The sequence below is a fragment of the Burkholderia sp. WP9 genome (assembly GCF_900104795.1).
Lineage (GTDB): Bacteria > Pseudomonadota > Gammaproteobacteria > Burkholderiales > Burkholderiaceae > Paraburkholderia.
This window is the reverse complement of sequence record NZ_FNTG01000002.1, coordinates 3,325,894-3,382,739: the sequence shown is the minus strand read 5'-3', so window position 1 is coordinate 3,382,739 and position 56,846 is coordinate 3,325,894. Positions and strand designations below refer to the sequence as shown.

Below are 56,846 nucleotides of genomic sequence, written 5' to 3'. Positions count from 1 at the left end.
TCAGCGGATAGTGATCCGCCCTCCTCGCCGTTATGATCAGAACCGCTTCTGTCGCCGCGGCATTATGCGCGGCCTGCCTCACTTCAGCCTGCGTACACATCGGACCGTCGCGCCTGAAAGCCGACCAGGTCGACTATGCGCGCGCCCTCGGCGACGCAAAGAAACGCGAGATTCTCGCCGCCGTGGTCGGACTGCGATACGGCGACGCGCCCGCGTTCCTGACTGTCAGCAGCATCATCGCGGCCTATACGTTCGACGCGACCGGCGGCGCCACCGCCAACGTCGGCTCGGGCAGCCAGCCGAACTACGCGCTTGCTACGGGCAGCGTGTCTTACTCGAATCATCCGACCTTCACGTTCACGCCGACCACCGGCGAAGCATTTGCCTCCGCGTATATCCGGCCGCTCGCGCCGTCGCTGGTATTGCCGCTCGCCGAAGGCGGCATTCCGATCGATCTGCTGTTGCGCATCACCGCGCAGTCGGTGGGCGGCTTGCAGAACGGCAATGCGCTCGGCGGCGAGAACAGCGCGGGCGCGCCGGGTTTCTTCGAATTGCTGCAAGCGCTGCGGCGCCTGCAACTGGCGGGCGAGTTGAACGTCGAGTCACGCCAGGCGGACGGCAAGAACGGCGCGATGGGCGTATATCTGGTCATGGGCGCGACCACCAGCGGCGAGTCGCCGGCCACGGCGGCCGATCTGGCGCGCGTGCGCAAGCTGCTGCATCTGTCGTCGAACACGCGCACGTATGAAATCGTCTACGGCCCCTCGTCGGCCTCGCAGAAGGGCGACAAGATTCCGATGGTGACGCGCTCCGTGCTCGGCATCCTGACCGATCTCGGCGCCCAGGTGCAGGTGCCCGTCGAACGCATCAGCGACGGCTCGACCAAACCGACCGTGGGGCTGATCGGCGGCGAGACGCGGCCGACCATCATCGTGCATTCGGGTAAGACTCCGCCTGACAACGCGTATGTGATGATCGCGTATGGCCCGTCCACGTATTGGGTCGATCGCAACGACTTCGATTCGAAATACGCCTTCACGGTGGTGCAGAATCTGATGGCGCTGGCGGAAGCCGATACGAGCAGCAAAGCGCCAGTGGTGACGATTCCGGCGAATTGATTTCGCGCCTGGTGTGCGGGTTGGTGTCGCGATTCATGTCGCGATTCATGTCGCGATTGGTGTCGCACTTGATGCCGCGGCGATGTCAGCGCGCGAAGCCAGGCTGCAAATCAAAAACCGGCGGGTGTGAGCTGACTCACTCCGCCGGTGTTTATCGCGCACGCCGCACGCGCGCTACTCCTGGCTGCGCTTGGACTTCACCCGCTCGATCTGCTGCTTCGCCGCTTCGTACACATGCTCCGGCGTGAAGCCGAACTTCTTCTTCAGCTCGGCAAGCGGCGCGGAAGCGCCGAACGTATGCATCACCACCTGCGCGCCGAGACGCCCCACATAGCGGTCCCAGCCCAGCGAGGCAGCCTGTTCGACCGCCACGCGCGCGTCCACGTCCGGTGGCAACACCGAATCCTGATACGCCTCGTCCTGCCGCTCGAAGATATCCCAGGACGGCATCGACACGACACGCGCCGCGATGCCCTCGCTCTTGAGCTTCTCGTACACGTCGACGCAAACCGAGAGTTCGCTGCCGGTCGCCATCAGGATCACTTGCGGCTTCTGTCCATCGGCGGCATCGGCCAGCACGTAGGCGCCCTTCTGCGTGCCGCTCGCCGCCGCATAGCGGCTGCGGTCCAGCGTGGGCAGCGGCTGACGCGACACGACGATGCACGACGGCCGCCGCGGATCGGCAAGTGCTGCACGCCACGCCTCGGCCACTTCGTTGGCGTCGCCCGGACGCAGCACGGTCAGCCCCGGCACGCCGCGCAGCGACGCTAGCTGCTCGATCGGCTGATGCGTCGGACCATCTTCGCCCACGCCGATCGAATCGTGCGTGAACACGTAGATAGCCGGCACTTCCATGATCGCCGAGAGGCGGATTGGCGGCTTCATATAGTCGCTGAAAATCAGGAAGGTCGAGCCGAACGGCCGCAGATTCGACAGCGCGAGGCCGTTGACTGCCGCGCCCATCGCGTGTTCGCGAATGCCGAAATGCAGGTTGCAGCCGCCGTAATTGTCGTGTTCGAAGCTGCCCGCGCCCTCGAACTTCAGATTGGTTTTGGTGGAAGGCGCGAGGTCGGCCGCGCCGCCGATCATCCATGGAACGCGCGCGGCAATCGCGTTGAGCACCTTGCCCGACGAATCGCGTGAAGCGACACCCTTCGGGTCCGCATCGAAGGTGGGAATGTCGCTGTCCCAACCTGCCGGCAATTCGTGCGCTTCGATCTGGGCGAATTCACGCGCCAGTTCCGGGTGCTTCTTGTTGTAAGCGTCGTACTTCGCCTGCCAGTCCTCGCGCGCCGCCTTGCCACGCGCGCCGAAGCCCGCAGCGAAGCGTTCGTGCACACCGTCCGGCACGTAGAAAAATTTATCCTCGGGCCAGCCGTACGCCTTTTTGGCGAGCGCCACTTCCTCGACGCCGAGCGGTTCGCCGTGCGCCGCCGAAGTGTCCTGCTTATGCGGCGCGCCCCAGCCGATAATGCTGTGCACCACGATCAGGGTCGGCCTGTCGGTGATGCTTTTCGCTTCGACGAACGCTGCTTCGAGCGCGGCGGCGTCATTCGCGTCGTTCACATGCAGCGTGTGCCAGTTGTAGCCGCGAAAGCGGCTCTCCACGTCGTCGCTATAGGCGAGGTCCGTATGGCCCTCGATCGTGACGCGGTTGCTGTCATAGATCCAGATCAGATTGGACAGCTTGAGATGTCCCGCGAGCGAAGCCGCCTCGTGCGAGATGCCTTCCATCATGTCGCCGTCGCCACACAGCGCGTAGACCCGATAGTCGAACAGCGGCGCATCCGGTTGGTTGAAGTGGCTCTCGTACCAGCGTGCCGCCATCGCCATGCCGACACTGTTGCCGAGCCCTTGCCCGAGCGGGCCGGTGGTGGTCTCGACGCCGGTCGTCATCCGGTATTCGGGGTGGCCCGGTGTCTTGCTGCCCAATTGACGGAAATGCTCGATATCGTCGAGCGACACAGCGGGTCCGTTAGTGGGCTTGCCGCCGTCATCCACGGCCTTGACGTTCGCCAGGTGCAACAGTGAATACAACAGCATCGATGCATGCCCGACCGAGAGCACGAAGCGATCGCGATTCGGCCACAGCGGCTCGTCCGGGTCGTAACGCAGATGGTTTTGCCACAGGTGATAGGCAACGGGTGCCAATGCCATCGGCGTGCCGGGGTGACCGGAATTGGCCTTTTGCACAGCGTCCATCGACAGCGTGCGAATCGTGTTGATACACAGCTGATCGAGGGCGGGATCGTTTTGCATGGGACACTCCTTGTTCGGCGTGAAAGAGACGACCGGGACGCACTGCCTGCGTCGGCGAACCCGGCGAACCGTGTTGATGTGGCAGAACGCATGAGGAACCGCTGCGAGACTCGACGATGATGCGCCAATGCGCGCAAACCTGCACGGAGCGTGACGTGCCGCATGTACAGGGTTGCTGTTGGAAGGAAGCAGCGGATTATCTTTCAGAGGGCTTGCGCTACAGAATCGTTCGGATCGTCGCGGCTACAAGTCAAAAAGAAGCGACCGCCTCAGGCTGCATGCAGCCAATGCTCCACCAGCGGACCGTGTTTGCCGTCAATCGGATCCAGCGACGGAAAAGGCAACGCCTCCATGGCCGCCAGTTCGTCCGGCGTGAGCGCCTCGCGGCGGATATCCCATTGCTGCCCCTCGGGATAACCGGCCACCACCCGGAAGTGCCGCGCGAACGATTGCAGGCAATGTCCGGTGCCGGCTGGCAGCAGGATCGCGTCGCCGGCGGACAGCGTCACCACCGTGCCGCCCGGTCCGCCTATGATCACTTGCGCGGACCCGTCGGTCACGCCCAGAATTTCGTGCGCGGTAGCGTGGAAATGATGGTAGTCGAAGATGCCATCGCGCCATTGCGTCGGCCATGCGTTGCGTTCGAACAGGATTTCGAATGCGGCACCGAGGTCGCCGCTGTCCGGCATGAGCGCACGCCGGTAGATCACGACCGGCAGCTTGCGGTTATTCGGCACCCAATCATGCGGCTTCAGCATGAAGGCTTCGTACTCCGTTTGAGCCGCATCGAATCCATGCAGCGAATCGTTGTGCATGGCATGCTCCTTTGCGCCCCGATGCTCACGATGTTGCGCGGAATCCGGCGCGCGCGTCGGCCCCGGCGATCTTTTCAGCGCCGCATAAAGCGCGCCCGCCTGCGCGCGCGCGATTCTTTGAGCCGCTTTGCGCGCGTGACCGTGTCGGTGAACGAATTTTTCAAACATATGAAGTGAATCCTCCCCTGGTGGGATTTGCATGTACGACACCACCGCGTGTCGAAGCAGCACGTGGCGCGTCAGTTCTTGCGCTGCGACTCGCGTCCGCCCCCTCCCGGCGGCTCGGCATGGGAGCCTGTGCCCAAGGGCACCTCGGCGGTTTGCGCGGGGCTCTCGCTGGAGCTCGGCGGATTAGTCTGCTTGTCCACGCCGGTCTGCTCGACGGGCTCGATGCCCAGCGGGCTGGGTTCGACATAGTGCGTGCCGCTCGGCTTGTTACGCTGTTTCACCGCCTCGGCACTGTGTTCGGCGGAGCTATCCTGGGGTTTGCTGTCCTGCATGACGCCCTCCTCATGTTGTCGGGTATATCGTCATTGCAGCAACATCCGGTCCCTCTCCGCCGACTGTGCGGAAAGCGCACTCGAACCACGGTGGGCACGTCGGTTGCGGCGTTTCAAGTGGAGGTCCGGACCACCATTTGTAAAAAGGAGATCCTCATGACGATGACGACCATTCGCCTGTCCGAAACGGAAGTGCAAGTCGAGCGAACCCTTTACACATTCGCCCAAAAGAACGACGCGGACGCATTCCAGCGCTGCCTCGCCGATACTTCGATCGATAGTTGCTACCGCACCCATCCGCCGTTATCCGTCCGACCGACGGTGCCCGACGAACATCCCGACGATCCCGGTCGGGGCAGCACGATTTCTCCATCGCTCGGCGGCATACCCTGAGCCGTTGCGTTTTGCGGGCAGCGCGCTCACGCCGCTCTCGTCACTTTTCAGGGGCCGCGCGATCCGCGGCGACAATCTCCCGACCATAGTCGATCGCGGCGCGCCGCGCCTCGTCGGCGGTTGCGTATGGCCCGATCTCCGGCGCGCCGTCGAATGGAAACAGAATTTTTCTGTCCGCCTTTCTGACTACCTTCAGTCCACCTACGTAACGGCCATCGCCTGTTCCGTGATAGCTGGCGTAAATCTCGAAGTCGTCGTCAGCCACGTCGGCCTTATGTCGCGCCATTTGTCTTTCCCTTATCCCTGCACTTCAGTGCGTCGTGTTCGATGTGATATGACGGCGCGCGTCGACGCTCGGCGCCGCGCGCATGCGTTGACCGAGCAATAGCCGTTCCACACGGTCAGCGCCGGAATTCTTGGGAAGTGGACCGAGTGGCATGCCGATTGCAAACGGCGGTTTGCGAACATCAGGCACCCATCATGGAGATAACAATGATTCTGTTCAGCACACGACGCAGACCGACCTTGCATCTGCATACGCCGACGCCACCCGCGGTCGATCCCGATGTCCCGCTCCCCACCAGCGATCCCGACCCGTCGCCGCCGCCCGACGATGTGCCGCCGAACGATCCGACACGTGCGCCCGAAGGCGATCCGCCAGTCAAACCGCCGCCGGTCGCCACCACCTTCTTCCAGCCTCAGAAGATCGTTGTAAGCGCAAATTAATTCACTGGTCCGGTAATTGCGGACCTCCTCCTGCGAGCCGGTCTTCGAGGAGCGGCCGCCTACGCCGAGGAGGCCCAGCATGAGTACGGATGAGATCGCCGGAACAGCACCCGACAACGCGGAAGCGGATTGCACGCCCGACAGCGCGCCGATCAAGGAATACCGCAACGCGGCAGGCGGCTGGGGCTCGGTGAAAGCGGTCGCGTCGATTCTCGTGCAGGAACACGTCACGTTGAACGGGAGTCGCATCCTGGCGCAACAAAACAAGGCGGACGGCTTCGCGTGCGTGAGCTGCTCATGGGCCAAACCGGCGGACCCGCACCTGTTCGAGTTCTGCGAAAACGGCGCGAAGGCGACCGCGTGGGAGATCACCAGCAAACGCGTCGAAGCTGACTTTTTCGCCACGCATACATTGAACGAACTGCGCGCATGGAGCGGTCTCGAACTCGAATCGCGCGGGCGGTTGACCGCGCCGATGCGTTGGGATGCCACAAGCGACCGCTATGTGCAGACCACCTGGGAACACGCGTTCGCCGAGATCGCGAGGGAACTGCAAGCCATTCACCCGAACGAGGCCGTATTTTATGCGTCCGGCCGCGCGTCGCTGGAAACGTCCTACATGTATGCGTTGCTTGCCCGGCTCTACGGCACCAACAATTTGCCCGACAGCTCGAACATGTGTCACGAAAGCACCTCGGTCGGCTTGCCGAAGACGATCGGCGTGCCGGTCGGGACGGTGCAGCTCGAAGACTTCACCCACACTGACTGCATGCTGTTCTTCGGCCACAACACCGGCACCAACGCGCCGCGCATGTTGCATCAACTGCAGGACGCGCGCAAACGCGGCGTGGAGATCATCACCTTCAATCCACTGAAGGAGCGCGGGCTGGTTAATTTTGCGAACCCGCAGTCGCCGCTCGACATGCTGACCCCGGCCGACACGCAAATCAGTACGCAATACCATCAGATCAAGATCGGCGGCGACGCGGCGGCAATTGCCGGACTGTGCAAGCTGCTAATCGAATGGGACGACGACGCGCAACGCAACGCGGCGCCACGCGTGCTCGACGCGGCGTTCATCGCCGAACACACACACGGTTTCGAAGCCTTTGCCGACGCCATGCGCGCGACCTCATGGGAAGAGATCGAGCAGCGCTCGCAACTCAGCCGCGCCGCGCTCGAAAGCGTGGCGCGTGTTTACGCGCAGGCGAATGCGTCGATGGTCTTATACGGCATGGGCATCACGCAACACCGCAACGGCGTGCATAACGTGCAGATGTTGTCGAACCTGCTGCTTTTACGCGGCAATATCGGCCGGCCCGGCGCCGGCATCTGTCCGATTCGCGGCCACTCGAACGTGCAGGGACAGCGCACGGTCGGCATCACGGAGAAGCCTGAACTCACGCCGCTCGACACACTGAAGGACCTGTATGGCTTCGAGCCGCCGCGCGACAAAGGCATGAGCACCGTCGAAGCCTGTCGCGGCGTGCTCGACGGCAAGGTCAAAGCCTTTATCGGCTTAGGGGGCAATTTCCAGGTGGCGATTCCCGACCATCATGTCATGGACCCCGCCTGGCAACGGCTGCGGCTCACGGTGCAGATCGCCACCAAACTGAATCGCAGCCATCTGTTGCATGGCGAGGTCGCCTATCTGCTGCCGTGTCTCGGGCGCATCGAGATAGACCGCCAGGCGAGCGGCGAGCAATGGGTCAGCGTGGAAGACAGCACGGCCTGCGTACACGGTTCGCATGGAATGGCCGAGCCGGCCGGCGACATGTTGCTGTCCGAGCCGGCGATTGTCGCGGGCATCGCCAAGGCGCTGTTGCCGCGCAATCCGAATCTCGACTGGGATGCGTGGGTAGATGACTATGCACTGGTGCGCGAGGCGATCGAGCGCACCTATCCGGATCAGTTCAAGGGCTTCAATCAGCGCTTCAGGCAGCCAGGCGGGTTTCATCGGCCGCTTGCGGCGTGCGAGCGCAAATGGAACACGGAAAACGGCAAGGCCAACTTCATCGTGCCCGATACGCTCGACGAAGACGCGGATATGCCGTCGCGCGGCCCCGACGTGCTGCGCCTGATGACGACCCGCGGCGACAGCCAGTTCAACACGACCGTGTACGGTCTCGACGACCGCTTCCGCGGCGTGCAAGGCAGCCGTGAGGTGTTGCTCATGCATCAGGACGACATGACACGGCTCGGCTTTGCGGAAGGCGAAGCGGTATGTATCTCCACCGACTCGAACGACGGCATCGCGCGCGAGATCGACGGCATGTACGTCCATGCGTTCGACATTCCGCGTGGCTGCATCATGGGCTATTACCCGGAATGCAACCGCTTGATTCCGCTCTCGCATCATGCGAAAACGAGTCAGGTGCCGGCTTCCAAGTCGATCCCGGTGCGGCTGCGCAAATCCACCCTCGTGACCGAAGCCGCCGCCTGACGCGGCGCAAGCAGACAGACCTCAGAACTGATGCAGCATCCCGACATAAGCGCCGGTTTGCGATTCGCCGACGAGCGGACTCGTGTTGCCAACCGCATCGCGAGGCGAAGCTTCGAGCGAAAAATTCGAGTTGCTGCCGTTGTGCACGTAACCCACCGTGCCATACAGGAAGGTGCGCTTCGACAGGTTGTAGGTGGTGCCGAGCACGTACATCATCGCGTGGCCGGACGGATCGTGCGCGGCGTCGCCCGATCCGTCGCCGACCTTCACGTAGAATCCGCCCGCCGTCACGGCCCAGCGGGGCTGGAAGGTGTAGGTCGCGCCGAGCCAGTAGTGATCCGCGGTGTCGGCCACGCCGGCCGGCGAATCGGGCGCTGAGTAATGCGTGTAGGCGCCCTGCAGTTTCAGCGAATCGAGGCGCACGTTCGCGCCCACGAAATATTCGCGCGACGCCTGGAAGATGTTGCTGAAGTGGCCGTTGACGTCACGCAGTTCGTCGTAGATGCCGCGCACGTCGAAGAGCGGCGAGTGGTACGTCAGCATGATGCCGTCCGAGCGGCCGAACTCGCCCACCGCGCCGCTATTGAACGCGCCTGGCTGGTTGCCGAACGCATATTGCGCCTGCACGTCGAAACCCCAGAACACCGGGCTGTGATACTCGACGTTGTTGCTCGTCTGCTGCCAGTTGCGCCCGCGCACGAGCGAGGCCGACGAAAACGCCTGCTGCACGAACGGGTCGAATTCCCACACGCCGTCGCTGTCGATAAACAGATTACGGCCGGCCTGCAACGTGCCCCACTGTTGGCTCTTCAAACCCGCGAACGCGCGCCGTGACCAGAGCCGCCCGCCGCTTGTCGTGCCGTTCATGACCTGCAAGCCGGTTTCGAGGTTGAAGATCGCATTCAGGCCGCCGCCCAGGTCTTCATTGCCTTTGAGGCCGAGCATACTGGTGCCCCAATCGCCTCCTTCCGCGCTCCAGCGGCTTGAACTGCCGCCCGCGCCGTTGTTGATGTGATCCAGATATTCGAGGCCCGCGTCGAGGCGGCCATATAGCGTCACACTAGTTTGGCCATATGCCAGCGGACTTGCCACGGCCAGCGCAGCCATGAGTTTTGTATGTAGTCTCATTGTTTTGCCTTCGATTTGTCCTGTCGCGATGTGGGGCAAAGCGGACTGCGAATGTTTCGAAGCTGCCGGCCAGCCTGGAATGCAATTGGCAGTTCGAAAGCCGCTCAAGATAAGATAGTCGGTCATTCGGCGTCAGCCAAATCGCAACGCACTATTCGTCATTGACTATTCAACCTTTGCCATGAACGCGCCCGAACTGACCGAAGACGAAAATCTTGGCCTCTACCAACGCGCAACGGAAGGCGGTGCGGAATGGTGGCGCGTCAGTGTGGCAGACCGGCCGGAAAACTATCGCCTCGAACATGGCGTGGACAACGGCGGCGAACCTGGCGCGGTCGATATCGATCTCGTTGTCGATGCGGAAAATCTGCGCGCGAAGCTCAAGAAATGGCGCCGCGAAGGCTTCGCGATCGAGACGGACAATGCCGCAAGCGAGCAATCCGCGGCCGGGCGCGTCGCCTTCATGCCGGAATTGCAGCGCGCCGCGGCACGGACCGCGGCGGCAAAACACCGGCAGGTCGAAGGCACCGGCGAGACCGTGCGCATCGGTCGTGTGGATGTGCCCTGCGGCGTGGGCAATCCGCTCGTGCCGCGCCTGAACCCGGCCTATCTGTTCTCCGAGCGCTTTAACGACATTGTCGAGGACATTGTCGAGAACCGGCGCGTGATGCTGATCGGCCATACCGGCGCGGGCAAGACCAGCCTGATCGAACAGGTCGCGGCGCGTTCGCATCACGGCGTGCTGCGCTCCAACATGAACGGGCAGACCACCGTTGGCGACTTTGTCGGTTTCTGGACGGTCAAGGGCGGTGAGACGATCTGGGTGGACGGCGTACTGCCCACGGCCATGCGCGAAGGACTCTGGCTGATCGTCGACGAAATCGATTTTGCCGAGCCGTCCATTCTCGCCGCCCTCACCGCCGTGCTCGAACCGCACGGCCGCCTCGTGCTGAAGGAGAAAGGCAACGAGATCGTCGCGCCGCATCCGGCCTTCCGGCTGTTCGCCACGGCAAACGCGGTCGGCGCAATGAGTCAGTTCCGGCATCTGTATCAGGGCGCCAATCTGATGAACGAGGCGTTTCTGGATCGCTGGCGCGTCTATCTACTCGACTATCTGTCACCCGCTGAAGAAGCCGACGTGCTGATGGCCACGCTCGCCCCGCACATGACGCGCGCGCTCGCCACCACGCTTGCCGCGATCGCCGCCGACTGCCGCGCGGCGTTCGCCCGCGAAGACCTGTCGAGTGCGTTCTCCACCCGGCGCCTGCTCGACTGGGCCGAACTGATGCTGCGCACGGGCGACCCCGAACGCGCAGCCGGCCCGGCAATTTATGCGAAGGTGAGCCCGGAAGACGCCGCGTTGATTCGCGGCATCATCCGTCATCACATCGCGCCTGCCGCCGACGCTTGAACACCATGCACGCCACGCGCAATCTGCGCGACACGCGCGGCTTCGCATTCGAATCCACACTCAGCAAGGTCGCCCGCGTGCTGACCGGTCAGTACGGCGTGACGGTCGCGTTCAGTCCGGACGGTCCGCGCGTCGAACCCGGCCGGATCGTGATTCCCGCCTACGAGTTGAATGGCGAGGTCGAGCGCGATGTGCTGATCGGCTATCTCGACCTGCTGGTCGCGCGCGCCAAGCATGCGTCGCTCGCGCAGCTCGACGCGCTGCCCGCGGGCATCGTCGCGACTCTCGCGCAAGTTGTCGAAGACCGCCGCGTGTGCGGGCAATTGCTCGACGAATATCCGGGCGCGCGCTGGTTCATCGGCAGGTTGCGCCTGCATGCCGCCGAGCGCGTGCTGCAACGCTGGCCAAAGCTGCATTGGCGCGACCGGCTGGTCTGGCTGGTGGAGCGCGCATTGTGGGACGAGCCGCCCACCCGGACTGAAGCGAGCCAGTCGCTGCTCGCCGCGTTACATGCCGCGCAGGACTTGCTCGATGAGGCGCGCGTGAGCCGTTCGACCGCGCAGAGCATTGCCGCGGCGCAGGCGCTCGTGGCGCGCGTGCGGGCGCTGTCCGCAGGCGAGGTGAACAGCATGGCGTTCACCGCGGATCCGCTCGAAGACATCGATACGGAAACGGCCGCGTCGTCGTCCGCACCGCGCGACGATGACGAAACCACGCGGCCCGATCAGAACAGCGCGACCTCGCCGCCGTCCGATCGAAGCAGTGGCGCGCAGGCGGACAACGCGGTCGGCATGGGTCAATCGCTCGCGGACGCGCAGCAGCCCTCCGAGCGTTCCGAAGGCGAAGCAGCCGGCTCGATAGCGGACGCGTCACGAGCCCGGCTGTCGATTCCGCTCGCCACCGAATTCGACGATATCCGCGATCTCACGGGCCAGGGCGACAGCGCCGCGTGGCGCGAACTACGCACGCAAGCGCGCGCGGACACCGCGCCGCTCAAGGAAAAGCTCGAACGCGCGCTGAGCGCCGACGAACGCACGCGCTGGCGCCGCGAGCAGGAGCGCGGCGAGATCGATCGCACCGCATTGGCGAAGCTCGCGACCTCGCCCGGCTACCGCACGCCGTTTCGCACGCAGCGGCCCGCCAAAGGACGCGACGTGGCCGTGACGCTGCTGATCGACCGCAGCGGCTCGATGGCCGGGCGCAAGATCGAACTCGCGCGCCAGTGCGCGGCCGCCTTGTGCGATGCACTGACGCAGTTGTCGTTCGACTGCGAAGTACTCGGCTATTGTTCGGTCGAATCCGTGCCGATGAAGCAGCTCTATGAGCGGCAGCGGGCAACCGGCGCGGACTTACGGCGCTATAACCGCTTCGTCGAACGACTCGATCTGAAAGTCTATAAACGCTTCGGCGCGACCGACATGAGCGGGATCGCCGCCATCGACTGCGGGCACGAGAATCCGGACGGCGAGGCGCTGGCCTGGGCCGCGACACGGCTTGCCGATCACCAGGCCGAACGGCGCATTCTGATGGTGTTTTCCGATGGCTACCCGTCCACCGGCGACGGCGATCCGCAGGTGTTGCGCAGCGATTTGCGCGAGCGCGTCGCGGCCATCGGCAAGCGCGGTATCGAACTGGTCGGAATCGGCGTACTGACCGACGCGGTCGAGGACTTCTATCCGCACAACGTGGTAGTGAGCCGCCTTGCCGAACTGCCCGCGACGGTGTTCTCCGTACTCAGTTCGATGCTGCTCACGCGGTAACGCCGGCGCCCACGCGGCTCAAAACGCGTTCAGTGGAATCTTCAGGTAACGCACGCCGTTGTCTTCCGGCTCCGGCAAGCTGCCCGCGCGGATATTGACCTGGATGGCCGGCAGAATCAGCGTCGGCATGCCGAGCGTGCGGTCGCGCGCGGTGCGCATCGCCACGAACTCCGCCACGCTCACGCCGTCGTGCAAATGAATATTGCCGCGCCGCTGTTCAGCCACCGTGGTCTGCCATTGCGGCCCGCGTGACGGCGGCGGATAGTCGTGACACATGCACAGCCGCGTGTCGGGCGGCAGCGCGAGCAGCCTGCGCACGGATTCGTACAGCGTATGGGCATCGCCGCCGGGAAAGTCGCAGCGCGCCGAGCCGACGTCCGGCATGAACAGCGTGTCGCCCACGAACACGGCATCGCCGATCCGGTACGCCATGTCCGCCGGCGTATGGCCCGGCACATGCAACGCCTCCCCGCTCAACTCGCCGATGCTGAACGTCTCACCCGGCTGGAACAGATGGTCGAACTGGCGGCCGTCGGCAGGCACGTCCTCGCCGAGATTGAAGATGCGCCGGAATGTGCTCTGCACGATCCGAATGCTCTCGCCAATGGCAATCTCGCCGCCCAGGGCTTCCTTCAGATACTGCGCGGCCGACAGGTGATCGGCATGCGCGTGCGTTTCGAGCAGCCACTGAACACGCAGCTCATGCGCGTTGACGAACGCGACGACGCGCTCCGCCGACTCCGTCGACGTACCGCCCGACTTCGGATCGTAGTCGAGCACCGGATCGATCACCGCGCACGCCGAGCCTTCGGACGCGTAGACGACATAGGTGAAAGTACCGGTGGTGGCATCGTAAAACGCTTCGATCTGAGGCGTCATGGTCGGCTCCTCAACTCACGCCGCTTGCGGCTTGAACGGATACTGTTCGATCTGGCCGCCGCGCGCCACCACCACCGTGCTTTCGGGAATCTCTTCCCACCAGCCCGGCAAGTCCGCGAGCGGTTCGGACAACACCAAAAACGCATTCGCGCCGACCGCCGCAATGCGCGGATCGTCCGGATACAGCTCGTGCAGATGACGGAACGAGGTGCTGTGAAAAAGCGAGCGTGACTGCCTTTCGCTCGAATAGCGCACCGCTACGATCTGCTCGCCGTCGGTGACGCACACCGTCATGTTCAGCGGTTCATCCACGCCGTGCTCGCGGCCGGTTTGCTCGACGAAGGCGACCATCCGCTCTAGCGCGGTGACCGGCGCCAGTTCCAGACCGAAGGTCAGCGCGAGGAAAAACATCACCTCGGAATCGGTCGAACCTTCGATGGACGGAAACAGATCGGGGTCGATCTTCACCATCAGATCGCGGCGCACGGCCGGATAGTTGCGGATCAGACCATTGTGCGCGAAGAGCCACCGGCCGTGACGGAATGGATGACAGTTGGTTTCCTGCGAAGGTGTATCCGTCGCTGAACGCACATGCGCGACGAACAGCGGTGCGCGGATCGCCCGCGCGGCTTCGCGCAGATTGCGATCGCTCCACGCCGGCTGGATGCAGCGGTAGCGAAACGGAATATCCGTCGGATCGCCGTACCAGCCGATGCCGAAGCCGTCGCCATTGGTCGTGGTGTAGCCAAGCCGCGAATGCAGGCTCTGGTCGATCAAGGAGTGTTTGGCGTTGAACAGCACCGTTTCCAGTTGAAGCGGGTTGCCCGTGTAAGCGAGCCAACGGCACATGGAGTGTTCTCCTGTCGGGTGCGTGAGCGCCCCCGGTGCCGGACGGAACAGGCAGGCCGCCGGGGATGCGTCTATTTGACCACCGGTTGCAGTGTCGCAATCGGAATCAGGAATTCGGAGAAGCCGGTCAGCATGATCTGCACGCCGATGCACAGCAGCAAAAAGGAAGATACACGCATGGCGACCTTGGTGCCTTCCACGCCGAGATACTTGGCGAAAATCACCGCGCGGCTATAGACCAGATACACCGTGACGGCCACCGCGAGCGAGATCACGACCGACGCAATGCTCGAAATCACGAACTCCGAGAGCTTATGCGTGCGGTTCGCGGTTAGCGCGATGGCGGTGGCGATCGAGCCCGGCCCGGTGGTCAACGGAATGGTAAAGGGGAAAAACGCCTTCGACATTGCGTTGTCCGCGTCCACCCGTTTGACTGCCGGCTGCTCGCCTGGTTGCGTGTCGGGCGCGTTGAGCATCTGCCAGCCGCCCACGGCGACGGCGAGGCCACCGCCAATGCGCAGCGCCTGCATGGAGATGCCGAAGAAATGCAGGATCGGCGTTCCGATGAAGAACGCCACCAGCAGCACACACACCACGTTGATAGCGATCTTGCGGGCCAGCAACGTGCGCTCTTCCGTGCTCAACGAAGCAGTCCGGTCGAGGAAGACGAAAGCAATGCCGATCGGGTTGATGATGCTGATCAGCCCGGTAAAGCCAAACAGAATGTCCGGGATCAGACTTTCGACCATATGCGTTTCCGTGTCGAGCGGCGGCTCGGGTAGCTCGTCTGTGTACCCGGCGCGCCGCGCCATGTTGATGAAACCGGAGTCTCTCCGGCGATTCCGATGACGCTTGCGTTGCGTGGCGAGATCATATCGCGGCGCGCCAACCAGGATCGTAAAAAAGCCCGGCGCTTGAGCGTGTGCCGCGGCGCGCCACGCCGCGCTTGCCGCCTTGCAACGCAGCAACCGGAACCCATGAAGGTGCGCCCGCAACTTTCAGAAAGCCTACACTTTTTTGACCTGCTTTACGCGACCAAAGCATCAGGCATACAGTCCCCAGCGAAGCCGCACTTTCAACGAGACGTACTTACCAGTTCGAGGAGTTGCCCCCCATGTTGCTTCGTGTACTCGCCGCGCTGCCGTTCATCGGCATTCTGCTCGGTGTCCCGTTTGTAAATCGTGTCGAGCCGCTGATGCTCGGCATGCCATTCGTGCTGGCCTGGATCGTCATGTGGGTGGTGCTCAGTTCGATCATCATGGCGATCATCTACCGTCTGGACCCGTCCAACCGTCAGCTCGCCGTGGATGGCGAGGAGGCCAGCTCATGAGCGCACTCATCATCATTGCGGCGATTACGCTGTTTGCGCTTTACCTGGGCGTGCGCGCCAAGCGCGGCCACGACATGAGTCTCGAACAATGGACCGTGGGCGGCCGCAGCTTCGGCACGGCCTTCGTGTTCCTGCTGATGGCAGGCGAAATCTATACGACCTTCACCTTCCTCGGCGGCAGTGGCTTTGCTTATGGCAAGGGCGCGCCGGTCTATTACATTCTGGCCTACGGCACGCTCGCGTACATCCTTTCGTACTGGATGTTGCCGCCCATCTGGCGTTATGCGAAAAAACACCGGCTCGTCTCGCAGCCGCACTTCTTCACGCGCAAATACGAAAGCCCCGCGCTCGGCACGCTGGTCGCATTGGTCGGCGTCGCTGCGCTGATTCCCTACCTCGTGCTGCAGCTGAAGGGGCTCGGCATTATCGTGGCGACGGCCTCGTACGGGGCGATTTCGTCGACGGCGGCCGTGTGGATCGGCGCGTGCGTCGTGACCGCTTACGTGATCGTTTCGGGCGTGCGCGGCTCGGCGTGGAATTCGGTGGTAAAGGATCTGCTGATTCTGGCGATCGTGCTGTTCCTCGGCATCTATTTGCCGCTGCACTATTACGGCGGCTTCGGCGAGATGTTCCACGCGATCGACGCCGCGCGCCCCGGGTTCCTGACCTTCCCGGCCAAGGGCTCGAGCGTGACGTGGTTCCAGTCGACGGTATTGCTCACGGCACTCGGCTTCTTCATGTGGCCGCATACGTTCGGTTCCATCTTCACCGCGAAGGACGAACGCATCTTCCGCCGTAACGCGATGGTCCTGCCGCTGTACCAGCTGATTCTGCTGTTCGTGTTCTTCGTGGGCTTTGCGGCGACCCTGAAGGTGCCGGGTCTGAAGGGCGGCGACATCGACCTGTCGTTGTTCCGCCTGTCGTTGCAGACCTTCGACCCGTGGTTCGTCGGCGTGATCGGCGCGGCCGGGATTCTGACCGCGCTGGTGCCCGGCTCGATGATCCTCACGTCCGCGTCCACGCTGCTCGCCAACGACGTGTATCGCGGCATGGTGAACCGCAACGCGTCGGACGCCACGGTGGCGACGCTCGCGCGTGTGCTCGTGCCGGTCGTGGCGCTGGTGGCGGTCGGCTTCACGCTGCAAGGCGGCGAAACCATCGTGGCGTTGCTGCTGATGGGTTACAGCTTCGTTACCCAGCTATTCCCCGCGGTGATCTGCAGCCTGCGTCCGCATAACCGCGCGACCAAACAGGGCGCGTTTTGCGGGATTCTGGCGGGCGTGGCGGTGGTGGCCGTGACGACGACCATGCACCTGAGCGTCGGTCAGTTGATGCCGTTCCTGCCCGACGCGTTGAAGGACGTCAATATCGGGTTCCTCGCGCTGGCGGTGAATATCATCGTGTTCGCGGCGGTGAGCGCGATGACGCAGCCGCGGCCGGTCGAGCAGACCCACGCGCCGGTGCATTAAGACTTTTTCCGGCAGTTGTCGAAAGGGGCTGTCGCTTCGGCGACAGCCCCTTTTCATTTCAAGCCCCGCGCCTGCGTCGAGAAACAGAAAGTCAAATCTACACACGAATGAAGAAAACGCATCGCCGTGCGGCGCACGGTCAAGACATTTAAATAGGCGCCCGCAGCCAAAAAGCCGCTTGTCCGCACTGCAACACAAACCTTGCGCGCCGCCACAATAACGACCCAAACATCAGGCACACCCCTTGCTGAAAGGACAGTTCAACGCATCTCACCGCACTGTGCAAGTGCACAAATCCCGTCCTTGGGGGCCGCTTTGCCGCTCAACGTTCTTCTCGTCGCTTCCGAAGCCCTGCCGCTCGCCAAATCCGGCGGACTCGGCGACATGGTCAGTGCATACGCCGCCGCTCTGCGCGATGCCGGCGTCGATGTCTCGATCCTGATGCCCGCCTATCCGGCCGCGCTCGAACGCGCCGTCGAGGTCGCGCCGGTCGCGCGCATGACAGGCCTGCCCGGCGGCGACGCACGGCTCCTGCGCGGCCAGATGCCCGACACCGGCATACCGGTGCTGCTTCTGCAGATGGATCACCTGTTCGCGCGCGAAGGACTGTACCGTGATCCGCAAGGACGCGACTACCTGGACAACCTGACCCGCTTCGCCTCGCTCGCGGCAGCGGCCGCGCGGGTGGCGCGCGGCGTGCGCAACGTGAAGCGCCCCGACATCGTGCACGCGCACGATTGGCATGCAGGACTCACGCCGCTTTACCTGCGGCTCGCGGGCGTTGCCGCGAAAAGCGTGTTCACGATTCACAACCTCGCGTTCCAGGGCAACCATCCGCTCGCCATGGGCGGCTGGATCGGCGTGCCGCCCGAATTGCTGGCGCCCGCGCTGTCGGACGAACGCAGCATCGAGTTCTACGGCTCGCTCAGTATGATGAAAGCCGGCATTGTGCATGCCGATCGCGTCACCACCGTGAGCCGCCGCTATGCACGCGAAATCCTGACGCCGCGTTTCGGCCACGGCATGGAAGGCGTATTGCAGGCGCAGGCGGGCAAGCTGTCGGGCATCGTCAACGGCATCGACACGACGGTCTGGAATCCCGCCACCGACAAGCTCATCGCCCGCCCCTATTCCGTCGACGACACCGCCGGCAAGCAGGCCTGCAAGCGTGAACTGCAGCAGGCCTTCGGTCTCACGCGCGATCCGTTCGCGCCGCTGGTCGCGATCGGCAGCCGGCTTACCGAACAGAAGCTCGCCGATGTCGTCGTGCATACGCTGCCGGCGCTGCTCGAACGGCATCCGCGCTTGCAGTTCGCGATTCTCGGTCAGGGCGAGCATGGTATTGAACAGGCACTGCAGGACATCGCGGCGGCATGGCCGGGGCGCGTCGGCGTGCAGATCGGCTATGACGAGCGGCGCGCGCACATGCTGCATGCGGGCGCGGACATTCTGCTGCATGGCAGCCGCTTCGAACCCTGCGGACTCACGCAGCTCTACGCGATGCGCTATGGCACGATTCCGGTGGCGTCGCGTGTCGGCGGCCTGGCCGATACGATCGTCGATTATCTGCCGTACGATCCTCGCGGCGACAGCAAGGCAACCGGCTTCCTGTTCGACGGCGAAGGCCCGGACGACGTCATGCATGCACTGGGCCGCGCGCTGTCCGCGTTCGTGGAGCCGTCGTCGTGGCACGTGTTGCAGCGTAACGCGATGAGCCGCGACTTCGGTTGGGACACGTCGACTTCGAACTATCTCGCGCTGTACGCGGATCTGGTGGATGCACGTCCGGCGCTGCGCGATACGCGGATTCGCAAGACTGCGGTTCGGCCGCGGGCGGCTGCCGCTGCGAGTGGCCGCAGGGAAGACTTCAATGCGGGCCTCGGCGAGATGGCGCGCAGCGCGTAGTGGCGTGATGGGGGATTCGTAATCAAGTTTCGTAATCGGTTTGAGGCACCCGGCTAAGGTTATCGGCTACGCGCCGCAACTGACACGTTATGCTATGCGGCCTGCCCATGTTTCGTGGAGTCGCCGATGCATTCGCCCGTTCTCCGGGTCGCCCGCCCCACTAACGACCTGCATAAGGTCACCGATTTCTACACCCGCGGGCTGGACTTCGAAGTCCTCGCGCGCTTCGAGAATCACGCGGGCTTCGATGGCGTCATCGTGGGACGGCGAGGCTGCCCCTGGCACATCGAGTTCACGCATCAACACGGCGTGACCGTGGACCGGGCGCCGACCACCGAGCACCTTCTCGTGCTCTATCTGCCTGAGCGCGATGCATGGTGTGCGGCCGTCGAACGGCTCGAAGCGCTCGGCGCAATGGCCTGCGAATCTGAGAATCCCTATTGGGACCGTCAGGGCAAAACTTTCGAAGATCCGGATGGCTATCGGATCGTTTTGCAGAACAGTTCATGGGTCGACACGTCACCGGCTTCTTCTGCGCATACGGACGATTCGCCACGCATGACGTCATGACGCGCGGGCCTTTCGCGCTCCCACACTTTTTCCACCCCGCCTGCCGAAAGCCGCTTGACAGCTTGCCCCGGCATTAGGCAAGCTGCGGCGTGCAGAACGTCTGCACTGCGAGTCCGGTTTGCTGTTGCCTCTGTTATCCCGCGCTGTCCGAATGATCTCGCTGCCGTCTTGCACGGCGCCTTCGCAAGGGTCGCAATGTACAGAACACGAACTATCGCTGCCGCGCTATTGGCCATCGCCCTCGCCGCCTGCCAGACGGCGCCCACCAACGACTTCGCCAGAGCCCCTGTCGCCCCGGTCACCGCCAGCAGCGCCGACATCCGCTCGATCGCCAAAGACGCCTATCTCTACGGCACGCCAATGGTCGATTCATACGGCATCATGTATGCGTTTTCGGTGGACTCCACCAACCCGCAATACAAAGGCCCGTTCAATTCCATCCTGAACATCTCGCGCGTCTTCACGCCGGACGACACCGCCTTCGTCACACCCAACTCCGATACACCTTACTCGTTCGCCGGCCTCGACCTGCGCGCGGAACCGGTGGTGATCACCGTCCCGCCGATGGACCCGAAGCGCTACTTCGTGTTCCAGTTGATGGACCTCTACACCTTCAACTTCGCGTATATCGGCAGCCGCACGACGGGCAACAACGGCGGCACGTTCCTGATCGCGGGACCACGCTGGAACGGGCAGACGCCCAATGGCATCACGCAGGTCATCCGTTCCGAGACCGATCTCGTGAACGTGGTCGGGCGCACGCAATTGTTCAATCCGGACGACCTCGACAACGTCAAGCAGATTCAAGCGGGCTACAAGGTGCAAACGCTGTCGGCGTTCACCGGCAGCAAACCCGCACCCACCGCGCCGCCAGTGCAGTGGATCAAGCCGATCGCACCGGCCACCGCGCGGACATCGCTCGAGTTCTTCAATGAACTTGCCTTCGTGCTGCAATTCGCGCCGGTCAATCCGGACGAAGCGGGGCTGCGCAGCCGCTTTGCACAGATCGGCGTCGTGCCCGGCAAACGGTTCGATGTCAACGCGCTCTCGCCCGAGCAGAAAGCGGCCTTTCAGGCCGGCATGCAGGATGGTCAGAAGGCGATCGACGACAGGCGCGCTTCACTCGGCGGCAAGACCGACACGCTATTCGGCTCGCGCGAGTATCTGAAGAACGACTACGTGGCGCGCGCCACCGGTACCCAGGTCGGCATCGGCGCGAACTCGCGCGAGGAGGCGTTGTATCCGGTGCTCGACAAGGATTCGGCCGGCCAGCCCCTCGACGGCAGTCAGCGTCGCTACGTGCTGCGGTTTCCGAAGGGACAATTGCCGCCTGTGAATGCGTTCTGGTCGGTGACCATGTACGCGCTGCCCAGTCAGTTGCTCGTGAAGAATCCGATCGATCGCTATCTGATCAATTCGCCCATGCTGCCGCAACTCAGGAAGGATCGCGATGGCGGCCTGACGATCTATATTCAGGCGAAGTCGCCGGGCAAGGGCAAAGAGGCCAACTGGCTGCCTGCGCCGGATGGACCGTTCATGATCACCATGCGCTTCTACTGGCCCAAACCTGTGCTGCTGGACGGCAAGTGGAAGACACCGGTGGTGAAGCGGGTGAAATAGGTTTGGCGCGTGTGTGATGCGTGCTGCGTGCTGCTTGCTGTCTAATGCCTGGTGCCTGGTGCCTGGTGCCAGGTGCCTGGTGCCAGGTGCCTGGTGCGAGCCATGAATGGCTCGCACTGAACGCGTCACGTCGAAGTCTTCTCGATGCATCGGCAACCCGCTTCTAATTCTGCCGCTTGCCGATAATCACGATGCCGCGCGACAGTCCGCTCACGCTATCCACCGCCAGCGCCGCTGCGTACAACTGCGCGACCGGCACCCAGACGGCCGGATATTTGTAGCGCGCCACATCGAGCAGCAACGCGCTGTCGCTCGCCGAGTCGTAAGCGCCGAGCGGCGACCAGTGTCCGCCACCCGCTTCGCCGATTTCCATGCGCCGGAAATTCAACAGCACGAAGCGGTCGTTGTGCGCCGTGGTCGCGCGCACGATATCGCGGAACTGACCGAGCGACAGGTCTGCGGCGTGATATTTCCTGACCGCGACCGGAAATGCAGTGAGGGCCGTGCTGAGCTGGTCGAGCGTCATGCCCTCCCTCGACACCTGCGCGGCGTTGGCGACCTGCGGATCGATTGCGCGGAAAAAATCGTCCTGCGAGAAGAACGGAAAATCCGGGTATTGCGTCGACTCGGGCCGGCGAATGCCCAGTGCATTCAGCGCCATGACCGACGTGGCCACGGAGCAATAGGCTTCGTTACGCTGGGTTTCGAAATACTGCGAGAGCGGCCAGTATGACTGGTTGGACGCTGCACCCGTCAATCGTTTCTGACCGGCCGGCTGCGCCAGCGCAACCAGGTTTGGCGGGACCGGCAGCGACCCTGCGGCCGTGCGGGCTGTAGCCTGAGCGCCGGGCTGATTGCCGGCCTGATTGCCGGGCTGTGCGGCCGGTTGAATGACAGCCGGTTGCGCGACGGATTGAGCGACGGATTGAGCGACGGGTTGAACAGGCGCGGGAGGCACCGGCGCGCAGGCAGCCAAGGCAGCGACCAGAATGGCGACGAGCCACTCCGGCTGCTTCAAGCGCCCTACGGCGCGCATCATTGAATATCTGGACATGGATCTTTCCGCTGGGACCGAATTCGCATCGACCACGATCGCGCCGGCGCATGAATCATGCACACGTCGTCGAGCCTCGTTTTTGTAACACGAAACAAAGCTCAGCGTGCGCGAGGTCATCGCGTAGGGGTATTCGAATGCCGGGGCGGAAAGTGAAGCTGAAGAGGCACAACCCTGCTCCGCACCGAGGATGCGCACACGCAAACATGCACACACGCGCCGAGTGTGCGCTCAGTCAGCTTTCGCCGTGAAAGCGTAACCGTTTTTGCCGCTGCGCTTGACGCGGTACATCGCCTCGTCCGCCGCGGCGACGAGACGCTGGTAATCGCCGACGAGGTCGGGAAAGCTGGCAATGCCGATACTCGCGCGCACCAGCCCGAGTCCCATCTGCTCATCGGTCGCCACCACGCACGCAATCAGCCGCCGGGCAACCTCGGCCAGTTCGTCGGCGGTGGAGAATTCGTGTATCAGTACCGCGAATTCGTCGCCGCCAATGCGCGCGACAACATCGCGTTTGCGCACCGACTCGCGAAAACGCCGCGATACCGCGATCAGGAATTCGTCGCCCGCACGGTGGCCATGCGAGTCGTTGACCTGCTTGAAACCATCCAGATCCACATACAGCACGGCGATTTTGCGAGGCGCCGGTCCTGCCTGATGGTTCGCCGCTGCATCGTCGAGCACGGCGAACAGCTGGCGCCGGTTCGGCAGCGTGGTGAGCGGATCGTGCAACGCGGCGTACTCGAATTCGTACGACTCGCCCACCAGTTGACGATTGCGTTTGGCGTACATGCCGAGCGCGGTGAGCAACAAACAGAACAGCAGCGCAGCCAGCGCGATCAGCACGTTCGCGACGTGGGCAACCCGCAGGCGTATGTCCGCGCCGTTGGTATCGCGCTGTGTCCGCCAATACGCGGAGACCGTGGCAAGCAGCGCTTCGGTCTCGCTCAGACTGGCGTCAGCCATCAACGCTGAGCCGGGCATGTGCGGCGCAGCAGACGGGCTGGCGTTCACCAATGCCGCGAGCGCCCCGAGGCGATCGGCGAGTTCGGCACGTGCCTGCCGGTAACCCTGCGCTTGCGCCTCGCGATCACCGGGGCGTTGCCGCCATACCTCGACCATGGCGCGCGCACTGTCCGCGCGCCCTGCCGCTTCGAGCACGAGCCCGGCGTATTCCTGCTTCAACTGATCGGAGAAGATCGTTCTGATCTGCGAGGCGAGATACAGAAGACCAGCCAGCAGACAGACCAGCGAGGCGCCGGCCAATATGGCGGGCGCCCGCCTGAACCGGGTCATGAAGGCGCCTGCCGGACCCATGCGAGCGCCACGGCGTCGCTCAGGGATGGGAATAGATGTCTTGCCGATTTGCGTTGCCATGCTGCCGATAGTTCACTCGACGAAAAAAGAGCCCGATGCGGGTGAACGCGTTGTCTTTATGCTTCGCGTTCGCCAAGGTCGTACGGCGCTCCTGCGGCGTTGCACGACTATCTTTACCCGCTCGCGACGGGGCCGCTTGCTGCACGGCAGGCGTGCCGACGCTTGCCGAACGTCGGGCCGCGCTGGCAGAGGAAGCAGGCGCGTCGGGCGCCGCATCTGTCACGAAGTTTGTCTGGACCGTCGGTGGCGAATGCCGCTTGACCTCACCAGAGAAGGTGGCTAACTGCCCGCCCGCTTCCGGATCGTCGGCGGTTGGCGCTGCCGTCACCGTCGGGCTGCGTTCCGCCGCCGCTGACGGCAACGATGTCGCGCCGTTGGTTCGTGCAACCACTGCCGCACTCCCGGATGCGCCGCTACCGAGCGCTTGCCGTGCGCCGGCCATTGCTTCGGTGTAGGCCTTCTGATCGTGATTGAACCAGACACCGTACGCCACCGTACCCATCACGCCGATCGCGAGCGCGCTGGCCACAGCCACGCACATGGCGAAGCGTCCGAACCGCGGCGGCGCAGCGGAAAGTGGCAAACCGTTCATTCGGCCGCCGACATCCAGGCCGGCGGCCAGAGAGTGGGGCAAGTTGGGATCATTGAACATCGCAGTACTCTCCGAAATCCTTATGTCTGATCTGTCGGCAGGCTTTATTCACACGATCCTGCAGATCGAGGCAAAGCCGCTCGACGAATTGAGCCCCCCTCAACGCACGAGAACAACACGGCAATGCTGCGCTTTAAACGGCGTCTTGGCGAGGCAGGGTTGCGTCGGAGAAACAGGTAAAACTTCTACGACGCTGGTAGTCGAGCGCGGTGTCGGCAGCCTTCGCAAGGTGCGTCTGCAGGCCGTGCAAGCCGCACGCGGCGGGCATCGAGCGGACGGCTGTGGGGTGATGCGACAGCCACGCTCAGGCGCAATGGCTTGCTCGCGCTTGACGTCTCATGTCTTAAACGCAAGTGCCATTCCCGATATCCGGCCATTGGCTGCAAACAATGACAAGCACCGCCTGCACTCGCGCGGGATCAGATCGAATCGCGGCGCGCGTGGCTTGCCTTGATCGGCGCGGAGAACGCCGCATCCCGCCTCCACGAGCACCGGTCAATCACCTCGTGTCGCGCGCCTGCCGGCGACGCTCGCGCTGGCGTCTGGAAGCTCGGTTTCGGCGCGAGGCGGCTACTGTTATTTTGAGTGTGGAGACTGCGTGTGGAAACCCGGGTCGTCGCATCTTGCCGTTCCCACGGCGAAGGCCGCGCCGGGATCTCTCCTATTTCGGCGCTTACTGCACGGTAATCGTTTCCTTCATATTCGGGTGGATGCCGCAAAACACCTTGTACACGCCTGGCTTGTCGAACTTGAACTGGTAAGTGTCGTTCTGATCGAGCGCGGCGGAGCGAAACATGCCCGCGTCGTTCACGACGGTATGCGGTTCGCCGTCGAGGTTTTTCCAGGTCACAGTCGAGCCGGCTTTGACCGTCAGTTCCATCGGCGAGAACATGAAGTTCTTGATGACGACCGCGTTCGGCGTTTCCGCCCGCGCCACCGAGAACCCCGACAATGCCGCAAACAATGCCGAACTGGCAGCCATTACGAGAAAAACGCGGCGAATGTTTTTAGTTTGCATAACTGATCTCCTGCAAGAAGAAAGTATCGATCAAACCAGTGTCGTGTCGTTCAGCGTCGCCTTGAGCGGATGCCGCGTGACTTTGATGCTGGTGACCCCAAGCATTTTCGGGAGCTGGTCGCTAGCCACCGTCAAAGGTCCGGGGCCGGTTCCGTTGCCGGCCGTCGGCTGCGGATAGGCCGTCGAGCGCGCCGTATGGAAGGTGATGTTGCCCTCCACTTTCGACACGATCTGATGAATGTGGCCGTTCAGCACCGTCACCGAGCCGAAGCGCTTCAGATAGGTCATCGCCTGGCCGGCATCGCCGGTGCCCCAGCCCCACGGCTCGTAGATCGTCCACATCGGCATATGCGCGAACACGACGATCGGTGTGCTGGACGAACGCCCCTTCAGATCGTTTTCGAGCCACTCGAGCTGTTCGTCGCCCAGACCGCCCAGGCCGTTCGGCTTGAAGTGCATGACGTTGACGAGGCCGACGAAGTGCACGCCCTGGTGGTCGAAGCTGTAATAGCCCTTGTTGTCCGAGGGCTTGCCGAACCGGCTGAAGTATTCCGTTCCCGGGCCGTCCGTCACGTCGTGCTCGCCTGGCACGGTATGCAGCTCGGTGATCTTCAGACCGGACATCAACTGGGCCGCGAGATCGAACTCCGCAGGTTTGGAAAGGTGCGTGATATCGCCGGTATGAATAGTCAGCGCGGGCTTGACCGGCATCGCGTTGACGTACTCGATGGTCTGCTTCAGCGTGCCCGCCACGTCCGGGTTGGCTTCCTTGTTAAAGCCGATGTGCGAGTCGCTGATCTGCAGGAAAAGCGGCACGCCGGAGCTAGCCGCGGACGATTTCTGGTCCGCGGCGAGCGCCAGTTCCACCGGCGTCAGTATCCCGCCGGACAAAACGAATACGGTGCCCAGGCCACCGAATGCAAGACACTTCAGCGCGCCGCGACGCGACGCGTCGAACGAATGATCTGACGACATGTTGACCTCACGATAAAGAGTCGCAGACGGGCCGCGGATTATCCGGCGGCCCTTGCGGATCGGTTCGTCAGGCATGACTGGACCGGCCCCGGTTTTATTCCCGGGGTAATCCATCGCGCAGGTCTTTTTTGTCAGTCGGCACAGCTGCAACGAAAAAGCGGCCCGCCTCGCTGCATGGCGAGGCGGGCCGCTGCGCTACTCTGACCTTCTGCTTACTGAGCTTGCTGCGCCTGTGGCTTCTGCCGCAACTTGCCTTGATAGCGGATCGTCGGACGCAGCGACTGCGTCGTCGGCGTTGCCATCATCAACTGATGCGCAAGCGGCGCGGCCGCCGGACTCAGCGAGCCGATACTCGTGGCGCGCGACGGATCCGCCAGACCGTTTTTCACGAGCAGCTTCGCCTCGAGTTGCAGACTGGTCAGCAGCACCGGATCCTTCAGCGCATTGCCCTGCGCCAGCAGCTGGCTCCATGCATTGTTGCTGTAGTTGGTCACGTAGTAGTCGAGACCGCTCGGATCGGCGAGCACCGCGGAACAGCCGTTCAGACGCACCTGGGTTTGCGTGTCCTTCATTGCCAGCGTCTTGCGTGAAGCCAGCCCGTCACCGTACGCGAGCGTCAGCGGAATGGTCCACTGCGTACCCGGATACTGATTCTGGTTCGGGAACGGCGCCTGTTTCAGCGTGACCACGGTCTGATTGGTCGTCAGGTCGCATTGCGTATCGAGCGAAATCAGAGGCACGCCGGTCTGCCGCACGAAGCTGTCGCCGATCGCCACCATCGGCTCACCGCTAACCTTCGCCAGTTCGTCCCACAGACGCTTCGGCGTGACGTTGCCGAGCGAATAGTCGGCGAGGTACGACTGCAAGCCCTTGCGCATGACTTCTTCGCCGAGATAGTTCTCCAGCATCTTCAGCACGTGACCACCCTTGTCGTACGTGAAGGCGCTCGCGCTCAGCACGAAGTCATTCGAAGCCCAGCCGTTGAAGTTCGGCTGCACCGGGAACGCGGTGGACTTCAGATCCGCATTGATCACGGCGTACTTGTTCTTCACGTCGTCGACCCAGCTGAAGCGGTCCGGGAAGAAGCGCACCTTGGTCTTGTTCTCGAAGAAGGTCGCGAACGATTCGTTGAGCCAGACGTCGTCCCACCAGTCGAGCGTGACGAGGTCGCCGAACCATTGATGCGCGGCTTCGTGTGTGAGCACCGTCACGCCGTAATCGGACATGGTGGTGCCGGGCGCCGGCAGAATATCGTCGGCGAATTCGAGAATCGCGCCCCAGTTCTCCATGCCGCCGAAGTTCAGGTCCTTCTGCTCCTTGAACGCGTCGTTGGCCGCGATCGTGTCGAACTTGGTGAGCGGCAACGGAATGCCGGTGTAGCGATAGTAGTAATCGAGCGCCTGCTTGGTTTGCTGCATGGCCGGTTTGGCCCAATCGCGCATGCCGGGCGGTGTGAAGATGCGCAGATGCAGACCTTTGCCGTCGGGCAGCGGGCTTGTGAAGTCGTCTTCGAGAATGTCGAACTGGCCGCCGCCGAAAAACAGCAGATACGACGGCATGGGCGGCGTCTTTTCGAACGACACCAGCTTGTAGCCTGCATCCACGTTGACCGCGGGCTTCTCCGCCGCATTCGAGACCACGTTCCAGTTTTGCGGCACTTCCGCGCTCACCTCGTAGGTCGGCCGGAAGGCCGGCTCGTCCCAGCCGGGGAACCATTGGCGCGCCAGGTTCGATTCGCCTTGTGTGAGAATCGCGCCGCTCGTGGTGCCATCCGTTGACTTCAGATCGACGCGGAACACGCCTTCCGCCGCGGAGCAACCCGGATAGGGATCATCGCCGCAACTGCCGCCGGTCTTCGCGACCGGATCGTCGTAAGTCTTGAAGTTGATGATGCCGCTCCACTCCATATGCAGCGAGTAGTTGCCGGCGGCGATCTGCCCGCTCACGGGGCGAAGCTGGTAGAAATCGCCGTCGTCCTGCGGCGTGGCGATCAACGCAATGTTGCCCGGCTGAAGCGTGATCGTGCCATTCGTGAACTTGACCCGGTGCCCGGCGATGGTGATCGCGTTGACCGCCTTCTGCACCTTGATCTGCACGTCGGCCCGGCCATCGAACGAAGACAGCGCGGGATTCGGCCGGAACCAGAGCTTGTAGTTGATCGGCGTAACCGTGTCGGGCAATTCGACCGGTGGCACCGTCTTGTTGATCGATGTGTCCGCAACGACCGGCGCGGCGGGCGGGGTCAGCGCCACCTCGGAGGCAGCCGGCGCGGTCGCGGGTGTCTGCCCGGATTTGCTCGCCAACGACGACGAGCCGTCGCTGCCGCCGCATCCCGCCAGAACCGCAATTCCGGCGAGTGCGAGGCACTGCATCTGCAATCGGAAATTTATACGCATTATTAATCCTCGACTGACAATATCGGTATAAAGAAAGTGCGTTGAGTGGTTCAGCTTGTTTTCTCTGTTTTTCAGAGAAAAAGGTCTCCCGCACTAGCACCGAATTGCTAGCGAGAATATTTGGACGTGTTGGCGCCTCAGCACTTGTGGCTGATTTTCAAATCGCGCTACGCGTTTATTACAATGCTTTCACAAAGACAGCTTCGGCCGTTTTTGTCGGCTTTCATTCAATCGTTTAACTGACCGGCAAAGCGGCGGCTTACCTGCGTCTCCGGGCAGATAGCGAAATCCGAGATCAGTTTTTGACGACAGTGCGTAGCCTAGTTTGGCAAACGTTCCCGTGTCAACTTCCTTTCACAAACTTTCTTTCAGCCGGGCAATGCGTATGCGAACCGAATGGCTTCGGTAATGAGATCGAGTTAATCCTCTAAGACTCGCAATATCGCCTGCAACTACGGGAAAGCTTATTTTTCTTTTGTTCGGATTATGTTATGGCGCGACCATGCAGCTGAATAACCTACGGCGAGGTTTTAATTTGAACTAGCTGGAGAGTTCAGAAAAGGATTCGGCGCGAATAATGCGCTATCCGTTCACCGCCGCTACGATTCGCGCGCACATGGCCTTGTCGGGTAATGGGCCCGAACCGGCCCGCACATTGTCCGCCATGTATTGCGGACGCCCGGTGCCCGGAATCACCACCGTCACCGCCGGCTGCGCGAGCACGAACTTCAGCAGAATCTGCGCCCAACTCGTGCAGCCGATTTCCGCAGCCCACTCAGGCAGCGGCGTTTTGCTGACGCGTGCAAGCAGGCCGCCACCGCCGAAGGGCTGATTGATCACCACGCCAATGCCGAACTCCGCCGCAAGCGGCAAGATGCGCGTCTCTGCGGCGCGGTCGTCCGCCGCGTAGTTGACCTGTACGAAGTCGGGCTTTTCGTTGCGCATGACGGCCGCCACTTCATCGAATGCGCTAGACGTGTAGTGCGTAATGCCGATATAGCGAATCCGGCCGCGCGCTTTCCAGTCGCGCAATGTGGCGAGTTGCGTGCGCCAGTCCAGCAGGTTATGCACCTGCATCAGGTCGATGCGCGGTTGCTGAAAGCGGCGCAATGATTCTTCCATTTGCGCGATGCCCGCTTCGCGTCCTTCGGTCCAGACTTTGGTGGCGACGAAGGCTTTATTGTGCGCGTCGAGTTGCGTGAGCAACGCACCGGCGACCGCTTCCGAAGAACCGTACATCGGCGAAGAATCGATCGTCGAACCGCCGGCCTCGAACAGAATGCGCAGAACGCCGGCAATTTGTGCGCGAGCGGCGGGATCGTTGCCGACATCGAAGGTACGCCATGTGCCGCAGCCGACCACAGGCAGTCGCTCCCCTGTCGCGGGAATCACGCGTTGCGCCATGCGCGGCAACGGCGTCGTGGATTCGGTTTGAGATTGATCTGGCGTTTGCGCCGGGGCCAGCCTCGGCAAAGCAAGCGAAGCCGACAGGCCGATTGCCGTGCTACTCGCTGTGTGCAGAAAACGGCGTCTGCCGGAAAGCCTTGCAGCGTCTTTCGACGAAAGTGCCATGACGTGCCCTCCATTCGCGCGCAATACAGTGACTCTGTACGATACGGCAAATCGGCATGGCACGTTGAGCGCCGGCTAATGCGGCACAGCCGCAAAGTGTTCTACTTGCGCGATCATGCGCAACACCCCCGCTAGCGGATGAAGCGACCGCAGATCGGCATGCTGCCACGCCGCGCCATAAAAGACGACTCGCCACGACCTGCCGCCGCGAACTGATCCGCCGCCATGGCGGACCCCGCTGCGGCGCCGATCGCGACGACCACGATCGCGATCCGGCGCAGCCGCCCGCCTCGACCGGCGAGCGAACCCGACACGCTTTGCCAGCTGGACAGCAAGGTCATTGTGAGGGCAACTATCGCGCAGCACATGACGCCTCCTTAAGCATTCGCTGTGGCGCGCTCTGGCCGCGCCGGAAACGGATTGCGCCATGCATCGATCGCGTTCAACTGATCGTGCCAGCGCTGCACTTCCGGAAACTCGTCAAGCGGCATCGCGGCGCTTTTTGCGTACGGCAGCGTGACGCCCACGGAGAAATCCGCGACCGACATGTCATCACCCAGCAGCCACTTGCGCCCCTTTAGATGCTGGTTCAGCACGGCGGCATGTTTGCGGAAAAACCCTTGAGCTTCTGCAACCTTCGAAGGCTCGGGCTCGCCTAGTCCGACCCACGGCTTGATCAGATACTCGAAATAAAGCGAACCCGCGTGCCGGTATAGGTGCTGATTATTCCAGCTGAACCAGCGCGTGATTTCGATCTGCTGCTGTGCGTCGCGCGGCCACAGTCTGGATTCGGCGCGCTGCGCAAGGTGGCAGATAACCGCATCGGATTCCCAAATGCTCTTATCGCCGTCGACGAGACACGGCACCTTGCCGTTCGGATTGATCGCCAGATAGGCGGGCCTCGTCTGCTCGCCATTGCGCAGATCGACAAAGACGTATTCGATTGGCAACCCTAAGTACCCAGCCATTGCGCAGGCTTTTCTGGGAGACAGCGTTTCAGCATAGTAGAGCTTCATAGTGGACCTCGATATGCGTTGACTTGCCCGGAATGTGCTTTATTCGCCCGCGTTTTCCAGTTCGGCGAACAGTGCTTCCAGCTTCTCGAATGCACCGTTCCAGCCGGTGCGATGACCGTCGCGCGCGGCTTCGTCGAAGAACTGCGCGTGCGTGAAATTCAGTTCGGTGCCTTCTTCGATCGGCCGAAATCTGATCGTGACCAGCGACCGGCGTTCCGGCAACGTCACCCACTCCCACGTGAATACGAGCTTGCGGTCTGCTTCGACTTCCTGGTACTCACCGCGGCAGTCGTGCGTTTCGCCATCCAGCGTCTGGAACACCACGCGAAAGCGACCGCCCACGCGAGGGTCCGCTTCGGCACTCAACACCGGTCCGGCGTCGGGCCCCCACCAACGCGCCATCAACGCCGGCCGCGTCCATGCCGCGTAGACTTTTTCGGGTGGCGCTTTAATGCGCCGCACGAGGGTCAGGCTGGGCTTTTCCTCGATCATTCTTCGTTACCCTCCACAAAATCGGCAAGCCGGTCGAGGCTCGCGGACCAGAAGCGTTCATAGCGCCGCAACCACGCCATGGCCTCTTCCATCGGCCCGGGGACCAGTTCTACCGTGACGGTTCGGCCATGCTTCGTGCGCGCCACCAGACCCGCGTCGCTCAGCACGTCGAGGTGCTTCATGACGGCGGGCAGTTTGAGCGGCAACGGACGCGCGATTTCCGTGACCGACAGACCGGGCTCGCGCTCGAGACGCGCGAGGATGGCCCGCCGCGTGGGGTCCACGAGGGCGGAAAACGTACGATCGAGTTGACTGACTGGAGACTTCACCATATGGTGAACTATAGACGCTGAACGCGCGGAGTCAAGGTCGTTTTGGCTAGATCAATCCGCGAGCTTGCAACTCGTGCGACAGAGCGTCGACACCGACAAACCTGTGGCCCTGCAGTCCCGCATCGATCGCGCCGTTCACGTTGGCGTCCGTGTCATCGACGAACAGCGTTTCAGCCGGTGCTACGCCAAGCTGATCGACGCAACGCAAATAGGTCTGCGGTGCGGGTTTCGCGGCACCGTACAGCGCCGATGAATAGACATGCGAGCCGAACAGCCGCGCCACCGGCGGATTGAGATACCCAATGTTATCGGTCAACAACCGGCAATTGTTCGTCAGCACCGCGATGCGACTGCGTTCGGCAACTTTCGCGGCCAGCGCGAGCGCGTCCTCGTTCGGCGTAATCGACGCGTGACGGGCAGCAAGCCAGTCGTCGCGGCTGATCGGGTGATTCAACAGAATGCCTAACTCGCGCAAATACTCGTCATCGCTGATCTCGCCAGCGTCCGCACGCGCTTCGAGACCAGAACCCCAGATCGCGTGACGCACGGCTTGCGGCGTACACCCCACGCACGCCGCCAGATGTTCAGCCCGCACGTCACGGTCGTAATGGGACAGAACACCTTCCATGTCGAACAGAACCAGCGTGATGGATGCGGTCATGCTATCGGCCTCACGTCGAAACGTTTCAGGAACGGAGAGACCACCTGGCGCGATGACGCCGAACGGTCGCCTCTTTCCATTGTGCCTCGACAAAACCGCCAATGCCTGCAACGAACTCTTGCCGGGACAAACCGAAAAAAACTTTTCCGCCACAGGAATAAAGCTGCAACACCGCGCGTTCAATAAGCGCAATGACCATCGGTCAGAACAGAGAGGTGTGGCCATGAAATCTGTGCTTAAGGCATTGGGCGTCGCCGTGGGCGGCGCGGCGTTGGTGAGTTTCGTCGCGGCATGCGGCGGTTCCAACTCGGTCAGTATGCAGTCGTATACATCGACAGCGCTCGTATCGGACGGCGCAGTCGCGGCAGCGCATACCGACCCTAACCTGAAAAACGCGTGGGGCGTTGCGTTCAATCCGAAGGGTTTCGTCTGGGTCGCGGACAACGCCACCTCGCGCGCGACGCTTTACGATGGCAACGGCACGCCACAGTCTCTAGTCGTCAGCATTCCGAATGGAACGAACGGTCCGGCGAATCCGACCGGCATTGTCTTCAATGGCACGACGGACTTCGTCGTGACGCAAGGCGGCAAGTCCGGCGTGGGCGCATTCATCTTTGCCGGCGAAGGCGGTACGATTACGGCGTGGGCTCCGACGGTCGCCCCGACCGCCGCATTCGTCGTGTTCGACAGCGGCAGCAGCGGCGCGGTCTACAAAGGCCTCGCGATGGCAAGCAACGGAGGCGCCAACTTTCTCTACGCCACCGACTTTCACAACAACAGAATCGACGTATTCGACAGAAGCTTCACGAAGGTTGCAACGTCGGGCAAGTTTCAGGATGCGTCGATACCGGCAGGCTTTGCGCCGTTCGGTATTCAGGCAATCGGCGCGAAGCTCTTCGTGACCTACGCCAAGCAGGACGCAGAGGCGCACGACAACCTCGACGGCGCCGGCCTCGGTTTCGTCGATATCTTCGATACGGCAGGCAACCTGCTGCAGCGTTTTGCTTCGGCGGGCGCGCTGAATGCGCCGTGGGGAATCACACAGGCGCCGGCCAATTTTGGACGGTTTAGCGGCGACGTGCTGGTTGGGAACTTCGGCGACGGCACGATCAATGCCTTCGATCCGGTCAGCGGGCAATCGCTTGGCGCGATCAATCTGCCTGACGGAAGCGCGTTCGTCCAGCACGGTCTGTGGGGCATCGCGTTCGGTAACGGGCTCAGCAATCAGCCGGTCAATACGCTGTTTTTCGCGGCCGGTCCGAATGACGAAGCGAACGGGGTTTATGGACGCATCGACGTGAAAATGTGACGAGCGGCGCGTGGGAGCGCTCGCCGCGGCGCATGGGTAAGCGACGCGGCTAGCTCTTCACGCTGCGCAATGCATACGCGGACAACGACGCGAGCCGCCCTACGCTCAGCATCCTCGCGATCCGCTTCAGGGCGTGGCGCACGCGGCCACGCACATGCGCGACGCGCATGTGGCGCCAGAAACGGTCCGGCACGAAATCGTCAAAACGCGCTTCCTTTTCGAGCAACGCCTTGCCACCCGGCAAATGGACGAACGAGCAGCAGCGAAACCACCGGACGTCTCGATAGTTGTTGCCTGGCCAATGACGACCTACCGCCTGATATGCGCCGACCTCGATCAGCACCTGCCCTTCGTCGCCCAGCGCATTGAGCGCGGCCGAGATGAACGCTTCGTCGCCGTGATGCCTCAGGCGCGCGCTTTCGCTTAGGTAGCGCGCGTAACTGGCTCGCGCACGCGGCACGAGCCGGCGCAGCGAAGCCGGCGTCGCAAGCATGAACTCGCCGCCATACCAGCGAGGATTTTTGAGCCGCCGGTCAGCGACGATTTCCAGATCCGCGACCACACGCTCGCTGCCGTAGGCCGGAAAGACCTGATCCGAAATGTCGAATACGCCGAGGCCGGCTTGCGCGCATCGCTCGATCAGGTCGGGCGCGAGCGGCAGCAGGGCCACCATGTCGGCGTCGAGCAATAGCATCATCGTGTCGGCGGGCAAAGTCGCCGCGACCTGATCCATCAGATCGAGTTTGAAATGCGCGGCGTAGAACGGCGTGTTCTTCGGCAGATCGATCGTCGCCGTAAGTGTCGCTACTGCCGGCCGGTTCGCCGCCGGCATACTTTCCAGACGGCGCGCGACGAGCGCCGGCGCGTTCGTCATGATGGTCAGGGTCGGCATGCCCACGCGCCGTAAGCTGTTATTCAGGCAGATCGCCTGGCTTACGTACGAGAGCGGATCGCGATTCGTCGCGTTGGGGCCCGGCTCCGCATCGACATCCACATAAACGAGAGTGCAAGGAAAAAGATTCACATTGTTCCTCACCATGCGCGAGCGACAGATCGCCTTCTGGCGCCCCGCCGTTGCTGTCCGAAGATGATCTACATGTTCTTGCCTTGAGGTGTAACAGCCCCGCAAGGTGTGCAGTATCGGAAACCGCGATTCGTGCCATCTCGGCGTCATATTCGAACCGGGTACGTTGATCTGCGGCGATGGAGTCGGATGAGCCGGGGCGCAGATATCACGTTTGAACTATCGTTTCACGTCCTTGCATTGCCTTTCCGCCAAAAAGCAGAGAGACGCGACGCGTGAGCCGCCGAGGTCCACATGGACCATGGGCTTCTCGCAATAATTGCAGATGCATGATTGAGCGTCCGCGAATAACTTACTTGTTAGCAACCCGCACACGCGTTTTTTCGGATTGCCGCCGCGGGCCGCTTGCGAGGCTAAAGTCCGATGATTGCCTGATTCCGGCGTGCCCGCCTCCGCTTCGCGTTTTATCGAAAAAGAAAACAGGCGCCTCAATAGCTCGGCAGCAATGTGTTGTCTAGACAAACACCGCTTTGCGGCGCCAGCGCAGTCGCAATCAACCTAGCGATGTTGCGGCTGCCGCAGCGGCCTGAAGAACTGGCGAATGTCGGCGGCAAGCAAATCGGGTTTCTCCATCGCTGCGAAGTGCCCGCCCGCCGGCATGTCGGTCCATTGCACGACATTGAAAGTTCTTTCGAGCCAACTGCGCGGTGGATGATTGATCTCCTTCGGAAAATGCGCAAAGCCGACCGGCGGCACAACACGTTGTCCTTCGGCGAAGCGCATCGGCTGCAGACGGTTTTCCCAGTACATCTGAATCGCCGTGCCGATACATTGGGTGTGCCAGTAGAGCGAGATGTTAGTGAGCAGTTCGTCCTTCGAAAACACACTCTCGACGTCGCCTTCGCAATCGCTCCATGCGCGAAACTTCTCGGCGATCCATGCCGCCAGTCCCACAGGCGAATCATTGAGCGAGGCTGCCAGCGTCTGTGGTTTGGTGGTGTGCATGTGGGCATAACCGCCTTCGAGCGCGGCCCATTCGTTCTTCTCCCGCAAGAATCTTTCCTCTGCCGCCGTGAGCGGCATCTGCGCCGCGCCGATGGCCGGCTCATACGAACTCGGCAGGAAGTTGAGATGAATGCCGTCCACGATTCGCGGATGCCGCGCGGCAAGCGCGATCGACACGCCGGCGCCCAGATCGCCGCCTTGCGCGCCGAAGCGCTCGTAACCGAGGCCGTGCATCAGCGACGCCCACACGTCCGCCACCTGGAACGCGGACATGCCAGGCTGAGCGGGCGCCTGCGAGAACGTGAAGCCGGGCAGCGAAGGCACGACGACATCGAAAGCGTCGGCGTAATCGCCCCCGAACGCGGCCGGGTCGCACAAGCGGTCGAGCAGCGCATGGAACTCCATGAATGATCCCGGCCAGCCATGCGTGATCACCAGTGGATAAGGCGCGGGACCCACGCCACGCCGGTGCACGAAATGCACGCGCTGACCCTGCACATTGGCGAAAAATTGAGGCTGCCGATTCAAGCCGCGCTCGGCCGCGCGCCAATCGAAATGCCCGCCCCAATACGCGGCCAGTTCGCGCAGCCACGTCGCGTCGATGCCCTGCTGCCAGGCTGGCGACGGCGTTGCCGGCGCCCAGCGGGTCGCGCGAATACGCTGACGAAGATCATCGACGTCATGATCCGCAATGGCAATCTGAAACGGTTCTATCTGCATGGCAAGTCGTCCGGCGCAGCGGCAAGGTTAGCGTGCTCGCCTGACTCGACAACGAACTTCGCACACGCCGTTCAATGAGGAGGCTGAGTTAGCCGGCTGAGTCACGGCATTGAGTCATCGAGCGAGCACAGGGCAAACTGCATGGTACACAATGGCGCATTTTCTGTTTTGCGTCCTGGAGACTGCCATGCTTGGAGCGCTCGCTGTTCTGCTCACCTTCCAGTGCCTCGGCGAAGGTGTTTCGTATGTGTTCCACATACCGGTGCCCGGGCCCGTGATCGGCATGCTGCTGTTATTCGGCTTCCTGATGCTGCGCCCGCAATCCGCCGATGCGATCGAGCCGACCGCGCTCGAATTACTGCGCCATCTGTCCTTACTGTTCGTTCCGGCGGGCGTCGGCATCATGGTGTCGGCGAGCCGGATTCGTGGCGACGCCGTCGCGGTGATCGTCTCCATTGCCATCAGCACGTCTCTCGCCATTGCCGTGGCTGCACTCGTCACGCGCGCGCTGATGCGCCGCCAGCGCCGCGATCCATCCGTTACGGAGGCCGTGTAATGACCGCCATTCCGAAGCTCGGCGCCATCTGGGTCTATCTCGCCGCGACTCCCTTGCTCGGGCTGACGATCACGCTGATCGCCTACCTCATCGCCCAGGCCATCTATGCGAAGGCGCGCTTCAATCCGCTTGCCAATCCCGTGCTGATCGCGGTGGCGCTGCTGGTCGCGCTGCTCGAAGTGACGCGCACGCCCTACGCGACCTACTTTGAAGGCGCGCAATTCGTCCACTTCCTGCTCGGTCCCGCGACGGTGGCGCTCGCGCTGCCACTCTACCGGCAGTGGCCGAAACTGCGCCGCTCCGCATTGCCGCTGATCGGCGGGCTCGTCGCCGGGTCATTGACGGCCATCGTTTCGGCGGTCGGCGTGGCTGCGCTGTTCGGTGCGTCGCATCAAACGATTGCGTCGCTTGCGCCGAAATCGGCGACCACGCCGATCGCGATGGCGGTCGCTTCCGAGATCGGCGGCATTCCCTCGTTGACGGCCGTGCTCGTCATTTCGACGGGCGTATTCGGCGCCGTGTTCGCGCGCGCCATTCTCAACGCCCTGCGTATCGCGGAACCCGAGGTGCGTGGTTTCGCGCTGGGTATCGCGTCGCATGGCATCGGCACGGCGCGCGCTTTTCAGGTGAGCGAGGAAATGGGCGCGTTCGCCGGCCTGGGCATGGGGCTCAACGGCGTGTTCACCGCGTTCGTGGTGCCGGTGTTGATGCCGCTCGCGGCGCGGTGGGTGATTGGGTGAGTCGCTGAGCGACTGAATGCTGACTGGCCGGTTAAATGATGCTGAAACCGCCGACTGGCTGCAAGGCTCGCCGGCCGCCTCCTGGCATGCACCTGCCGTTGGCTGGATAATGACGGCTTCCCTCACCGACTGAACGGAGTTTGCTGCGATGTCTGCCTATGAATCCAAAGTGCCGCGCGTGCTGTTGACGAACGACGACGGTATCGACGCGCCCGGCCTCGCCGTACTCGAAGCGGTCGCTGCCGAGCTTGCGCACGAAGTCTGGGTGGTCGCGCCCGAGCACGATCAGAGCGGCACGTCGCATTCGATCAGCCTGCATTCACCGCTGCGGGTGAGCCGCCAGGGCGAGCGGCGTTTCGGCGTGGTGGGCACGCCCGGCGATTGCGTCGTGATGGGCGTCCGCCACCTGATGCGCGACGCGCCGCCCACGCTGATTCTTTCCGGCATCAATCGCGGCGGCAATCTTGGCGTGGAAACGATGTTCTCGGGCACTGTCGGCGCCGCCATGACGGGGCTGCTGCTGGGGTTGCCGTCGTTCGCACTGAGCCAGACCTTCAGCAACCGCGACAACGTGCGCTGGGACACGGCTCGCGCGCTCGCGCCCGGCGTGATCCGCCAGTTGCTCGCTATCGAGCATGCCGCGCCCACCTGCCTGAACATCAACTTCCCCGATGTCGACGCGGCCCACGCCGGCCCACTCACGCCGACCCGCCAGGGCGTCGGGCTCGTCGAAGATATCGACGTGTTGCCGCAAGTCGATCCACGCGGCATGGCCTATCACTGGTTGCGCTTTCAACGGGGCGCACGAGCGAACGATCCCGACAGCGAAACGGCCGTGGTGGCGTCAGGACGCGTGTCGGTCACGCCGCTCGCCTTCGACCGCACCGACGAGCCCATCTTCGCGCGGCTCGCGGCTTCGTTGAGTTAGCCCTTCAATATATCGCCGATAGTCAGCGGGTCAGCGGGTCAGCACATCGCCAATCGTCCGTCTCCCTGATCTTACGGACGTGACGCGCCGGTGATGCTCGGCACTCCACCTGGACCCGCGGGATCGGGATTGCCAAACGCGGGAAGGCTGCCGTTCTCACGGGCACGCTCGATCTCCGCGCGCACCTGTGCACGCGTTTTCGGGCCGCCGTCCGTTTTCAGCACCGCGTTGCCCGCAGACGTGGACTGGACCACCGGCGTTGACAGCACCGTGGTTTGCGCCGTCAGTTCGGCTTGCGGGCGCGCTGGTGCTGTGGGTACCTCCAGCGGCGCTTGCGGCGCGGGTTGGATAGATAGTGCCGGCGCGGCAACGGGCGCGCTGATCAAGCTCGGCGGCGCATTCAGCGCTGCAGCTGGAGTCGACGGTTGGCCGAACGCAGGCGGTCCACCGGTGACCACCGCCCTCGCGTTCGGCGCGCTACGGCTGTCGAGGCCTGCCACCAGTTTGTCCAGCGCCGCCTGACTCCTGACATGATTCGACGCGTAATGGGTTGCTTCGCGGGAGGCAACTCGGATATCGCGCGACCGGCCGTGTCTTATCGATGACGACGACGTTCGTGCCGCCTTCGAAGCCGGTTGCAGCGTCTTCTCGACACGGTCTACCGTCGTTGCGTGCTGCGCATTATCGGCACGCGCCTGCACTTCTCTTTGCAGTGCGCGCACCTGAGCATCGTCCTGATGTGCGGAACGAGCCGCGTCCAGTTGCGCCTGCGCGCCGGCAAGATCGTTGCGTTGCAGACTGTCGCGCGCCGCCTGCAGGCTCGTGGCGGTGGTGCCGGTCGCGCTCGCCGCGCTCGTTGCGTCGCTGCGAGCAGCAGCCGGTCCGGATATCACCGCACCACTGGTGGTGTCGCCGCGCGTTTGATGAACTGGCGCTTCATTGCGCGCCGTGTCGAATTCGTCCGTCGACAGCCACGGTTTGGCCGCATGCGAGACATATGCCGCGATTGCAACAGCGCTGACGACGAGTCCTGTAAGAACGATCTTCCTGGGTTCGCTATGCATGGGATGCCCCCTTCCAGTCGTGGAGCGTGCGCGGTTGCGAGTTTTGCAAATGCGCCCGAAATCATCAGAGGGTAGCGGCGATCGTGCACGCAGTGCCGCCGCGACGACCGCGAATTCGCGGCCGCAAGGTCCGGCCGAATAAGGCACCTACGAAAGCGCGCGCGAACTGGATGCGTCCATTTTCTATTTATATGGTTCGGACGTCGAATTGTCCGATGGCGCCTATTTTGTTGGCCTAAAAGGACTGGTTGCGCTGCTTTCTTAGGATGATTATTGGAACTCTGAAATGATCATGAACTGTTTAGAGTGTGGCGACGCAGTTCGACGCTTGCCTACACGAGCGGCCCCTCGCCCTGCTTGCCGCGCATCGCCACGGCAATCGAGCTACCGACAATCAACGCAATGCCGAACAGAGACATGGCGCCGATCGTCTCGCCCCACGCCACATAGCCGAACAGCGCCGCCCATACGATGCTCGTGTAGTTGTAAGGCGCGAGCGCACCGGCATCAGCCTGGCGGAACGCCATGGTCATCAGCAATTGCCCAGCCGTGGCGAATCCGCCGAGCAAGGCCATGATCGCGAGCGCCTGCGGCGAAGGCGTGCGCCACGCGAAAAACAGCGAGACGCCGGTGATGATCGTGCCGATCGCCGTGAAGTACAGCACGGTGGTGCGCGAATCGTCGGTGGCGCGAATGCGCTTGATCTGAATGATCGATAGCGCGCCGAAAAAGGCGCTCGCGATCAGCAGCGCGGGACCGAGCCAGTTCGAATGTGAGCCGTCCGGGCGCACCACGAACAGCACGCCGACAAAGCCGACCGTGGCGGCGAGCGCATCGCGCGGTTTGAGCGTTTCCTTCAGCAACAATGGCGCGAGAACGATCACCAGCAACGTCTCCGAGTAGACGATCGCCACCGCGTCACCAAGCGGCATATAGGGCAGACCCGCGAAGAACAGACCCGACGCGCCGAGCAGCGTCAGTGCGCGAATGGTCTGCCCGCGCACATCCATGTGCCGAACCCGCTCCACGATTGGTTTGCCGTGCAGGCACACCGCCACCGCGGGCACGAGGCCGAAAAGCATGCGAAAGAACGTCACTTCGTTGGCCGGATAAGCGAGCGCGACGGATTTGGCGAGCGCGTCGACCAGCGCGAAACAGAACATCGACACGAGGATCAGCGCCACGCTGCGCAGCGGCACGGCGGACGTTCGGACAGCGGTGAGGGGCGGCATAAAGTGTCCTTGCGATGCGCGCGGCAGCGCACCGCCTGATTGGCGTGCCGGCTGCGCGGCCCGCGTCGTTGGAAAACGGATTATGCCTGCGGGCCGGCGCAGCATGGACGCGGAGCATGACATTGACCCGATCCGCATACCCCCCTTCCTGACTTCGCTTAGCGCGATCTTCGCCGCCGAACAATCCGGGGGAAGCACTGATACAGGTCTGCGTAATTAATAATATTATTCATATCGATTTCCGCATCCGTAGGCGACAACGAGGCCAACAACGCCTCTGCTATTGACTCTATCAAAACTCAATAATAATTATGACCATCAATTAAGCGGGGACATCAGGAGATACAGGTGCGCAATTACCTTGTGCTTGCGGCGCTCGCCATGCTGGGCGCTTGCGGTGGCAACGACGGTCCGCCGAACGCGACGGCCTCGGCGGACAAGCAGGCAACGGCAATCGATGCCACAGCGGCCACAGCGGCCTCAGCCGCGTCAGGCGCTTCCGCGGCCTCGGCCGCGGCGCTGGCCGACACGGCCAACGTCGAAAGCGAATTCAGGGCCGCGAAGGCCATTCCGGTCGGCATGAAGACAACGACCCCGCCGCTCGTGATCGCCGACCCCACGCTCAACCTTCCGCCCTACACGCCGCCGGCGCCGCCCGCGCCGGTTTCGACCACCACGCTCTCGTTCGGCGACTTCACGAACTACCTCGCACCGGGATCGACGCAAGGCTGGGGCCCCGGCGCCAACAACTCCACCATCACCATCCCCGCGCCGCCCACCAACGGCACTGGCGCGGGCGACAAAACAGTGGCGCTCGCCAGCACCTATGCCACCGCGTCTTACGAAGCGGACGTGACGGTCAGCGCGCCGGTCGGCAGCGGCGCCGCGAACGCGGGCTTTATCGTGCGCACCACGAATCCGACAGCCGGCGGTCCCGACAGCCTGACCGGCTACTACATCGGCCTCGACACGGGCACACATTCGTTGGTGGTTGGCCGTCAGAACAACAACTGGACCAACTTCATCGCGTATCCGCTCAGTACGATCGTGGGCGGCAGCACGCACCATCTGAAGGTCACGACGAGCGGCACGGCCATCACCGTCGACCTCGACCAGCAGCGCGTGATCAGCGTGAACGACGCCACCAACGCCCTGCCCGCCGTGTTCCAGTCGGGCAGCTTCGGGCTGCGACGTTTCGGCGTCGGCGCGACGTTCAGCAACATGACGATCCGCACGTACCCCACGGTGAAGTCGCCGAGCTACGACTTCTCCAAGGTGGTCGGCGCGGTCTACACGCCGTCCAATGCGGTGAACGCAATCGACTTCTGGCAGAACTACGATCCGGAGATCGTCAACCGCGAATTGACGTATGCGCAGACCTACGGCATGAACACGATTGCGGTCTACCTGCACTATCTCGTGTGGGCAAACGATCGTGTGGCGTTCCTGAGCAAGTTCGAGAACCTGCTGAAAATCGCCGCGCGCCATGGCATCAAGGTCTCGCCGATCTTCTACGACGACTGCTGGAACCCCACGCCGCAATACGGCCCGCAACCGGCGCCGGTCTGGGGCGTGCACAACAGCCAATGGGTTCAGTCGCCCGGCACGCCGGTGGAACAGGCGTATTTCCAGCCGACGGCGGCGAACTCCGCCATCACGTATAAGGCGAGTCTGGCGAGCTACATCAGCGACTTCGTTGCGCCGCATCGCAATGACCCACGCATCATCTTCTGGGAAACGATGAACGAGCCGGGTTGCAGCGGCAATGGTGCATTGCAGGAAACGCGCGCGGTGCTGATGAACGACGCGCGCATCGCCATCCTGAACGCAGGCGCTACTCAGCCGATCAACGCACCACAGGTCCAGGAGGACGAAGGCACGTACTTCTCCGACTTCTACGCGTTCCATCCGTACGGCAACCCGTACACGGGTCCGGTGAACGGCAGCAATGTCAGCGCCTTGAATTCCGAAACGCTGCAACGGGGCTTTGCTGGCACCACCGGTCAAACCATGCCCGGCATCGTCTCGAACTACGGCGGCAGCACGGGCTTTATCGTGTGGGAGTTGATGATCGGCCGCACCAACACGCGCTTCCACTGGGGCCAGGTGCCGGGCGCGCCCGCCACGGTCGAACCGGCCACACCCTTCCAGGGAACGATCTATCCGGACGGCCATCCGTGGCAGACCTCGGAGACTCAGGCGTTGACAGGTGGTTTCAACGTGAAGCTGCCGGTGCTGCAGGTCGGCTACTACAACGACCCGACCTTCGCGAGCGCGCCTGTCAAAACCTCGATCACGCCATTGATCGACTTCGACCTGAACACCGAGCGCGGCACCGATTCGCCTGACGCTTCCGCGGGCATCAACGCCACGAACTACGGGGTGCGTTGGTCCGGGGCAATCCAGGCGGCGCAGGACGGGCTCTACACGTTCTCGATCGACAGCGACAACGTGGCGCGCCTGTGGATCAACGGCGTGAAGATCATCGACAAGAAGACCGCGACCCAATCGACCGTGAGAGGCAAGATCTGGCTCGCCGCGAAGCAGCGCGCGTCGATCAAGGTCGAGTACGTGCACGGCACGGGAGCGGCGAGCATGCATCTGCTGTGGTCGAATCCGGCGGCGAGCAATCCTGGCGCACTGCGGATCGTGCCGTCCGATTCGCTCGTGACGTCGAACTGAAAGAGGTGCTGGTTCAGCCGGCCGGCAGCGGATGAAACACCGCCGGTCGGCCGGTGCAGCGCAGCGGCGTGTCCGGTTGGCGCGCTGAAGACAGCAAAACGGGTGCAGTCCGCCATGTTTTAGCCGGGCGGCCGCGGCAGATCAAAATACTGTATAAAAACACAGTATAATGACTTGCCCTGACCGCCCGTCTCCTCCTGATCGTGCGGCGGCTGCCCGCCAATCCCGGAACCATGGTGTCCCAGCAAGCCCTGTTCGCGCCCGAGCCTGTCTCCCTCGTTCATGACGAGGAAGGCGGAATTCGCTATTTGCCGGAGTCGATTCCCGCCGCCACGGCGCAGCAGTGGTTCCAGGAAGCACTGGAGAACATCGGCTGGCTCAGCCAGCAGCGCATGATGTACGACCGCCAGGTCGCCGTACCCCGCCTGCTCGCCACCTTCGCGCGCGAAGCCGGTGATCTGCCCGCGCCGCTGGGCGAAGCCTTCGAGGCCGTTCGCGCGCTCGTGGGTGCGCCGTTCAATCGCGTCGGACTCAACCTCTATCGCGACGGCAGCGACAGCGTCGCGCTTCATAGCGACAAGACAGACAAGCTCGTGGCCGCCCAGCCGATCGCCATCGTCTCGCTAGGCGCGAGCCGCCGCATGACGATCCGCCCGAAGGCAGGTTCCGGCCGGATCGCACATATCGAACTGGAGCCCGGCAGTTGCCTCGTCATGAGCTATGCGTCGCAATTCACGCATGAGCATGGTATTCCCAAGCTCGCGGACGTGACAGGCCCGCGCATTAGCCTCGCGTTTCGCTGCTTCGCCGGCTAACCGGCGAGGGGCGAGCGCAGGGCGAGCGCGGCTCATCCACTCAGCGTTGCGCCTCCTGCTCGATTGTCGGGTAGTCGATATACCCTTCGGCGCCGCCGCCATACAGCGTGCCTTGATCGGGCTCGTTCAACGGTGCGCCGCTCTTGAGACGGGCCACCAGGTCGGGATTGGAGATGAACGGCCGCCCGAAGGCGATCAGGTCCGCCCGCTTCGCCTTGAGCGTTCGTTGCGCGAGCTCCATGTCGTAGCCGTTGTTGGCCATGAAGAGGCCGTCGAACGCCTCGCGCAGAACCTGCAGATCGAAGCCGCCGGGCACTTCGCGCGAGCCGCCTGTGTCGCCCTCGATCACGTGCAGATACACCAGCTTGCGCGCATTGAGCTGCTGCACGACATGTTTGAAAAGCGGCTCGGGATTGCTGTCGGCAATATCGCCGAAACTGCTGAGGGGTGAAATCCGCACGCCCACCTGCTCGCCGCCCCACACGCCCGTCACCGCATCGGCCACTTCGAGCAGGAAACGCGCTCGATTTGCGATTGAGCCGCCGTATTGGTCGGTACGCCGGTTGGTCTTGTCGCGCAGGAACTGGTCGAGCAGGTAGCCGTTTGCCGCGTGAATTTCCACGCCGTCGAAACCGGCGGCCTTCGCGTTTTGCGCAGCGACCCGATATTGCTCGACGATGCCCGCTATTTCCGACGTTTCGAGCGCACGAGGGGTGACGAGCGGCACGAAGCCGTCGTCGGTATAAGCCTGGCCTTCCGGCTTGATCGCCGAGGGCGCTACCGGCAACGCGTTGCCCGGCTGCAAGGACGGATGCGAAATGCGGCCCACGTGCCACAGTTGCAGGAAGATATGCCCGCCTTTCTCATGCACCGCGTCGGTAATGCGCTTCCATGCCTGCACCTGGGCGTCGGTATAGATGCCGGGCGTGAACACATAGCCTTTGCCTTGCGGCGATATCTGCGTCGCCTCCGCAATGATCAGCCCCGCCGACGCGCGTTGCGCGTAGTACTCGATGGCGAGTTCGCTCGGCACATCGCCCTCTTTCGCGCGGCTGCGCGTGAGCGGCGCCATCACGATGCGATTGGGCAATTGCAGCGGTCCCAGCTTGACGGGTTCGAACAGGTAACTATCGATACGCGCGGAATCAGTGGACATGGCACTCCCTGGAAGTAGAGGCAAAACATGGCAAGGCCGCCTGGCACTCTTGCCGGGCTTTCCCGTCGGGCTTTGGAATATCTGGCGCCGCAATTGGCTAACCAGACGAAGGCAAATCGCCAAGCGGAGCGAGCAGTGACAGCAAGATGCGGACCGCGGCGCGTCAGACCAGCGCGATCTTGCCTGTTGCCAGATCGTAAATGCCGCCGACCACCTTGACCTTCCCGCTCTTCACATACGGCCCGATGAGCGGTTTGGACACAGTCAGCCGGTTGGTGTTCAACCTCACGTTCTCGATCGTGGTTTGCGCAACGAGATCGGCGCCGTGCTCCGCCTGCGCGATCCGCACGGCCGGCCTGATTGCGCGGACCAGTTCCGGAAGGTGGCCGGGCAGTCGGGCGCCCTCCTGAAGCACCTTTACCGTGGCGCCCACCGCGCCACACTGCGTGTGTCCAAGCACCATGATGAGCGGCACGCCGAGGAATTCGACGCCGTACTCGAGGCTCGCGAGAATATCGTCGTTGACGAAGTTGCCCGCTACGCGCACCACAAACAGATCTCCCGGGCCCTGATCGAAAGCCAACTCCGGCGCGACACGCGAGTCCGCACATCCGACGATAGCGGCAATCGGATATTGCGCCGAGACGCGTGCCGCGCGGCCAGCGGAATAGTCCTTGTTTGAAGAGGTATTCGCGGCGTAGCGGGCGTTGCCCTGCATGAGCCGGTCGAGCGCTTGCGCAGGTGGAATCGAATTCGGTGCATTGCCGACGGCCGGCTGCGCCGCCCTCGCATCGCGTCGCGACAAGCCTGCCAACGCGATCGACGACGCACCGGCCAGCAGCAAGTTCCGCCGCGCAGGAGAAGACAGATGACGCTCGCACATGGCTCGCCTCCTATGTCACGCGCAATGCAGCGGCACCATCCGAATGGGTCTGAATCGTGAAAGCCTGGTGGCGCACGGGCAACGTCTCATCGTGCGCCTCACAGGTTCAAACTTCAAGTTACACGGCGTAGATGTCCGGGTTGTCCACCAGCGGCAAGAACTCGCCGGTGCGCCCGTCGAGCGCGAGCATCACACCGCTTTTGATATCGAAGATCCAGCCGTGCAGATTCAGCTTTTTGTTCGCGAGTCCGACGGCCACCGAAGGATGCGTACGAATGTTCGCGAGCTGTGCGATCACGTTGTCTTTGACCAACGCCTCCAGGCACTCCGCATCCGAATGATAGGTGCGCGATGCGTTGATGGCTTTGGCCGCATCCGCGTGACGCAGCCAGCTTGCCACGGCCGGCAGATGGTCCAGATTCGTGCAGGTGGAGATCGCCGTCATCGCGCCGCAATTGGAGTGGCCGCAAATCACGATATCGCGAACGCCCAGCACGGCCACCGCATACTCGACGGTGGCCGAAACGCCGCCCGGCTCCGGACCATAAGACGGCACGATGTTGCCCGCATTGCGGATCACGAAAAGCGATCCGGGCTCTGTCTGCGTGAGCAGTTCCGGTACGACGCGGCTGTCCGAGCACGTCACGAAAAGCACGCTGGGACTTTGCGCCGCCGACAAACGTTTGAACAAGGCGCTCTGCTGCGGAAAGACTTCGCGTTGAAAGCGGATCAAACCCTCGATGATTTCCTGCACGGTGTTCTCCAAATTCGAAGAATAAGCCTGCAGCGCCCTCGACGAGCGGCGAGATCACTGCAGGCGGCCTATTCGCGCGACTATACCGCAGCCGGGTACTCGTCGACCACCCATGCACGAACGGCAACGATGTGCCGCCGCCATCCTGCCTTCATCCGCCTCGCCAAATAAAAAAGCCCCAGCTGTCTCCAGCCGGGGCAAACTCTCTCGCTCGCACACCGGGAACCGTGCGTGCATGACTACTTTACCGGCGCCGCCGAAGCGGATATATACGCCACGCTGGAAGAGTCCTTTCCAACCCTACCCGGCGCGCGCAGCGTTGCGCTCATGCGTCTATCGGCGGGCGGACTCGTGCGCATCGTCACACACCCGCACAACGCATCAGCGCAACGCAGCCCGTGATATCGAACCTCGTTGCGCCTCACCGCACGACTGGATCGAGCCGGTCGCATCAACGGCTGTACATGGCGTTCCAGTCGGTTGCGGATACCGCCGGACGGCCGCTTTGCGACGCACCCGCCACGCTGCCGCCGTAACCGCTGTTGCCACCGTTACGCGCGGCGGCGCGGGCTTCCGCGGCCTGAATCGCGTCGGGGTAATGGGCTTCGTCGCCGTCGCCGACGTGATAGCCGACCTGTTCGAGCTGAACCAGTTCGGCGCGCACCTGTGCGCGTGTGAGGCCGGAATTCGATTGGGCAAAAACCGCGGCCGAAGCGGCCAGCGAGGCAACGATAACGACGGCCTTGATCAGGGACTTCATGATGAAACTACCTCCGATAATTGATGATGAGCGGCGCTTCGAATCACTCTCCGCGCAAGCGCTGAACTCAATATAGGAGCCGTATCCTCGTAGAATAACGGCCGTCCACCGAAGGGATTGTTGTTGAATCTGGAGAAATCGCCGGCCGCGCGGCGCGCGATATCGAGCGATATCACGCGGTACGCGGCCGGGCAATCGTCACGCTCAGAAGCGTGCGCGCAGGCCCACGGTGCCCACGACCTGGTTGCCCGTCGAAGACGCGCCGCCGGCCGTATTGATGAACGCGGTGTAGCCCGTGCCGCTGACGTGCTGGTACATCGCTTCGGCGTAGACGTCGGTGCGCGTCGACAGCGCATAGACGGCCTGCAGGTTCACCTGATTCCATTTCGGATCGGAGCCGTAGGTCGACGTGCCGCCCACGTGCGCGTCCGTGTAGGTGTAAGCCGCACCCAGCGTCACCGCCGGGGTGACGGCGTACTTGCCGTTCACTTCGTAGTTGTCGAAGCGCATCGAGCCATGCGTCGCGCCGAACGACGCCGTGTTCTGGAACTGGCTATGCGTGTAGACAAAGCCGGCCGTCACCGGGCCGAAGCCGTAGCTCAACGCGGCGCCGGCCGTACGCTGCACATCGGCGCCGAGCCGGAAGCCGCCCGTGCCGTTGGCCGTGGACTCGCCGAGATCGACCGCGCCACCCGTGTTGGTGGTCGAGTTCGAACCATTGATCTGCAAGTAGCCCGCGGCAGCCTTGAACGGGCCGTTGGCATAACTCACGCCCGCGCTGTAGGCACGATTGATCGCGAAATCGGTGTTGTTCGAAAACGCGTACAGGCCGCCGAACTTCAGGCCGGCATAGTTGGCGCTCATGTACTTCACGGCATTGCTCATCCGTACCGAGTGGTTCAGATTGTCGTTGTCGAACGGGTGGGCGAAACCGGTATCGCCGAAGGTGCCCGCCGTGCCCGAGAGCGGCGCGACGAAGTCGACCAGCGAGTCGTACTGCCGGCCGAGCGTGACCGCGCCGTACTCCTTGTTGCTCAGGCCGACATACGCCTGACGCCCAAACATGCGGCCGTTCTGGCCGAGCTTGCCGTTCTGCACGTTGTAGCCGTTTTCGAGCACGAAGATCGCCTGCAGGCCGCCGCCGAGATCCTCGGCACCGCGCAAGCCAAAGCGGCTGCCGTTGATATTGCCGCTCGTCGCCTGCACCAGCGCACCTTGCGAGCCGCCCTTCTTCACGTTGTTGGTGTACATCACGCCGGCGTCGATGAGGCCATACAGCGTGACCGAACTTTGCGCATGCGCGGCGGTGGCGGCGAGGCCCACGAATGCCGCGACTGCGGCGGAAATCTTTTTCACGTCAATGCTCCTGCGTAGCGGGAATGTCATGTTGAACAGCGACGCGAGTATAGAAACGCGAACGGCCAAAACGAACGTTCACGCTCTGGAGCAGACCTTTACGAAATCTCTAAGAATCCGTCATCTAAATGCAGCAATCGAGACGCGCCGCGCCCGGACGGGTGTTTGAACGCTCAAGACGCGCGCAGGTGGGGGTTGCGCGCAATGAAAGGGTTGCAAGGTAACAACAGCCGTGCGCGGCTGGCTGAACCATGGCATGGATGATCAGAGACCAGACGGTTACCGCCAATCTGGCTGGCGAGCCCGGCCTGTGCACCGGACTCGCCGTCAATCAGACACCTGGCCGGCAAGGCCTCAGTTGAAGTCGCCGGTTTCGAGTTCCACGGACTGTCCGCCGTTTTTCTCCAGCACGCGCCGTGTAGCGTTTTCAATCCGCGCGCGATTCGCCTCGAAGGTATTGACGAGGTTGTGGGCCGACGGACCGTCGTTGCCGAAATGGTCGTTCAGCGCATCCAGCGACACGCTGCACCAGACGTCTGCCCCGTCGACATTGGCTTCGAAGGCGACGCGTGCCGCTGCCACCACTTCGCGGCGTCCGGTGAATTCGATCCTCATAATGACCCTCCATGTGTCGAAAGAAACCATCAATCGCGCAAACGCTGTGCCAAGGCGGCGTGGTTTTACCGGGCCGCCAGGCTCAAGCGCACATTCCCGCCAGGGTGCATACTCGACACCTGCCGTCCTCGTGCGGCCGTGCTGAAGCGTCGCGGCGTGTGCCAACCTGTGTGGCCGATTCATGGCCACGCTGCCCGACGTGACTAACATCCTAATACTAACTTCCGGCCCATGTCCCGCAACCCTCAATCGTCGCGTGCACTCGTCATTGCCGCCGTCATGGCGTCCATGGCGATGGTCGCCATCGAAGCCACCATCGTTTCCACCGCCATGCCGCAGATCGTCGCGCAACTCGGCGATCTGCATCTGTATAGCTGGGTCTTCTCGTCGTTCCTGCTCACGCAGACCGCGATGACCGTGGTGTTCGGCAAACTCGCCGATCTGTACGGCCGCAAGCCGGTCGTACTGGCCGGCATCGCGATCTTTCTGATCGGTTCGGTGCTGGCCGGCTTCGCATGGTCGATGCCGGCCATGATCGCGTTCCGCCTGATTCAGGGCGTCGGCGCCGGGGCGATTCAGCCGGTCACGCTGACCATCGTCGCCGACCTCTATCCCGCGCGCGAACGCGGCAAGGTGCAGGGCTACCTCGCGAGCGTCTGGGCCATTTCGGCGGTGGTGGGTCCGATGGTGGGCGGCTTCATCATTCACAACATGTCGTGGGCATGGATCTTCTGGATGAACGTGCCGATCGGCCTCGCCTCCGCGGCGGGCTTCATCGCGTTCCTGCGCGAATCGGAACGGCATGCGCGCCCGTCGATCGACTTCGGCGGCGCGGCGCTGTTCATGGCGGCGATCGCCGCGCTCATGATGGCGCTGACCTACGCCGGCGACGACATGGTGCCGCGCGCCGCGCTGGCGGGCGGCGTCTTCGTGCTGTGCGTGCTGCTGTTCGTGTGGCAGGAACGCCGCGCGGCCGAGCCGATGATCTCCTTCGCGCTGTGGAGCCGCCGGCCGATTGCCGCCTGCAACGGCGCAACCTTGCTGTCCGGCATGATCCTGATGGGCGCCACCACGTTTTTGCCGATGTACGTGCAGGGCGTGCTGCATCGCTCGCCGGTGATCGCCGGCCTCGCGCTGACGATGATGATGGTGGGTTGGCCCGCCGGCGCCACGTTCGCGGCAAAGTCGTTTCAGCGCCTCGGCTTGCGGCGCATTCTGATCGGCGGCAGCGCGTCCATTCCGCTCGGGGCGGTATTGCTGCTGTTTCTGTCGCCCGGCGGCTCGCCGCTCGTCGCCGCGTTCGCCTCGCTCATCATGGGCTTCGGCATGGGCACCTCGAGCGTCAGTTCGCTGGTGCTGATTCAGGAGATCGTCAGAATGGAAGAACGCGGCAGCGCCACTGCGTCGAATCTGTTCTCGCGCAATCTCGGCAGTACGTTGGGCGCGACGCTGTTCGGCGCGGTGCTCAACTTCGGATTGAGCCACGCGAAAGGTGTCGCCGTGGTCACGTCGGATCAGTTGAAAGCGCTGCTGCAAAATCAGGCCGCCAGTCTCGGCAACAGCGAGATGATCCGCATGGTGCTGCATCAGTCGCTGCACCTGACCTTTCTCTCGATCTTCGTGATCGGGATCTTCGTGGTCGTGCTGCTCGCATTCGTGCCCGCCATCAGCATCGGGACGGAAAAGAAGGTGCCGCTCGAGGCGTTCTCGCCGCTGGAGGACTGACATGCATTTCCGTTTGGATCGGGTTCATGACGCTCCGCTGGACACGGCGGCACCTATCAGCCCGCCTGCCCCTCCACCGTCAGCAACTCGATACCATCGAGTTGCGCCGCGCAGGTATCGCGCACGATTCTGACGAAATCATCGAAATAAGGCCGGTTCGCGAAGCCTTTCGCGGCCACCGCGTACAACTCGCTCCACAGCCCCTGCGCGCCGACCCGTTTGGCCAGCACGTAATCGTGGTCGACGTAGTTTTTCACGCCCCAGTTCGGCAGCGCCGCGATGCCGCGGCGGCTCGCCACCAGTTGCATGACGGCGATAGTCAGTTCCGCCGTGCGCCGTTCGAGTTTGATGCCGGCCGGCTCCAGCACTTCACGGATCAGGTCGATGCGCGCCTCGGGCACCGGATAGGTAATCAGCGTTTCGTCGCGCAGGTCGTCCGCCACCACGCGACGCTTGTTGCGTAGCCGGTGCTCGTTGGCCATCACCACCAGAATCTCGAAGCGGAACAGCGGCGCGATATGCAGGCTGCGCCGCGTGGCCGGTTTCGAGCCGATCACCACGTCGGCTTTGCCGTCGCTCAGCAGACGCAGCGGGTCCGCATGAAAACCGGCGACGAGATCCACTTCGACTTCCGGCCAACGCCGGCGGAATTCGTCCATCACCGGCATCAGCCAGTCGAAGCAGGTGTGGCATTCCAGCACGATGCGCAACTCGCCGCGCGTGTCGCCCTTCAGGCGCACGAGATCGCGTTCCGCCGCGCTCACCGCCGCGATGGTCTCGCGGCCAAGCGCCAGCAGCCGCTCGCCGGCGGCGGTAAAACGCAGACCCTGCCTGGTGCGCTCGAACAGCGACACCTCGTAATGCGCCTCGATATCGCGAATCTGATGAGACAGCGCGGACTGGCTCAGATGGACACGCTCGGCGGCCGCCACCAGCTTGCCCGAATCGGCAATGGCGATCAGCGAACGCAAGTGGCGAAGCTCAAGCATGGAATGGCTCCGCGTAGAACGAATCAGTGTGGATATGAATTTGGCTCATACATTGGTGAAAACATGTCGCTTGATGAATCATAGCGCGACTTTCACACTGGACGCCAATTCATACAACGCACAACAGGACTTCACATGGCCCGCACGCACATTCCCGGTTTTCCTCGCATCGGCGCACAACGCGAACTGAAATTCGCGCAGGAATCGTTCTGGCGCGGCGAATCCGACGACCAGCATCTGCGCGGCGTCGCGCGCGAATTGCGCGCCCGTCATTGGCAATTGCAGCGGGACGCCGGACTCGATTTCGTCACCGTCGGCGATTTTGCCTACTACGACCAGATGCTCACCATGAGCGCGTTGCTCGGCGCATTGCCGCAGCGCTTCGGCTTCGAGCCGAAGGCGCTGTCGCTCGCCCAGTACTACGAGCTGGCGCGTGGCAACGCCGCGCAACCGGCAATGGAAATGACCAAATGGTTCGATACGAACTACCACTACCTCGTGCCCGAACTCGGGCCGCAGACGCGCTTCGACGGCGGCGTCGAATGGCTGTTCGAGGAGATCGACGAAGCGCTCGCGCACAATCTGCCGGTCAAGCCGGTGCTGATCGGGCCGATCACTTACCTGTGGCTGTCCAAGAGCCATGTCGCCGGCTTCGACCGTTTGTCGTTGCTGCCGAAGCTCGTGATCCGCTACAGCCGCCTGCTGGACAAGCTCAAGCAGCGCGGCATCGAGTGGGTGCAGATCGACGAGCCGGCGCTGTGCGTCGATCTGCCGGCGCCATGGCTCGACGCGTTTTCCGCCGCATATGACGTGCTCGGCACGTCGGGCGTGAAGCTGCTGCTCGCCACGTACTTCGAAAGCGCTGCGGAACACGCGCCGCGGGTGGCCGCGCTGCCTATTGGCGGCGTGCATCTGGACCTGGTGCGCGCCCCGCAACAGCTCGACGCGTGGCGTGCGGCATTGCCCGCGCATGCGGTGCTGTCGGCCGGCGTGATCGACGGCCGCAATATCTGGCGCGCGGATCTCGGCGAGATCGTCGAATCGTTGCAAAGCCTGCATGCGGAATTCGGCGAACGCTTGTGGATCGCGCCATCGTGCTCGCTGCTGCATGTGCCGGTTTCGCTCGACGCAGAGAAAAAACTCGACGCCGATCTGAAATCGTGGCTCGCCTTCGCCACCGAAAAACTCGCTGAAGTCGCCACGCTCGCCCTCGCCTTACGCGATCCCGCCGCGGCCGAAGCCACGCTCGCCGCCGCCGACCGCGCGCTCGAAGCACGCCGCCACTCCAGCGCGGTGGTCAACGCACTCGTGCAAAAACGCGTGGCCGCGGTGAGCAGCGCGATGGCGCAACGGCAAAGCCCGTTTGCCAAACGCAACCGCGTGCAGCGCGAAGCGCTCGGCCTGCCGCTCCTGCCGACCACCACGATCGGCTCGTTCCCGCAAACGCCGACGATCCGCCAGGCCCGTGCCGCCTACAAACGCGGCGAACTGCGCGCGCTCGACTATCTGCAGCGCATGCGCGCCGAGATCGAGATCGCCGTGCGCAAACAGGAAGAACTGGGCCTCGACGTGCTGGTGCACGGCGAAGCCGAGCGCAACGACATGGTCGAATATTTCGGCGAACAGTTGTGGGGGTATGCGTTCACGGAAAACGGCTGGGTGCAGAGCTACGGCTCTCGCTGCGTAAAGCCGCCGATCATCTACGGCGACGTCTACCGTCCCGAACCGATGACGGTCGAGACCACGCGTTACGCGCAATCACTCACGCAGCGTCTGATGAAAGGCATGCTGACCGGCCCCGTGACGATGCTGCAATGGTCGTTCGTGCGCGACGACCAGCCACGCTCGACCACCGCGCTGCAACTCGCGCTCGCGATCCGCGACGAGGTCGTGGATCTGGAAAAGGCCGGCATTCGCATCATCCAGATCGACGAACCGGCTTTTCGCGAAGGCTTGCCGCTGCGTCGTGCCGACTGGGCCGCTTATCTGGACTGGGCCACGCGTGTGTTCCGCATTTCGGCGGCGGGCGTCGCCGATCAGACGCAGATTCATACGCACATGTGCTATTCGGAGTTCAACGACATTCTGCCCTCGATCGCCGCAATGGACGCCGACGTGATCACCATCGAGACCTCGCGCTCGGCGATGGAACTGCTCGACGGCTTCGGCGCCTTCGCGTATCCGAACGAAATCGGCCCGGGTGTCTACGACATCCACTCGCCGCGCGTGCCGGGTGCGGACGCGATGCAACGTCTGCTGGAACGTGCATGCGAAGTGATTCCGGCCGAGCGCCTGTGGGTCAATCCCGATTGCGGGTTGAAGACGCGCGGCTGGCCGGAAACGGAAGCCGCGCTCGCGAACATGGTGCGGGCCGCCAGGGCGTTGCGCGCGAAGCTCGCGGCGAAGCAGCCGGAAGAATTGCCTGAGTGATGTGATCGGTCGTTGAACCAGCGTCGAACGCCCATTCGCGCGCGGTATCGTGCCGCGCGAATGGGTGCTTCCACGTTTGCCGGTTCAGTCTTTCGCGTACAGCGTCGAGTCCGCGAAGCCTTCGGCGGCGAGCACCTGGCCGACCAGAATCAGCGCGGTCCGCTCGATGGAACTCGACTGCACTTTGCCGACGATATCGTCGAGCGTGCCGGTGATCTTCTCCTCGTCCGGCCAGCTCGCGCGATAGATCACCGCGACCGGACACGCGCCGCCGTAATGCGGCCGCAATTCATCGACGATGCGCGCAAGATGCCGCACGCCGAGATGAATCGCCATCGTCGCGCGGTGCCGCGAAAGGTCGGCGAGCTGTTCGCCTTCCGGCATGGTGGTTTTGTTCGCGAAGCGCGTGAGAATCAGCGTCTGCGAAACATCGGGCAGCGTGAGTTCGCAGCCCAGCGCCGCCGCGCAGGCGGCCGTGGCGGTCACGCCCGGCACGATCTCATAGGGGATATGCAACTCGCGCAGGCGGCGAATCTGTTCGCCGATCGCGCCGTACAAAGACGGATCGCCCGAATGCACGCGCGCCACGTCCTGGCCTTTGGCGTGCGCCGCCGCGAGCAGCGCGACGATCTGATCGAGATCGAGTTCGGCGGTGTTGACGACCTGAGCGGCCGCGTGACCTTCGAGCACCGCGGCCGGCACGAGGGAACCCGCGTACAGGATCACCGGGCAACTGCGCACGAGCCGCTGCCCTTTCACCGTAATCAGTTCCGGGTCGCCCGGACCCGCGCCGATAAAAAACACCGTCATTCACTACTCCATGATTCGTTAGCGCGGCATGGCAGGCATGCGCGATTCAGGCGGAAGCTCAATGCGCCGCTTGCAGCGCTTCGAGCAGGTCGGCTATGCGCTCGAACTCCCGATCCGCCGCCGGCAACTCGGGACGGCGCAACATCACGACCGGAAGACCCCGCTCACGCGCGACTTCGAGTTTTGCCTCGGTCGCATTGCCGCCGCTGTTTTTACTCACCACCACGTCGAAGGCTTGCAGGGCGAACAGCGCGCGTTCGCCTTCGAGCGTGAATGGGCCGCGCGCCGCGATAATGCGCGCACGCGCCGTGTCCTCGTGCGAATCGAGACAACGCACGGTCCAGAACTGATGCGGGGGAATCTCATCGAGATGCGCAAGCGGTTCGCGGCCGAGCGTGAAGAGCGGCTTCCTGAACGGCGCAAGCGCATCCGCGAGCGCGGCCCAGTCACCGACCATGCGCCAATCGTCGCCGGCTTGCGGCTGCCAGGCCGGACGGCGCAGCGCCCAATACGGCACACGCGCGACGCGGCTCGCCTGTGCCGCATTCGCGCTGATTTGCGCGGCATACGGAT

At 63.1% G+C, this 56,846-nt stretch carries 54 protein-coding genes (1 of these 54 running past the window's edge); 21 read left to right on the top strand and 33 right to left on the bottom strand.

The features are described from left to right. The first annotated feature begins 32 nt into the window (after positions 1-32). On the top strand, positions 33-1,118 hold the full coding sequence (locus BLW71_RS36170; protein WP_091808258.1) for a hypothetical protein: 1,086 nt from the start codon (positions 33-35) through the stop codon (positions 1,116-1,118). Between the two features lie 174 nt (positions 1,119-1,292). Here BLW71_RS36170 and tkt read toward each other — a convergent pair whose 3' ends face one another. From tkt to BLW71_RS36155, 3 genes are all read right to left on the bottom strand, one after another. Then, a complete protein-coding gene (gene tkt / locus BLW71_RS36165) occupies positions 1,293-3,377 on the bottom strand; it encodes a transketolase (RefSeq protein WP_091808256.1) in 2,085 nt (694 codons plus the stop codon). 269 nt (positions 3,378-3,646) lie between these two features. Then, on the bottom strand, positions 3,647-4,192 hold the full coding sequence (locus BLW71_RS36160; protein ID WP_091809296.1) for a cupin domain-containing protein: 546 nt from the start codon (positions 4,190-4,192) through the stop codon (positions 3,647-3,649). Between the two features lie 239 nt (positions 4,193-4,431). Next, complete coding sequence (locus BLW71_RS36155) at positions 4,432-4,692, bottom strand: hypothetical protein (protein WP_091808254.1); 261 nt, start codon at positions 4,690-4,692, stop codon at positions 4,432-4,434. Between the two features lie 156 nt (positions 4,693-4,848). Here BLW71_RS36155 and BLW71_RS36150 point away from each other — a divergent pair, with 156 nt between their 5' ends. After that, positions 4,849-5,085, top strand: coding sequence for a hypothetical protein (locus BLW71_RS36150; protein ID WP_091808252.1), 237 nt, complete (start codon positions 4,849-4,851; stop codon positions 5,083-5,085). A gap of 40 nt (positions 5,086-5,125) precedes the next feature. Here the strand turns inward: BLW71_RS36150 and BLW71_RS36145 are convergent, their stop codons facing one another. After that, positions 5,126-5,371, bottom strand: a complete 246-nt coding sequence (locus BLW71_RS36145) for a DUF6723 family protein (protein WP_091808250.1) — start codon at positions 5,369-5,371, stop codon at positions 5,126-5,128. Positions 5,372-5,577: 206 nt separating this feature from the next. On the opposite strand from BLW71_RS36145, the gene BLW71_RS36140 reads away from it, so the two are divergent. Beyond that, entirely contained in the window at positions 5,578-5,811 is a 234-nt protein-coding gene (locus tag BLW71_RS36140; RefSeq protein ID WP_091808248.1) for a hypothetical protein, read from the top strand. 79 nt (positions 5,812-5,890) lie between these two features. After that, complete coding sequence (locus tag BLW71_RS36135) at positions 5,891-8,254, top strand: FdhF/YdeP family oxidoreductase (RefSeq protein ID WP_091808246.1); 2,364 nt, start codon at positions 5,891-5,893, stop codon at positions 8,252-8,254. Positions 8,255-8,275: 21 nt separating this feature from the next. On the opposite strand, the gene BLW71_RS36130 is transcribed toward BLW71_RS36135, so the two are convergent. Beyond that, positions 8,276-9,382: a porin gene (locus tag BLW71_RS36130; protein ID WP_091809294.1), complete on the bottom strand. Its 1,107-nt coding sequence runs from the start codon at positions 9,380-9,382 to the stop codon at positions 8,276-8,278. A gap of 181 nt (positions 9,383-9,563) precedes the next feature. On the opposite strand from BLW71_RS36130, the gene BLW71_RS36125 reads away from it, so the two are divergent. Beyond that, the gene (locus tag BLW71_RS36125; RefSeq protein ID WP_091808244.1) at positions 9,564-10,793 is read left to right on the top strand and encodes an AAA family ATPase; all 1,230 of its coding nucleotides are present in this window, start codon (positions 9,564-9,566) and stop codon (positions 10,791-10,793) included. Positions 10,794-10,798: 5 nt separating this feature from the next. Beyond that, entirely contained in the window at positions 10,799-12,553 is a 1,755-nt protein-coding gene (locus tag BLW71_RS36120; RefSeq protein ID WP_091808241.1) for a cobaltochelatase CobT-related protein, read from the top strand. Between the two features lie 18 nt (positions 12,554-12,571). On the opposite strand, the gene BLW71_RS36115 is transcribed toward BLW71_RS36120, so the two are convergent. From BLW71_RS36115 to BLW71_RS36105, 3 genes are all read right to left on the bottom strand, one after another. Beyond that, on the bottom strand, positions 12,572-13,432 hold the full coding sequence (locus BLW71_RS36115) for an MBL fold metallo-hydrolase (protein WP_091808239.1): 861 nt from the start codon (positions 13,430-13,432) through the stop codon (positions 12,572-12,574). Positions 13,433-13,447: 15 nt separating this feature from the next. Next, positions 13,448-14,281: a class II glutamine amidotransferase gene (locus tag BLW71_RS36110; RefSeq protein ID WP_091808237.1), complete on the bottom strand. Its 834-nt coding sequence runs from the start codon at positions 14,279-14,281 to the stop codon at positions 13,448-13,450. 71 nt (positions 14,282-14,352) lie between these two features. Then, a complete protein-coding gene (locus BLW71_RS36105) occupies positions 14,353-15,030 on the bottom strand; it encodes a MarC family protein (protein ID WP_091809292.1) in 678 nt (225 codons plus the stop codon). Positions 15,031-15,395: 365 nt separating this feature from the next. On the opposite strand from BLW71_RS36105, the gene BLW71_RS36100 reads away from it, so the two are divergent. From BLW71_RS36100 to BLW71_RS36080, 5 genes are all read left to right on the top strand, one after another. After that, a complete protein-coding gene (locus BLW71_RS36100; protein ID WP_091808235.1) occupies positions 15,396-15,611 on the top strand; it encodes a DUF3311 domain-containing protein in 216 nt (71 codons plus the stop codon). After that, positions 15,608-17,080 (top strand): sodium:solute symporter family protein, encoded by a 1,473-nt coding sequence (locus BLW71_RS36095; RefSeq protein WP_091808232.1) that lies wholly within the window; start codon positions 15,608-15,610, stop codon positions 17,078-17,080. The genes BLW71_RS36100 and BLW71_RS36095 overlap by 4 nt, the downstream gene beginning before the upstream one ends. A gap of 315 nt (positions 17,081-17,395) precedes the next feature. Further along, entirely contained in the window at positions 17,396-18,985 is a 1,590-nt protein-coding gene (gene glgA, locus BLW71_RS36090) for a glycogen synthase GlgA (RefSeq protein WP_091809290.1), read from the top strand. A 126-nt stretch (positions 18,986-19,111) separates the two neighbouring features. Continuing rightward, positions 19,112-19,555, top strand: a complete 444-nt coding sequence (locus BLW71_RS36085; protein WP_091808230.1) for a VOC family protein — start codon at positions 19,112-19,114, stop codon at positions 19,553-19,555. Positions 19,556-19,750: 195 nt separating this feature from the next. Next, entirely contained in the window at positions 19,751-21,175 is a 1,425-nt protein-coding gene (locus BLW71_RS36080; protein WP_091808228.1) for a DUF1254 domain-containing protein, read from the top strand. A gap of 163 nt (positions 21,176-21,338) precedes the next feature. On the opposite strand, the gene BLW71_RS36075 is transcribed toward BLW71_RS36080, so the two are convergent. From BLW71_RS36075 to BLW71_RS36065, 3 genes are all read right to left on the bottom strand, one after another. After that, positions 21,339-22,229, bottom strand: coding sequence for a phytochelatin synthase family protein (locus tag BLW71_RS36075; protein ID WP_091809288.1), 891 nt, complete (start codon positions 22,227-22,229; stop codon positions 21,339-21,341). Between the two features lie 231 nt (positions 22,230-22,460). Then, positions 22,461-23,525, bottom strand: coding sequence for a GGDEF domain-containing protein (locus tag BLW71_RS36070; RefSeq protein WP_091809286.1), 1,065 nt, complete (start codon positions 23,523-23,525; stop codon positions 22,461-22,463). Between the two features lie 40 nt (positions 23,526-23,565). Further along, positions 23,566-24,258, bottom strand: a complete 693-nt coding sequence (locus BLW71_RS36065) for a hypothetical protein (RefSeq protein ID WP_091808226.1) — start codon at positions 24,256-24,258, stop codon at positions 23,566-23,568. 22 nt (positions 24,259-24,280) lie between these two features. Between BLW71_RS36065 and BLW71_RS41275 the strand changes: the two genes are divergently transcribed. After that, entirely contained in the window at positions 24,281-24,712 is a 432-nt protein-coding gene (locus tag BLW71_RS41275) for a hypothetical protein (RefSeq protein WP_143048423.1), read from the top strand. 219 nt (positions 24,713-24,931) lie between these two features. Here BLW71_RS41275 and BLW71_RS36060 read toward each other — a convergent pair whose 3' ends face one another. The 9 genes from BLW71_RS36060 to BLW71_RS36020 form a co-directional block, all read right to left on the bottom strand. Further along, positions 24,932-25,276, bottom strand: coding sequence for a cupredoxin domain-containing protein (locus BLW71_RS36060; protein ID WP_091808224.1), 345 nt, complete (start codon positions 25,274-25,276; stop codon positions 24,932-24,934). A 30-nt stretch (positions 25,277-25,306) separates the two neighbouring features. Further along, positions 25,307-26,251 (bottom strand): metallophosphoesterase family protein, encoded by a 945-nt coding sequence (locus tag BLW71_RS36055; RefSeq protein ID WP_091809284.1) that lies wholly within the window; start codon positions 26,249-26,251, stop codon positions 25,307-25,309. A 212-nt stretch (positions 26,252-26,463) separates the two neighbouring features. Next, positions 26,464-28,647, bottom strand: a complete 2,184-nt coding sequence (locus BLW71_RS36050; RefSeq protein ID WP_091808223.1) for a M1 family metallopeptidase — start codon at positions 28,645-28,647, stop codon at positions 26,464-26,466. A 582-nt stretch (positions 28,648-29,229) separates the two neighbouring features. Further along, positions 29,230-30,219, bottom strand: a complete 990-nt coding sequence (locus BLW71_RS36045; RefSeq protein WP_091808221.1) for an aldo/keto reductase — start codon at positions 30,217-30,219, stop codon at positions 29,230-29,232. Positions 30,220-30,350: 131 nt separating this feature from the next. Next, on the bottom strand, positions 30,351-30,560 hold the full coding sequence (locus BLW71_RS36040; RefSeq protein ID WP_091808219.1) for a hypothetical protein: 210 nt from the start codon (positions 30,558-30,560) through the stop codon (positions 30,351-30,353). Positions 30,561-30,596: 36 nt separating this feature from the next. Further along, entirely contained in the window at positions 30,597-31,235 is a 639-nt protein-coding gene (locus BLW71_RS36035) for a glutathione S-transferase family protein (RefSeq protein WP_091808217.1), read from the bottom strand. Between the two features lie 39 nt (positions 31,236-31,274). Then, a complete protein-coding gene (locus BLW71_RS36030; RefSeq protein WP_091808215.1) occupies positions 31,275-31,727 on the bottom strand; it encodes an SRPBCC family protein in 453 nt (150 codons plus the stop codon). Then, complete coding sequence (locus BLW71_RS36025; protein WP_091808213.1) at positions 31,724-32,059, bottom strand: ArsR/SmtB family transcription factor; 336 nt, start codon at positions 32,057-32,059, stop codon at positions 31,724-31,726. The genes BLW71_RS36030 and BLW71_RS36025 overlap by 4 nt, the downstream gene beginning before the upstream one ends. Before the next feature lie 46 nt (positions 32,060-32,105). Beyond that, the gene (locus BLW71_RS36020) at positions 32,106-32,720 is read right to left on the bottom strand and encodes an HAD family hydrolase (protein ID WP_091808211.1); all 615 of its coding nucleotides are present in this window, start codon (positions 32,718-32,720) and stop codon (positions 32,106-32,108) included. 223 nt (positions 32,721-32,943) lie between these two features. Between BLW71_RS36020 and BLW71_RS36015 the strand changes: the two genes are divergently transcribed. Continuing rightward, a complete protein-coding gene (locus BLW71_RS36015; RefSeq protein WP_091809282.1) occupies positions 32,944-34,029 on the top strand; it encodes a TIGR03118 family protein in 1,086 nt (361 codons plus the stop codon). Positions 34,030-34,078: 49 nt separating this feature from the next. Here the strand turns inward: BLW71_RS36015 and BLW71_RS36010 are convergent, their stop codons facing one another. Both BLW71_RS36010 and BLW71_RS36005 read right to left on the bottom strand, forming a co-directional pair. Continuing rightward, complete coding sequence (locus BLW71_RS36010; RefSeq protein ID WP_091809280.1) at positions 34,079-35,053, bottom strand: hypothetical protein; 975 nt, start codon at positions 35,051-35,053, stop codon at positions 34,079-34,081. A gap of 558 nt (positions 35,054-35,611) precedes the next feature. Next, positions 35,612-36,778, bottom strand: coding sequence for an epoxide hydrolase family protein (locus BLW71_RS36005; RefSeq protein WP_091808208.1), 1,167 nt, complete (start codon positions 36,776-36,778; stop codon positions 35,612-35,614). 187 nt (positions 36,779-36,965) lie between these two features. Here BLW71_RS36005 and BLW71_RS36000 point away from each other — a divergent pair, with 187 nt between their 5' ends. The 3 genes from BLW71_RS36000 to surE all read left to right on the top strand — a co-directional run bounded on the left by BLW71_RS36000 (position 36,966) and on the right by surE (position 39,002). Beyond that, positions 36,966-37,334, top strand: a complete 369-nt coding sequence (locus BLW71_RS36000) for a CidA/LrgA family protein (protein WP_091809278.1) — start codon at positions 36,966-36,968, stop codon at positions 37,332-37,334. Further along, the gene (locus BLW71_RS35995) at positions 37,334-38,074 is read left to right on the top strand and encodes an LrgB family protein (protein ID WP_091808206.1); all 741 of its coding nucleotides are present in this window, start codon (positions 37,334-37,336) and stop codon (positions 38,072-38,074) included. The genes BLW71_RS36000 and BLW71_RS35995 overlap by 1 nt, the downstream gene beginning before the upstream one ends. A gap of 148 nt (positions 38,075-38,222) precedes the next feature. Further along, a complete protein-coding gene (surE, locus tag BLW71_RS35990; protein WP_091808204.1) occupies positions 38,223-39,002 on the top strand; it encodes a 5'/3'-nucleotidase SurE in 780 nt (259 codons plus the stop codon). Between the two features lie 71 nt (positions 39,003-39,073). Here surE and BLW71_RS35985 read toward each other — a convergent pair whose 3' ends face one another. Both BLW71_RS35985 and BLW71_RS35980 read right to left on the bottom strand, forming a co-directional pair. Further along, on the bottom strand, positions 39,074-40,066 hold the full coding sequence (locus tag BLW71_RS35985) for a DUF4148 domain-containing protein (RefSeq protein WP_091808202.1): 993 nt from the start codon (positions 40,064-40,066) through the stop codon (positions 39,074-39,076). Positions 40,067-40,398: 332 nt separating this feature from the next. Beyond that, positions 40,399-41,298 (bottom strand): DMT family transporter, encoded by a 900-nt coding sequence (locus BLW71_RS35980; RefSeq protein WP_091808200.1) that lies wholly within the window; start codon positions 41,296-41,298, stop codon positions 40,399-40,401. A gap of 348 nt (positions 41,299-41,646) precedes the next feature. On the opposite strand from BLW71_RS35980, the gene BLW71_RS35975 reads away from it, so the two are divergent. Next, positions 41,647-43,980 carry a PA14 domain-containing protein gene (locus BLW71_RS35975; protein WP_286162201.1) on the top strand — a complete coding sequence of 778 codons (2,334 nt, stop codon included), beginning with the start codon at positions 41,647-41,649 and terminating at the stop codon, positions 43,978-43,980. A 233-nt stretch (positions 43,981-44,213) separates the two neighbouring features. Beyond that, on the top strand, positions 44,214-44,795 hold the full coding sequence (locus tag BLW71_RS35970; protein ID WP_091808198.1) for an alpha-ketoglutarate-dependent dioxygenase AlkB family protein: 582 nt from the start codon (positions 44,214-44,216) through the stop codon (positions 44,793-44,795). A gap of 40 nt (positions 44,796-44,835) precedes the next feature. Here the strand turns inward: BLW71_RS35970 and BLW71_RS35965 are convergent, their stop codons facing one another. From BLW71_RS35965 to BLW71_RS35955, 3 genes are all read right to left on the bottom strand, one after another. Beyond that, the gene (locus BLW71_RS35965) at positions 44,836-45,951 is read right to left on the bottom strand and encodes an alkene reductase (protein ID WP_091808196.1); all 1,116 of its coding nucleotides are present in this window, start codon (positions 45,949-45,951) and stop codon (positions 44,836-44,838) included. A 163-nt stretch (positions 45,952-46,114) separates the two neighbouring features. Further along, positions 46,115-46,834 (bottom strand): carbonic anhydrase, encoded by a 720-nt coding sequence (locus BLW71_RS35960; protein ID WP_091808194.1) that lies wholly within the window; start codon positions 46,832-46,834, stop codon positions 46,115-46,117. 118 nt (positions 46,835-46,952) lie between these two features. Continuing rightward, positions 46,953-47,588: a carbonic anhydrase gene (locus BLW71_RS35955; RefSeq protein ID WP_091808191.1), complete on the bottom strand. Its 636-nt coding sequence runs from the start codon at positions 47,586-47,588 to the stop codon at positions 46,953-46,955. A 231-nt stretch (positions 47,589-47,819) separates the two neighbouring features. Between BLW71_RS35955 and BLW71_RS41835 the strand changes: the two genes are divergently transcribed. Next, entirely contained in the window at positions 47,820-47,990 is a 171-nt protein-coding gene (locus BLW71_RS41835; protein WP_177205168.1) for a hypothetical protein, read from the top strand. Between the two features lie 49 nt (positions 47,991-48,039). Here the strand turns inward: BLW71_RS41835 and BLW71_RS35950 are convergent, their stop codons facing one another. The 3 genes from BLW71_RS35950 to BLW71_RS35940 all read right to left on the bottom strand — a co-directional run bounded on the left by BLW71_RS35950 (position 48,040) and on the right by BLW71_RS35940 (position 50,319). After that, entirely contained in the window at positions 48,040-48,348 is a 309-nt protein-coding gene (locus BLW71_RS35950) for a DUF4148 domain-containing protein (RefSeq protein ID WP_091808189.1), read from the bottom strand. Between the two features lie 204 nt (positions 48,349-48,552). Further along, a complete protein-coding gene (locus tag BLW71_RS35945) occupies positions 48,553-49,704 on the bottom strand; it encodes a porin (protein WP_091808187.1) in 1,152 nt (383 codons plus the stop codon). A gap of 354 nt (positions 49,705-50,058) precedes the next feature. After that, a complete protein-coding gene (locus BLW71_RS35940) occupies positions 50,059-50,319 on the bottom strand; it encodes a DUF1488 family protein (RefSeq protein WP_091808185.1) in 261 nt (86 codons plus the stop codon). 231 nt (positions 50,320-50,550) lie between these two features. On the opposite strand from BLW71_RS35940, the gene BLW71_RS35935 reads away from it, so the two are divergent. Then, positions 50,551-52,044 (top strand): MDR family MFS transporter, encoded by a 1,494-nt coding sequence (locus tag BLW71_RS35935; RefSeq protein WP_091808183.1) that lies wholly within the window; start codon positions 50,551-50,553, stop codon positions 52,042-52,044. Between the two features lie 56 nt (positions 52,045-52,100). Here the strand turns inward: BLW71_RS35935 and BLW71_RS35930 are convergent, their stop codons facing one another. Then, a complete protein-coding gene (locus BLW71_RS35930) occupies positions 52,101-53,033 on the bottom strand; it encodes a LysR family transcriptional regulator (RefSeq protein ID WP_091808180.1) in 933 nt (310 codons plus the stop codon). Positions 53,034-53,168: 135 nt separating this feature from the next. Here BLW71_RS35930 and metE point away from each other — a divergent pair, with 135 nt between their 5' ends. After that, positions 53,169-55,463: a 5-methyltetrahydropteroyltriglutamate--homocysteine S-methyltransferase gene (metE, locus tag BLW71_RS35925; protein WP_091808178.1), complete on the top strand. Its 2,295-nt coding sequence runs from the start codon at positions 53,169-53,171 to the stop codon at positions 55,461-55,463. 84 nt (positions 55,464-55,547) lie between these two features. On the opposite strand, the gene cobM is transcribed toward metE, so the two are convergent. Next, entirely contained in the window at positions 55,548-56,273 is a 726-nt protein-coding gene (gene cobM / locus BLW71_RS35920; protein ID WP_091808175.1) for a precorrin-4 C(11)-methyltransferase, read from the bottom strand. A 58-nt stretch (positions 56,274-56,331) separates the two neighbouring features. Continuing rightward, a protein-coding gene (locus BLW71_RS35915; protein ID WP_091808172.1) for a cobalt-precorrin-6A reductase crosses the window boundary here: on the bottom strand, positions 56,332-56,846 show its 3' portion. The gene runs 211 nt beyond the window's last position; 515 of the gene's 726 nt are visible here — the last part of the coding sequence; its start codon lies off the right edge, out of view; its stop codon occupies positions 56,332-56,334.

Coding starts and splice junctions, on each gene's coding strand:
- BLW71_RS36120 (WP_091808241.1), top strand. CDS start 10,799: ATGCACGCCACGCGCAATCTGCGCGACACGCGCGGCTTCGCATTCGAA.
- BLW71_RS36060 (WP_091808224.1), bottom strand. CDS start 25,276: ATGCAAACTAAAAACATTCGCCGCGTTTTTCTCGTAATGGCTGCCAGT.
- BLW71_RS36115 (WP_091808239.1), bottom strand. CDS start 13,432: ATGACGCCTCAGATCGAAGCGTTTTACGATGCCACCACCGGTACTTTC.
- BLW71_RS36055 (WP_091809284.1), bottom strand. CDS start 26,251: ATGTCGTCAGATCATTCGTTCGACGCGTCGCGTCGCGGCGCGCTGAAG.
- BLW71_RS36145 (WP_091808250.1), bottom strand. CDS start 5,371: ATGGCGCGACATAAGGCCGACGTGGCTGACGACGACTTCGAGATTTAC.
- BLW71_RS36160 (WP_091809296.1), bottom strand. CDS start 4,192: ATGCACAACGATTCGCTGCATGGATTCGATGCGGCTCAAACGGAGTAC.
- BLW71_RS36095 (WP_091808232.1), top strand. CDS start 15,608: ATGAGCGCACTCATCATCATTGCGGCGATTACGCTGTTTGCGCTTTAC.
- BLW71_RS36025 (WP_091808213.1), bottom strand. CDS start 32,059: ATGGTGAAGTCTCCAGTCAGTCAACTCGATCGTACGTTTTCCGCCCTC.
- cobM (WP_091808175.1), bottom strand. CDS start 56,273: ATGACGGTGTTTTTTATCGGCGCGGGTCCGGGCGACCCGGAACTGATT.
- BLW71_RS35930 (WP_091808180.1), bottom strand. CDS start 53,033: ATGCTTGAGCTTCGCCACTTGCGTTCGCTGATCGCCATTGCCGATTCG.
- BLW71_RS41275 (WP_143048423.1), top strand. CDS start 24,281: ATGTCTGATCTGTCGGCAGGCTTTATTCACACGATCCTGCAGATCGAG.
- BLW71_RS35980 (WP_091808200.1), bottom strand. CDS start 41,298: ATGCCGCCCCTCACCGCTGTCCGAACGTCCGCCGTGCCGCTGCGCAGC.
- BLW71_RS36080 (WP_091808228.1), top strand. CDS start 19,751: ATGTACAGAACACGAACTATCGCTGCCGCGCTATTGGCCATCGCCCTC.
- BLW71_RS36000 (WP_091809278.1), top strand. CDS start 36,966: ATGCTTGGAGCGCTCGCTGTTCTGCTCACCTTCCAGTGCCTCGGCGAA.
- BLW71_RS35940 (WP_091808185.1), bottom strand. CDS start 50,319: ATGAGGATCGAATTCACCGGACGCCGCGAAGTGGTGGCAGCGGCACGC.
- metE (WP_091808178.1), top strand. CDS start 53,169: ATGGCCCGCACGCACATTCCCGGTTTTCCTCGCATCGGCGCACAACGC.
- BLW71_RS36105 (WP_091809292.1), bottom strand. CDS start 15,030: ATGGTCGAAAGTCTGATCCCGGACATTCTGTTTGGCTTTACCGGGCTG.
- BLW71_RS36045 (WP_091808221.1), bottom strand. CDS start 30,219: ATGGCACTTTCGTCGAAAGACGCTGCAAGGCTTTCCGGCAGACGCCGT.
- BLW71_RS35995 (WP_091808206.1), top strand. CDS start 37,334: ATGACCGCCATTCCGAAGCTCGGCGCCATCTGGGTCTATCTCGCCGCG.
- BLW71_RS36020 (WP_091808211.1), bottom strand. CDS start 32,720: ATGACCGCATCCATCACGCTGGTTCTGTTCGACATGGAAGGTGTTCTG.
- BLW71_RS36135 (WP_091808246.1), top strand. CDS start 5,891: ATGAGTACGGATGAGATCGCCGGAACAGCACCCGACAACGCGGAAGCG.
- surE (WP_091808204.1), top strand. CDS start 38,223: ATGTCTGCCTATGAATCCAAAGTGCCGCGCGTGCTGTTGACGAACGAC.
- BLW71_RS36075 (WP_091809288.1), bottom strand. CDS start 22,229: ATGTCCAGATATTCAATGATGCGCGCCGTAGGGCGCTTGAAGCAGCCG.
- BLW71_RS36130 (WP_091809294.1), bottom strand. CDS start 9,382: ATGAGACTACATACAAAACTCATGGCTGCGCTGGCCGTGGCAAGTCCG.
- BLW71_RS36070 (WP_091809286.1), bottom strand. CDS start 23,525: ATGACCCGGTTCAGGCGGGCGCCCGCCATATTGGCCGGCGCCTCGCTG.
- BLW71_RS36110 (WP_091808237.1), bottom strand. CDS start 14,281: ATGTGCCGTTGGCTCGCTTACACGGGCAACCCGCTTCAACTGGAAACG.
- BLW71_RS36125 (WP_091808244.1), top strand. CDS start 9,564: ATGAACGCGCCCGAACTGACCGAAGACGAAAATCTTGGCCTCTACCAA.
- BLW71_RS35970 (WP_091808198.1), top strand. CDS start 44,214: ATGGTGTCCCAGCAAGCCCTGTTCGCGCCCGAGCCTGTCTCCCTCGTT.
- BLW71_RS36170 (WP_091808258.1), top strand. CDS start 33: ATGATCAGAACCGCTTCTGTCGCCGCGGCATTATGCGCGGCCTGCCTC.
- BLW71_RS36050 (WP_091808223.1), bottom strand. CDS start 28,647: ATGCGTATAAATTTCCGATTGCAGATGCAGTGCCTCGCACTCGCCGGA.
- BLW71_RS36035 (WP_091808217.1), bottom strand. CDS start 31,235: ATGAAGCTCTACTATGCTGAAACGCTGTCTCCCAGAAAAGCCTGCGCA.
- BLW71_RS36015 (WP_091809282.1), top strand. CDS start 32,944: ATGAAATCTGTGCTTAAGGCATTGGGCGTCGCCGTGGGCGGCGCGGCG.
- BLW71_RS36040 (WP_091808219.1), bottom strand. CDS start 30,560: ATGACCTTGCTGTCCAGCTGGCAAAGCGTGTCGGGTTCGCTCGCCGGT.
- BLW71_RS36065 (WP_091808226.1), bottom strand. CDS start 24,258: ATGTTCAATGATCCCAACTTGCCCCACTCTCTGGCCGCCGGCCTGGAT.
- BLW71_RS36140 (WP_091808248.1), top strand. CDS start 5,578: ATGATTCTGTTCAGCACACGACGCAGACCGACCTTGCATCTGCATACG.
- BLW71_RS36005 (WP_091808208.1), bottom strand. CDS start 36,778: ATGCAGATAGAACCGTTTCAGATTGCCATTGCGGATCATGACGTCGAT.
- BLW71_RS36100 (WP_091808235.1), top strand. CDS start 15,396: ATGTTGCTTCGTGTACTCGCCGCGCTGCCGTTCATCGGCATTCTGCTC.
- BLW71_RS35950 (WP_091808189.1), bottom strand. CDS start 48,348: ATGAAGTCCCTGATCAAGGCCGTCGTTATCGTTGCCTCGCTGGCCGCT.
- BLW71_RS36030 (WP_091808215.1), bottom strand. CDS start 31,727: ATGATCGAGGAAAAGCCCAGCCTGACCCTCGTGCGGCGCATTAAAGCG.
- BLW71_RS35960 (WP_091808194.1), bottom strand. CDS start 46,834: ATGTGCGAGCGTCATCTGTCTTCTCCTGCGCGGCGGAACTTGCTGCTG.
- BLW71_RS36085 (WP_091808230.1), top strand. CDS start 19,112: ATGCATTCGCCCGTTCTCCGGGTCGCCCGCCCCACTAACGACCTGCAT.
- tkt (WP_091808256.1), bottom strand. CDS start 3,377: ATGCAAAACGATCCCGCCCTCGATCAGCTGTGTATCAACACGATTCGC.
- BLW71_RS36155 (WP_091808254.1), bottom strand. CDS start 4,692: ATGCAGGACAGCAAACCCCAGGATAGCTCCGCCGAACACAGTGCCGAG.
- BLW71_RS35935 (WP_091808183.1), top strand. CDS start 50,551: ATGTCCCGCAACCCTCAATCGTCGCGTGCACTCGTCATTGCCGCCGTC.
- BLW71_RS35965 (WP_091808196.1), bottom strand. CDS start 45,951: ATGTCCACTGATTCCGCGCGTATCGATAGTTACCTGTTCGAACCCGTC.
- BLW71_RS36150 (WP_091808252.1), top strand. CDS start 4,849: ATGACGATGACGACCATTCGCCTGTCCGAAACGGAAGTGCAAGTCGAG.
- BLW71_RS35985 (WP_091808202.1), bottom strand. CDS start 40,066: ATGCATAGCGAACCCAGGAAGATCGTTCTTACAGGACTCGTCGTCAGC.